This is a genomic window from Kocuria sp. CPCC 205260 (assembly GCF_040981045.1).
Lineage (GTDB): Bacteria > Actinomycetota > Actinomycetes > Actinomycetales > Micrococcaceae > Kocuria > Kocuria palustris.
Genome location: NZ_JAVKPT010000001.1, coordinates 915280 through 972950, shown reverse-complemented (window position 1 = coordinate 972950; position 57671 = coordinate 915280). Strand labels below are relative to the sequence as shown.

48 protein-coding genes (2 of these 48 only partly in view) are annotated in these 57671 nt (G+C 71.2%); 36 read left to right on the top strand and 12 right to left on the bottom strand.

Annotated features, from left to right (window positions below; translation table 11 throughout):
- Positions 1-803 carry the 3' end of a DNA helicase PcrA gene (gene pcrA, locus RF645_RS04400; RefSeq protein WP_368818677.1) on the top strand. 1570 nt of this gene lie to the left of the window's left edge, so 803 of the gene's 2373 nt are visible here — the last part of the coding sequence; its start codon lies off the left edge, out of view; its stop codon occupies positions 801-803.
- Between the two features lie 42 nt (positions 804-845).
- On the opposite strand, the gene RF645_RS04395 is transcribed toward pcrA, so the two are convergent.
- Positions 846-1613, bottom strand: coding sequence for a hypothetical protein (locus RF645_RS04395; protein WP_058871434.1), 768 nt, complete (start codon positions 1611-1613; stop codon positions 846-848).
- 208 nt (positions 1614-1821) lie between these two features.
- On the opposite strand from RF645_RS04395, the gene sucC reads away from it, so the two are divergent.
- The 7 genes from sucC (at position 1822) to RF645_RS04360 (ending at position 7355) form a co-directional block, all read left to right on the top strand.
- The gene (gene sucC, locus RF645_RS04390) at positions 1822-2991 is read left to right on the top strand and encodes an ADP-forming succinate--CoA ligase subunit beta (protein WP_058871433.1); all 1170 of its coding nucleotides are present in this window, start codon (positions 1822-1824) and stop codon (positions 2989-2991) included.
- A gap of 32 nt (positions 2992-3023) precedes the next feature.
- Complete coding sequence (gene sucD / locus RF645_RS04385; protein WP_368818653.1) at positions 3024-3941, top strand: succinate--CoA ligase subunit alpha; 918 nt, start codon at positions 3024-3026, stop codon at positions 3939-3941.
- A gap of 213 nt (positions 3942-4154) precedes the next feature.
- Positions 4155-4889, top strand: a complete 735-nt coding sequence (locus RF645_RS04380; RefSeq protein WP_058871432.1) for a hypothetical protein — start codon at positions 4155-4157, stop codon at positions 4887-4889.
- Positions 4890-4959: 70 nt separating this feature from the next.
- A complete protein-coding gene (locus tag RF645_RS04375) occupies positions 4960-5115 on the top strand; it encodes a hypothetical protein (RefSeq protein WP_235586761.1) in 156 nt (51 codons plus the stop codon).
- A gap of 61 nt (positions 5116-5176) precedes the next feature.
- Positions 5177-5464 (top strand): hypothetical protein, encoded by a 288-nt coding sequence (locus RF645_RS04370; RefSeq protein ID WP_058871431.1) that lies wholly within the window; start codon positions 5177-5179, stop codon positions 5462-5464.
- Positions 5464-5601, top strand: coding sequence for a hypothetical protein (locus tag RF645_RS04365; protein ID WP_161937527.1), 138 nt, complete (start codon positions 5464-5466; stop codon positions 5599-5601). Before RF645_RS04370 ends, RF645_RS04365 begins: the two co-directional genes overlap by 1 nt.
- 113 nt (positions 5602-5714) lie before the next feature.
- Positions 5715-7355 carry an alkaline phosphatase gene (locus RF645_RS04360; protein ID WP_058871430.1) on the top strand — a complete coding sequence of 547 codons (1641 nt, stop codon included), beginning with the start codon at positions 5715-5717 and terminating at the stop codon, positions 7353-7355.
- Between the two features lie 407 nt (positions 7356-7762).
- On the opposite strand, the gene RF645_RS04355 is transcribed toward RF645_RS04360, so the two are convergent.
- The 3 genes from RF645_RS04355 to RF645_RS04345 all read right to left on the bottom strand — a co-directional run bounded on the left by RF645_RS04355 (position 7763) and on the right by RF645_RS04345 (position 13665).
- Positions 7763-8911 (bottom strand): VIT1/CCC1 transporter family protein, encoded by a 1149-nt coding sequence (locus RF645_RS04355; RefSeq protein ID WP_058871429.1) that lies wholly within the window; start codon positions 8909-8911, stop codon positions 7763-7765.
- 249 nt (positions 8912-9160) lie between these two features.
- Positions 9161-10309 (bottom strand): hypothetical protein, encoded by a 1149-nt coding sequence (locus tag RF645_RS04350; protein ID WP_368818652.1) that lies wholly within the window; start codon positions 10307-10309, stop codon positions 9161-9163.
- A 299-nt stretch (positions 10310-10608) separates the two neighbouring features.
- Entirely contained in the window at positions 10609-13665 is a 3057-nt protein-coding gene (locus tag RF645_RS04345) for a DEAD/DEAH box helicase (RefSeq protein WP_006215530.1), read from the bottom strand.
- 161 nt (positions 13666-13826) lie between these two features.
- On the opposite strand from RF645_RS04345, the gene RF645_RS04340 reads away from it, so the two are divergent.
- Entirely contained in the window at positions 13827-16952 is a 3126-nt protein-coding gene (locus RF645_RS04340) for a hypothetical protein (RefSeq protein WP_006215529.1), read from the top strand.
- A gap of 73 nt (positions 16953-17025) precedes the next feature.
- Here RF645_RS04340 and RF645_RS04335 read toward each other — a convergent pair whose 3' ends face one another.
- A complete protein-coding gene (locus tag RF645_RS04335) occupies positions 17026-18216 on the bottom strand; it encodes a glycosyltransferase family 1 protein (RefSeq protein WP_006215528.1) in 1191 nt (396 codons plus the stop codon).
- Between the two features lie 141 nt (positions 18217-18357).
- On the opposite strand from RF645_RS04335, the gene RF645_RS04330 reads away from it, so the two are divergent.
- Positions 18358-19953, top strand: a complete 1596-nt coding sequence (locus RF645_RS04330) for a DUF6350 family protein (protein WP_006215527.1) — start codon at positions 18358-18360, stop codon at positions 19951-19953.
- 13 nt (positions 19954-19966) lie between these two features.
- Here RF645_RS04330 and RF645_RS04325 read toward each other — a convergent pair whose 3' ends face one another.
- Positions 19967-20464, bottom strand: coding sequence for a hypothetical protein (locus RF645_RS04325; protein WP_157796667.1), 498 nt, complete (start codon positions 20462-20464; stop codon positions 19967-19969).
- A gap of 118 nt (positions 20465-20582) precedes the next feature.
- On the opposite strand from RF645_RS04325, the gene purN reads away from it, so the two are divergent.
- Positions 20583-21143 (top strand): phosphoribosylglycinamide formyltransferase, encoded by a 561-nt coding sequence (gene purN / locus RF645_RS04320; RefSeq protein ID WP_006215525.1) that lies wholly within the window; start codon positions 20583-20585, stop codon positions 21141-21143.
- A 95-nt stretch (positions 21144-21238) separates the two neighbouring features.
- Positions 21239-22855, top strand: a complete 1617-nt coding sequence (purH, locus tag RF645_RS04315) for a bifunctional phosphoribosylaminoimidazolecarboxamide formyltransferase/IMP cyclohydrolase (RefSeq protein WP_368818651.1) — start codon at positions 21239-21241, stop codon at positions 22853-22855.
- 71 nt (positions 22856-22926) lie between these two features.
- Here the strand turns inward: purH and RF645_RS04310 are convergent, their stop codons facing one another.
- Positions 22927-24573, bottom strand: coding sequence for a substrate-binding domain-containing protein (locus tag RF645_RS04310; protein ID WP_006215523.1), 1647 nt, complete (start codon positions 24571-24573; stop codon positions 22927-22929).
- Between the two features lie 348 nt (positions 24574-24921).
- On the opposite strand from RF645_RS04310, the gene RF645_RS04305 reads away from it, so the two are divergent.
- From RF645_RS04305 to RF645_RS04295, 3 genes are read left to right on the top strand one after another with little or no spacing between them, the layout of a single operon-like run.
- Positions 24922-26007 carry a LacI family DNA-binding transcriptional regulator gene (locus RF645_RS04305; protein WP_006215522.1) on the top strand — a complete coding sequence of 362 codons (1086 nt, stop codon included), beginning with the start codon at positions 24922-24924 and terminating at the stop codon, positions 26005-26007.
- 41 nt (positions 26008-26048) lie between these two features.
- A complete protein-coding gene (locus tag RF645_RS04300) occupies positions 26049-26666 on the top strand; it encodes a TetR/AcrR family transcriptional regulator (RefSeq protein ID WP_006215521.1) in 618 nt (205 codons plus the stop codon).
- 44 nt (positions 26667-26710) lie between these two features.
- Positions 26711-27262, top strand: a complete 552-nt coding sequence (locus RF645_RS04295; protein WP_006215520.1) for a gamma carbonic anhydrase family protein — start codon at positions 26711-26713, stop codon at positions 27260-27262.
- A 109-nt stretch (positions 27263-27371) separates the two neighbouring features.
- Here RF645_RS04295 and RF645_RS04290 read toward each other — a convergent pair whose 3' ends face one another.
- A complete protein-coding gene (locus RF645_RS04290) occupies positions 27372-30671 on the bottom strand; it encodes a beta-phosphoglucomutase family hydrolase (RefSeq protein WP_006215519.1) in 3300 nt (1099 codons plus the stop codon).
- A 328-nt stretch (positions 30672-30999) separates the two neighbouring features.
- On the opposite strand from RF645_RS04290, the gene glyA reads away from it, so the two are divergent.
- The 6 genes from glyA to RF645_RS04260 all read left to right on the top strand — a co-directional run bounded on the left by glyA (position 31000) and on the right by RF645_RS04260 (position 37256).
- Entirely contained in the window at positions 31000-32283 is a 1284-nt protein-coding gene (gene glyA, locus RF645_RS04285) for a serine hydroxymethyltransferase (protein WP_006215518.1), read from the top strand.
- Positions 32280-33167 (top strand): bifunctional methylenetetrahydrofolate dehydrogenase/methenyltetrahydrofolate cyclohydrolase, encoded by an 888-nt coding sequence (locus RF645_RS04280; protein ID WP_006215517.1) that lies wholly within the window; start codon positions 32280-32282, stop codon positions 33165-33167. Before glyA ends, RF645_RS04280 begins: the two co-directional genes overlap by 4 nt.
- 180 nt (positions 33168-33347) lie before the next feature.
- A complete protein-coding gene (locus RF645_RS04275; protein WP_006215516.1) occupies positions 33348-33890 on the top strand; it encodes a hypothetical protein in 543 nt (180 codons plus the stop codon).
- Positions 33891-34098: 208 nt separating this feature from the next.
- Positions 34099-34929 carry an exodeoxyribonuclease III gene (locus tag RF645_RS04270; protein WP_040561409.1) on the top strand — a complete coding sequence of 277 codons (831 nt, stop codon included), beginning with the start codon at positions 34099-34101 and terminating at the stop codon, positions 34927-34929.
- Between the two features lie 92 nt (positions 34930-35021).
- A complete protein-coding gene (gene trpS / locus RF645_RS04265) occupies positions 35022-36056 on the top strand; it encodes a tryptophan--tRNA ligase (protein WP_006215514.1) in 1035 nt (344 codons plus the stop codon).
- A gap of 6 nt (positions 36057-36062) precedes the next feature.
- Entirely contained in the window at positions 36063-37256 is a 1194-nt protein-coding gene (locus RF645_RS04260; protein ID WP_006215513.1) for a YhjD/YihY/BrkB family envelope integrity protein, read from the top strand.
- Positions 37257-37615: 359 nt separating this feature from the next.
- Here RF645_RS04260 and RF645_RS04255 read toward each other — a convergent pair whose 3' ends face one another.
- The 4 genes from RF645_RS04255 to sdhC form a co-directional block, all read right to left on the bottom strand.
- A complete protein-coding gene (locus tag RF645_RS04255) occupies positions 37616-38380 on the bottom strand; it encodes a succinate dehydrogenase iron-sulfur subunit (RefSeq protein ID WP_006215512.1) in 765 nt (254 codons plus the stop codon).
- Positions 38380-40131: a succinate dehydrogenase flavoprotein subunit gene (gene sdhA / locus RF645_RS04250; RefSeq protein WP_006215511.1), complete on the bottom strand. Its 1752-nt coding sequence runs from the start codon at positions 40129-40131 to the stop codon at positions 38380-38382. The genes RF645_RS04255 and sdhA overlap by 1 nt, the downstream gene beginning before the upstream one ends.
- Positions 40132-40234: 103 nt before the next feature.
- Positions 40235-40723: a succinate dehydrogenase hydrophobic membrane anchor subunit gene (locus RF645_RS04245; RefSeq protein ID WP_006215510.1), complete on the bottom strand. Its 489-nt coding sequence runs from the start codon at positions 40721-40723 to the stop codon at positions 40235-40237.
- 20 nt (positions 40724-40743) lie between these two features.
- Entirely contained in the window at positions 40744-41112 is a 369-nt protein-coding gene (gene sdhC / locus RF645_RS04240; RefSeq protein WP_259903483.1) for a succinate dehydrogenase, cytochrome b556 subunit, read from the bottom strand.
- A gap of 367 nt (positions 41113-41479) precedes the next feature.
- On the opposite strand from sdhC, the gene RF645_RS04235 reads away from it, so the two are divergent.
- The 15 genes from RF645_RS04235 to RF645_RS04165 all read left to right on the top strand — a co-directional run.
- Positions 41480-42598, top strand: coding sequence for a mannose-1-phosphate guanylyltransferase (locus RF645_RS04235; protein WP_029643361.1), 1119 nt, complete (start codon positions 41480-41482; stop codon positions 42596-42598).
- Positions 42599-42685: 87 nt separating this feature from the next.
- Positions 42686-43948 carry an amidohydrolase gene (locus tag RF645_RS04230; RefSeq protein ID WP_368818650.1) on the top strand — a complete coding sequence of 421 codons (1263 nt, stop codon included), beginning with the start codon at positions 42686-42688 and terminating at the stop codon, positions 43946-43948.
- A gap of 175 nt (positions 43949-44123) precedes the next feature.
- Positions 44124-44891: a BMP family ABC transporter substrate-binding protein gene (locus tag RF645_RS04225; RefSeq protein ID WP_285729032.1), complete on the top strand. Its 768-nt coding sequence runs from the start codon at positions 44124-44126 to the stop codon at positions 44889-44891.
- Positions 44892-44932: 41 nt separating this feature from the next.
- Positions 44933-46015: a BMP family ABC transporter substrate-binding protein gene (locus RF645_RS04220; RefSeq protein ID WP_285729034.1), complete on the top strand. Its 1083-nt coding sequence runs from the start codon at positions 44933-44935 to the stop codon at positions 46013-46015.
- Between the two features lie 61 nt (positions 46016-46076).
- Entirely contained in the window at positions 46077-46493 is a 417-nt protein-coding gene (locus RF645_RS04215; protein ID WP_024289054.1) for a cytidine deaminase, read from the top strand.
- The gene (locus RF645_RS04210) at positions 46490-47830 is read left to right on the top strand and encodes a thymidine phosphorylase (protein ID WP_285729036.1); all 1341 of its coding nucleotides are present in this window, start codon (positions 46490-46492) and stop codon (positions 47828-47830) included. Before RF645_RS04215 ends, RF645_RS04210 begins: the two co-directional genes overlap by 4 nt.
- Positions 47831-47908: 78 nt before the next feature.
- The gene (locus RF645_RS04205) at positions 47909-49717 is read left to right on the top strand and encodes a hypothetical protein (RefSeq protein ID WP_285729038.1); all 1809 of its coding nucleotides are present in this window, start codon (positions 47909-47911) and stop codon (positions 49715-49717) included.
- A 4-nt stretch (positions 49718-49721) separates the two neighbouring features.
- A complete protein-coding gene (locus RF645_RS04200; RefSeq protein WP_285729041.1) occupies positions 49722-50987 on the top strand; it encodes an adenosine deaminase in 1266 nt (421 codons plus the stop codon).
- Positions 50984-51682, top strand: coding sequence for a MazG family protein (locus tag RF645_RS04195; RefSeq protein ID WP_006215500.1), 699 nt, complete (start codon positions 50984-50986; stop codon positions 51680-51682). Before RF645_RS04200 ends, RF645_RS04195 begins: the two co-directional genes overlap by 4 nt.
- A gap of 124 nt (positions 51683-51806) precedes the next feature.
- Entirely contained in the window at positions 51807-53087 is a 1281-nt protein-coding gene (gene eno / locus RF645_RS04190; protein ID WP_006215499.1) for a phosphopyruvate hydratase, read from the top strand.
- A gap of 239 nt (positions 53088-53326) precedes the next feature.
- Positions 53327-53908, top strand: coding sequence for a septum formation initiator family protein (locus RF645_RS04185; RefSeq protein ID WP_006215498.1), 582 nt, complete (start codon positions 53327-53329; stop codon positions 53906-53908).
- Positions 53909-54018: 110 nt separating this feature from the next.
- Positions 54019-54564: a DUF501 domain-containing protein gene (locus RF645_RS04180; RefSeq protein ID WP_040561397.1), complete on the top strand. Its 546-nt coding sequence runs from the start codon at positions 54019-54021 to the stop codon at positions 54562-54564.
- Between the two features lie 46 nt (positions 54565-54610).
- Positions 54611-55603 (top strand): Ppx/GppA phosphatase family protein, encoded by a 993-nt coding sequence (locus RF645_RS04175; RefSeq protein WP_006215496.1) that lies wholly within the window; start codon positions 54611-54613, stop codon positions 55601-55603.
- A gap of 59 nt (positions 55604-55662) precedes the next feature.
- On the top strand, positions 55663-57072 hold the full coding sequence (locus tag RF645_RS04170) for a S8 family serine peptidase (protein WP_006215495.1): 1410 nt from the start codon (positions 55663-55665) through the stop codon (positions 57070-57072).
- Positions 57073-57203: 131 nt separating this feature from the next.
- Positions 57204-57671, top strand: partial view of an NAD(P)/FAD-dependent oxidoreductase gene (locus tag RF645_RS04165; protein WP_040561362.1) — the start only. 921 nt of this gene lie beyond the right edge of the window; only the first 468 of its 1389 coding nucleotides appear in the window; the start codon lies at positions 57204-57206; the stop codon falls past the right edge of the window.

Genomic DNA, 57671 nt, shown 5'->3' with positions numbered 1-57671 from the left:
TGCTGGAGCAGACCGGCTACCTGGAGGCCCTGCGCACCTCGGAGGACCCCCAGGACGAGACCCGCGTGGAGAACCTGGCCGAGCTCGTGGCGGTGGTCCGCGAGCACGAGCGCGAGCATCCGGAGCACGGGCTGGCGGAGTTCCTGGAGCACGTGGCCCTGGTCGCCGACGCCGATCAGATCCCCGATCCCGACGAGCAGTCGCAGGGCGTGGTGACCCTGATGACCCTGCACACGGCCAAGGGCCTCGAGTTCCCGGTGGTGTTCCTCACCGGCATGGAGCACGGGATCTTCCCGCATCAGCGCTCCATGACTGACGAGAAGGAGATGCAGGAGGAGCGGCGCCTGGCCTACGTGGGGATCACCCGCGCCCGCCGCCGCCTCTACCTGACGCGCGCGGAGAACCGTTCGCAGTGGGGGCAGACCCAGTACAACCCGCCGAGCCCCTTCCTGGAGGAGATCCCGTCCGAGCTGATCAGCTGGGAGCGCGAGGGCTCCGGCGCGCGGCCGGGCTGGGGCGGGGCCGCCTACGGCTCCGGGCTCATGGGCTCCGGCGGCTCGCAGGGCGGGGCGGCGGCCACGTTCCGGCGCGGTGCCCGCACACCGGCAGCGGGGCGCGTGGATCCGCAGCGGGAGGTCCTGGCGCTGAGCATCGGCGAGCAGGTCGACCACAAGAGCTTCGGGCGCGGCACCGTGGTGCAGCTGGAGGGCCGCGGGGACCGGGTGATCGCCAAGGTCAGGTTCGGCTCGGAAGAGAAGCGGCTGCTCGTGCGCTCGGCCCCGCTGAGCAGGGTCTCCGAGTGAGCATGACCTTCGAGTGAGCCGCTGAGCGGCTGGCGGTCGTCTTCAGAGGAACATCATCAGGAACCACGACGCCGCCGCGCTCCAGCGCAGGCGCCCACCCACCAGCAGGTGCACGACTCCCAGCAGGGTGCAGCTGACCAGTGTCGTGAGCAGGTCGGCCCACCCGCCGACGAACAGGTCCGGAATGCCCAGCAGCAGGCCCAGCGCGATCCCGCCCAGAGGGACGCGTCGGGTCCAGGCGCGGCGGATCAGCGATTCGCCCATCGACTGGACCAGCGCCAGGATCAGCGCGAAGAGGACCGCGTAGCCCGTATGGAAGATCACCCAGGCCGCCGTCGCGAACGCCACGGAGGTCCCGTAGGTGCCGTAGAGGCCCAGCCACAGCTCGACCGGCTGCATGGTCCAGCCGCCCACGAGCAGCGGCGGGAGGATCACGGCGGACAGCAGCGCGACCACGAACAGGACCAGCGCCAGGGTGGGGGAGCGGGGGTCCGCCTCGACGTCCGCCTGGCGTCGTCCGGCCGTGAAGACCCGGCGAGCCCCGGAGGCCCGCTGCAGGCTCAGATATCCGCGTCGGGCGCCGAGCAGGGCGATCAGGCCCATGCCGAGCCACAGCAGCGACTGGGGCCACAGCGGAAGCAGCCTGCCGGGCGGGTCGAGCAGATCGGGGACCTCGGCCAGGGGGATGCGCAGCGCGCACAGCGCAAGGCTGATCAGCAGGACCCATGTCGAGGCTCGGAGCATGGCCGCCCGGGCGGGCGGCATGGAGCGGGGCCGCTGCCTCTCGCCGCGCCGTCGGGTTGCCTGCATGCGGGACAGTCAATCAACTCGGAGGCCCCGATGGGCGCAGGGCGGGGCCGAGGGCGAGTCCGCTAAGGTGGGTTCAGGAGAGGCACGTCGCTGTGCCCTGCGCCGGAGATGCACCCGGCGGAGCAGGGCCCGCGCGCCTCGACGGCAACGATCGGGCGCGCATCCGCGCGGCCGGACCAAGAACTTCGACGAAGAAGGGCTCTCAACCGTGGACCTGTTCGAATACCAGGCACGCGACATCTTCGAGAAGCACGGCGTACCCGTGCTCCAGGGCATCGTCGCGACCACTCCGGAAGAAGCAAAGGCAGCTGCTGAGAAGATCGGCGGCGTGACCGTCGTCAAGGCGCAGGTCAAGGTCGGCGGCCGCGGCAAGGCCGGCGGCGTCAAGGTGGCCAAGACCGCCGATGAGGCCTACGAGTACGCGCAGCAGATCCTGGGCATGGACATCAAGGGCCACACCGTCCACCGCGTGATGATCGCCCAGGGCGCAGACATCGCCGAGGAGTACTACTTCTCGGTGCTGCTGGACCGCGCCAACCGCTCCTACCTGGCCATGTGCTCCGTCGAGGGCGGCATGGAGATCGAGCAGCTGGCGGTCGAGCGCCCCGAGGCCCTGGCCCGCGTGGAGGTCGACCCCGCAGCCGGGTTGACCGAGGAGAAGGCCCGCGAGATCGTCGCCCAGGCCAAGTTCGACGAGGAGACCGGCGCCAAGATCGTGCCCGTGCTCGTGAAGCTCGGCGAGGTCTACAAGAACGAGGATGCGACGCTGGTCGAGGTCAACCCGCTGGTCAAGACCGGCGAGGGCGACATCGTGGCCCTGGACGGCAAGGTCTCGCTCGACGACAACGCCGACTTCCGCCACGAGGACCACGCCTCCCTGGTCGACAAGAACACCGAGGACCCGCTCGAGGCCAAGGCCAAGGAGAAGGGCCTCAACTACGTCAAGCTCGATGGCGAGATCGGCATCATCGGCAACGGCGCCGGGCTGGTCATGTCCACGCTCGACGTCGTGGCCTACGCCGGCGAGAAGCACGGCGACGTCAAGCCCGCGAACTTCCTGGACATCGGCGGCGGCGCCTCGGCCGAGGTCATGGCCAACGGCCTGGACGTCATCCTGAACGACCCGCAGGTCAAGTCCGTGTTCGTCAACGTCTTCGGCGGCATCACCGCATGCGACGCCGTGGCCAACGGCATCGTGAAGGCCCTGGAGATCCTGGGCGACACCGCGACCAAGCCGCTGGTCGTCCGCCTCGACGGCAACAACGTCGAGGAGGGCCGCCGCATCCTGGAGGAGGCGAACCACCCGCTGGTCACCTCCGTGGACACCATGGACGGCGGCGCCGACAAGGCCGCAGAGCTCGCCGCAGCCGCCAACTGAAACCGCCGGAAACCGAAAGCAGAGGAATCAGAATGTCCATCTTTCTGAACAAGGACTCGAAGGTCATCGTTCAGGGCATCACCGGCGGCGAGGGATCCAAGCACACCGCCCGGATGCTCGCAGCAGGCACCCAGGTCCTGGGCGGCGTGAACGCCCGCAAGGCCGGCACGACCGTCTCGCACAAGGACGCTCAGGGCGCCGACGTCGAGCTGCCCGTCTTCGGCGGCGTGGCCGAGGCCATGAAGGAGACCGGCGCGAACGCGTCGATCGTCTTCGTGCCCCCGAAGTTCTGCAAGGACGCCGTGATCGAGGCCATCGACGCCGAGATCCCGCTGGTCGTCGTGATCACCGAGGGCATCCCCGTGCAGGACGCGGCGGAGTTCTGGGCCCACGCCAAGGCGAACGCGGGTGAGGACGGCCGTCCCAAGACCCGCATCATCGGCCCGAACTGCCCCGGCATCATCTCCCCGGAGGAGTCGCTGCTGGGCATCACCCCGGCGAACATCACCGGCAAGGGCAAGCTGGGCCTGGTCTCAAAGTCCGGAACCCTGACCTACCAGATGATGTTCGAGCTGCGCGATCTCGGCTTCACCACCGCGATCGGCATCGGCGGCGACCCCGTCATCGGCACCACCCACATCGACGCTCTGGAGGCCTTCGAGGCCGATCCGGAGACCGAGGGCATCGTGATGATCGGTGAGATCGGCGGCGACGCCGAAGAGCGCGCGGCCGAGTACATCAAGGCCAACGTGACCAAGCCGGTCGTCGGCTACGTCGCGGGCTTCACCGCCCCGGAGGGCAATACCATGGGCCACGCCGGCGCCATCGTTTCCGGCTCCTCCGGAACGGCCCAGGCTAAGAAGGAGGCCCTCGAGGCCGCCGGTGTGAAGGTCGGCAAGACCCCCACCGAGACCGCCGACCTGATGCGCGAGCTCATGGCCGGCAAGTGATCGATCCGCGCTGAGAGCGCCTGCCCTCAGCGGAATCATCGAGCACCGGGGCCCCCTCCTTCAGGAGGGGCCCCGGTGCTCTCGCGCATCCGGGGCATCCCCCGGCAACAAGGCACGGGGTGGTGCGCGTCACGGCCTAGGTTGGGGCACCTCTCCGTCCGCCTGCAGGGACCCGCATGCCCGTGCCGCCCTGCCCTATCGAGAGGCACCCAGATGCCCCACGCCGACACCCTCCCGGCCACAGCCACGATCGACGCCGACAAGGTCGATCCGTACCTGGTGACCGGCCGCGAGACCGCGGAGCCCCCGGAGCGCATGGGCGGGCGCTTCCGCTTCCTGGGCCCCGGCATGATCACCTCCGCGGCCGTCGTGGGCTCGGGCGAGCTGCTCACGGCCACGACCCTGGACGCGCAGGTCGGCTTCATGCTGCTGTGGCTCGTGCTGATCTCGACCTTCCTCAAGGTGTGGGTGCAGATCGAGCAGGGCCGCTGGTCGATCTCCACGGGCCGGGTGGCCGTCTCGGGCTACGACGACGTCCCTCCCCGGCTCGGTCGGCGCGGCTGGATGTCGTGGCTGGTCCTGCTGGTCACCGCCTTCGCCGTGGTGATCGTGTTCCTGCTGCAGGGCACGCAGTTCTCCTGGAGCCTGGGCGACCTCGGCGACGGCATGCGCTTCCAGATCGCCCTGGGGGCCATGGGTACGGCCGTGCTGCACCCGCAGGGCATCGTCCCCAAGGGGCAGGAGGTCATGACCACGATCTCGTCCATCTTCGGCTCGGCGATCGGCACGTGGGGCGCGGTGGTCTTCCTGGCCGGGGCCGGTGTTGCCTGTTCAAGACGATCATCGCCAACGTCCCCAGCCTGGGCCGTCAGGTCGGCAGCACGCTGGCCGTCTTCGGCGCCTTCGACTGGCATGACCAGCACCAGCGCGAGCGCTGGATGCGGGTGATCATGGTGGTCCTGCCGATCGTGTGAGGCCTGCTGGGCACCCTGGTGTCCTCGCCGGCATCCTCAACGCCGTGTTCCTCATGGGCGTGGCCGTGGCGACCGTCTACCTGTCCCGGACGCAGACGGATCCGGCGGTGCGCGACGGCGCCGCCTTCAAGGTCATGCTGATCATCTCCGCCGCGGCGATCTTCCTGGTGGGCGTGATCGGCCTGATCAACCTGTTCTGAAGCCCGCTGAAGCTGTTCCCGAAGTTCCACGACGACGCACACGGAGTGCCAGCGCCATGCAGTGGGGTGGCATCTGCAGATCGGCGAGAAAGCGCAGCAGGCCATGGACGAGCTCGGGCTGCGGGTGGGCGATCCGGTGACCGTGCATCCGGCCACCCTGGTGGGGGACCACGACGTCCCCGCCGAGCTGTCCGAGCCGTTCGGTGTGGCGCTGCACGCGATGTCCCAGGCCGAGGACATCAACGGGCGCAGCGTGCTCGTCAATGGGTGCGGGCCGATCGGCGCGTTCGCGGTGGCCGCAGCTCTGCGGGCGGGGCCGCGGCCGCCCTGGCCGATGCGCTGCGGCTGATGGCCGAGGGCGTGGACGTCTCCCCGCTGATGACGCACGAGGTGATGCTCGCCGATGCCCTGCACGGCTTCGAGCTGGCCGCGGACCGGAGCGCCGGGTCCTCGAAGGTCATGATCGATCTGCGTGAGACGGCCTGAGCACAGGTCCCGGCATGGGCTCGTGACCTGCGGCATCGCGTCTTCACCTGCGTGACGACGCGGTGTCACCTCGGCGTGGGCGCGCAGACGGGCGGGGTTCGGATGATGGGGCCATGACTTCCATCTCCCGCCGCGGTCTGCTCACCGCCACTGCCGGCATCTCCGTCCTCGCCGCCCCCGCCACGGCCTCTCCGGCGGTCGCCGCGCCCAGCCAGCGCCCCTCGGCTACGGGTATCGTCCGCCGCCGCCTCCACCTGCCCTCGGGCATCATGACAGGGGAGGCCTCGAAGGACTCCGTCGTCGTGTGGTCGCGCTCCTCCGGCGACGGCCGCATGATCGTCAAGGTCACCGCGGTGGACGATGCCTTCAACCCGGCCCGCGGGCGCGGGCGCTTCGAGAAGACCGTCGAGTCCGGATGGGTCACCGCCGAGACCGACCACACCGCCAAGATCGGCGTGACCGGGCTGCCCTCCGGCTCGCAGTTCCTCTACGCCGTGCAGTTCGAGGATGAGTCCGGTGTCCGCTCGCCCGCGGAGTTCGGGACCTTCCGCACCGCTCCCGAGGGGCTGCGCCCGGGCCGCGGCCAGCGCGTCCGCCGGCCCTCGGGCACCCGTCAGTCCTTCGTGTGGACCGCCGACACCGCGGGGCAGGGCTTCGGCATCAACCCGGATCTGGGCGGCATGCGCACCTACCGGGCCATGGCGGCCACGAACCCGGACTTCTTCATCCACGCCGGCGACACGATCTACGCGGACGGCCCCATCGCGGCCGAGCACCAGGAGACCGACGGCCAGGTCTGGCGCAACGTGGTGACCGAGGGCGTGGCGAAGGTGGCCGAGACCCAGGAGGAGTTCCGGGCCCGCCATCGCTACAACATGATGGATCACAACATCCGGGACTTCTACGCGCACACCGCCCTGCTCTCGCAGTGGGACGACCACGAGACCACCAACAACTGGTACCCCGGCGAGACCCTGGAGGACGAGCGCTACACGGTCCTCGATGTCGACACCCTGGCCCAGCGGGGCCGTCGCGCGTGGCAGGAGTACCAGCCCATCGGCGACGCCCGCGCGCTCAAGCCCGGGACATCCGGCTTCGAGGATGCGCGGATCTACCGCAAGATCGAGCGCGGCTCCCAGCTGGACGTCTTCTGCCTGGACATGCGCACGTTCAAGGGCGAGAACACCGCCGGCAAGGAGGCTCACGAGACGGACATCCTGGGCGAGGAGCAGACCCAGTGGCTGATCGACGGCCTGCGGGACTCCACTGCCACCTGGAAGTGCCTCTCGGCCGATCTCCCGCTGGGGCTGGTGGTCCCGGATGGCAAGGCCCAGGAGTCGATCTCCAACACCGATCCGGGCAAGCCGCTGGGACGTGAGCTGCAGCTGGCCCGGGTGCTGAAGTCGGTCAAGGACAACGGCGTGAAGAACGTCTTCGTCATCACCGGCGACGTCCACTACTGCGCCGCGCACCACTACACGCCGGAGAACGCGGCCTTCCAGGACTTCCACGAGTTCTGGGAGTTCGTGGCCGGCCCCATCAACGCGGGCTCCTTCGGGCCGAACAAGCTGGACCGGACCTTCGGCCCGCAGGAGGTCTTCTCCAAGGCAGGCCCGGCCATGGGCTCGCCCCGGGACGCGGCGTTCCAGTTCTTCGGCCACGTGGACCTGGACGAGCAGGACCTCATGACGGTCTCGCTGCGCGACGGCAACGGGGAGATCGTGTGGGAGAAGCAGTTCGAGCCGCAGTCCTGAGCCGACCCGGATGAGCGCCCGGACCCTTCAGGGTCCGGGCGCAGTGCGTGGCATGACAGGCCGATGGCCGTGAGGTGACGGATGCAAGGCACCCGGCGCGGGAGAGATGCGCCTCCAGAAGGAGAATGCTCGCGGCCATCGGCAGACAGTCATGTCTCAATGAAGGGAGTCGTGGGCTGAGCGACTGCTGCCACTGCTGCTGCCGGCGACGAAGCACCCCCCAGTGCGGCCGTGCCGACGTCTGCGACAGTGGTCCTTCATTGCTGTGTGGCGCAAAGGCCACGAGCCGGATCATATCCCAGCCTTGGGGACTGCGGTGCGTCCCTGCGGGAAATACGTGCCTTGAGTGATGCAGTTCACAGCGTCGGAACAGGCTCCGGACATGGGCGGACGTGCACCCGGGCCGCTCAGCCGACCGTCGTGTTGAACAGCAGGCCCAGCAGGTAGGTCGCGATCGCCGCTCCGTAGCCGATCGAGAGCTGGCGCAGGCCCCTCTTCAGCGGGGACGCCCCGGACAGCAGGCCCACGGCGCCGCCGGTGACCAGCAGGGCGATGCCCACCAGGACCATGGCCAGCACCAGTGCGGGCATGCCGGCCATCCCCAGGATGAACGGGATGATCGGGATGATCGCCCCGGAGGCGAAGAAGCAGAAGCTCGAGGCGGAGGCGCCCAGATCGGTCCCCAGGGCCACGTTGTCCTCGCCGCTGTCCGCCTGGTCGTCCTCGTCCTGGTAGGACAGCGACGGGTCGCAGTCGCAGTCGAGATAGCCCAGGCGCTCGGCCGCGCGATGGGCGGCGGCCTCGGCCGACATCCCGCGGGCTCGGTAGACCAGCTCGAGCTCATTGGCCTGCAGATCGAGCTGGGGCGCCACGTCGAGGGTGACCTGGGTGGGCAGCGAGGCATCGAGCATCTCGCGCTGCGAGCGCACGGAGACGAATTCGCCTGCGCCCATGGACAGGGCACCGGCCAGCAGGCCCGCGATGCCCGTGAAGAGCACCTGGGATCCCGCCATGCCCGTGGCGCCGACGCCCATCACGAGCGCCAGGTTGGACACGAGGCCGTCGTTGGCGCCGAAGACCGCGGCGCGGAAGTTGCCGGACAGCCGCTGACGGCCGTCGTTGGCCAGGGCACGCACGATCTCCTCGTGCAGGGCCTCGTCGGCGGCCATGGAGGCGGGGACATCGACATCGTCGGCGTACGGCGAGCGCGACTCGGCGCGCTGCAGCAGCGCGAGCACGAAAACGGTGCCGAAGTGCTCGGCCAGCAGCATCAGGGTGCGGGAGCCGAGCGACGGGCGCGTGGGGCCCAGCCCGTACGGGGCGAGCTGGCTCTGCCAGTGCCGGCTGTGCCTGCCCTCGGCCTCGGCCACCTCGAGCAGGATCCGGCGGTGGCGTCCCTCGGAACGCTCGCCCAGCCTGCGGTAGATCTCCGCCTCGGCCTGCTCCTCGGCCAGGTAGCGCCGCCAGCGGCGGACCTGGGAGCGGGTGGCTGCCCCGGGATCGCCCGGGTTCAGCGAGGCGGGGGAGTCGGAAGAGGGCGCGTGTGAGCCGTTCATGGAGGAGTCCTGTCCTGTCGAGGCTCGGGCGGTCTGGGACCAGCCTGGCCGATGGGCTGAAGGTCTCGCTCATCCGCATGCGGACGGCTCGCCGGGACTCCTCCGTGAATCCGGTATGTCGACGAGCCTCCGGGGGCCGAGGCCGCCCTGGAACTACTCCCCTTCGATCGAGCCAGTCTACCTGCCCCGCGGATCGCCGGTCCGCCTCAGGGTGTGGAATCGCTCACGGCGCGACGGCCTGGGAGGACTTCAGGATGTGGGGCGATGGAACGAGACCACCGGGGCCACTGGACCCGAGGCCTGGGGGTCCTCCTCCGCTGAGCCGGTCTGCGCATCTCCCACGCCCCAGCAGAAGCGGTAGGGATTGCCGCACAGCCGCCCGATGCGCATGCCCTCGACCATCAGCTCGGCGGCCTCCTCAGCCGGCATGGGGCCGCAGCTCCAGGCGACCCCGCCATGGGCGGGCTGGCGCCAGCGGGGCTCGACGAAGTAGTCCTCGGCCCTCGGCCACAGGGCGCTCGGGCTGTTGACCCCGGAGAGACTGACGACGGTCCCGTCGGGCCCGGTGCGGGCCCAGGCAGACGGGGACGGGGGAGCGTCCTCCTCCGGAGGCTCGGAGTAGCGCAGGACCAGGATGTCCTTCCAGGCGAGCTCCTCGAGCTCGTCCAGCAGGCGGTCCCGCAGCTCGTCCCAGACCTCATGGGGCCACTCGCCCGTGGATGCCGGCGCTGCGATCAGTCCGATCCCGGGGTCGCCGAGCTCCAGGATCTCCCGGGCCACCGGCATGTCCCTCTGCCTCGGCTCGCCGGGCTGGCCTCCGTCCAGGCCCATCCCGTCCAGCGCGCGCGCCCAGTCGCCGCCGCCCAGACGGCGGGCGACGACCGAGGCGGCCGGCGGCCAGCGCAGCTGATGGGACTGCGGGACATCGGCGACGAGCCGGGTCTCCATGAGCAGCTCCTGGTACCGCGACTGGCGCAGGACCGGGCGCTGGCCCGAGTGCACCTGCTGGCGCAGCGCGCCGACCAGCATGAGGCTGTTGGCCAGGATGGCCCCGGAGGGGTCGTACCCGCCGGTCAGGTCCTCGAGGATGTCGACGTCCTCGGGGCTCAGCAGGGCCGTCGCCTGGGGATCGGGCTCCAGGCCCTCGGCCACGGCGGCCACGACCTCGACGCCCAGGCGCAGCTGGCGGTCGTCGTAGTGGGCCCGGTCGCGGGCGACCGGCTCGCCGAGCACATCCCGGCGCAGCCACGCGGCCCAGGAGCTCGGTGCCCTGTCCGGGAACAGGGTGTGCAGACGGCGGCGGATGTCGGCGGGTGCGAGCCCGGAGGCGACGAGCGAGTCGGCGACCAGGGCCGGGACGCCCTCGGACTCGGGCCGCTCCGCTGAGATGTGGGACACGGCGATCACTTCCTCGGCAGGCAGAAGGCGGTTGCGCGGCGGTGCGCGGGTGGTGTCGGCAGCTGAGCGCGCGTTCCACGGGGCGGCGGATTGCTCCGAGCGCGACCGACGAGCGGCTCATGGGCGGGCGGAGAGGCCTGTCCGGACGCTTGTCGCATCCGGTCGGCCCGCGGGCGCCCTGACGATCTCGCGCGGCCTCCACGCTAGACGAATCCGGGCGCAGTCTCACGGGACCACAGGCCCCGGACGGCATTATGACGCCGCGGGCGCGGGCGCGGGGCCGGTGGGTGGGAACGGCCTCAGTCCCGCAGCAGCTCGAGGACGTCGTCGGCGCTGAGCTGGGAGGCGAAAGTCCCGTCGTCGTCCATCACGGAGTCGAACAGCGCGGCCTTGCGGCTCTTGAGCTCCATGACCTTCTGCTCGATCGTGCCCTGGGCGATCAGTCGGTAGACGAGCACCTTCCGGGTCTGCCCGATCCTGTGGGCTCGGTCGATCGCCTGGTTCTCCGCCATGGGGTTCCACCAGGGGTCCAGCAGGAAGCAGTAGTCGGCCTCGACCAGATTCAGGCCCGTGCCTCCGGCCTTGAGGGAGACCAGGAACACGCGGGTGCGTCCCGAGCGGAAGTCCTCGATCGCCGTGGCGCGGTCGCGGGTCGAGCCGTCCAGGTAGGAATAGGGGATGCCGAGCCGGTCCAGGCGCGCGGCAGCGAGCTTGAGGAATCCGGTGAACTGCGAGAACACGAGCGGACGGTGCCCCTCTGCGACGATCTCCGGCAGGTGATCGAAGAGCACCTCGAGCTTGGAGGAGGGGACCTCCATCTCGGGATCCACCAGCGACGGGTCCAGGGCCATGAGGCGCAGCTTGGTCAGCGACTGGAAGATCGTGAACCGGTTGCCGTTGAGATCCTGCAGCAGCCCCAGGACCTTGGATCGCTCGCGCTGCAGGTGCAGGTCGTAGAGCCGGCGGTGCTCCTCGGACAGCTCGATCTCGAGGGTCTGCTCGATCTTGGGCGGCAGCTGAAGATCCACGGACTCCTTGGTGCGGCGCAGCATGAACGGGGCCAGGCGCCGGCGCATCCGCGACAGCGCGGTGCGATCGCCCGAGGTCTCGATCGGGCGCTGATAGGCCTCCGCGAAGCGCCGTCGGGACGGGAACAGCCCCGGGGCGGTCAGTGCGAGCAGCGCCCACAGGTCGGTCAGCCCGTTCTCCAGCGGGGTGCCGGTCACGGCGATCGTCGTGTCGGTGCGCAGGGCCCGCGCGGCGCGGTGGGCGCGGGTGCGCGGATTCTTCACGAACTGGGCCTCATCCAGCACCACGGCAGAGAAGTCGATCGCGCTCCACAGCTGCTCGTCCAGGCGCAGCAGCGCGTAGGAGATCACCACGACGTCGTGCGCGCCGGCCAGCTGCTGCGGCTCCTCGCCGGTGGCCGCGGCCGTCCCGGGCATGGAGCGCACGGACAGCTCCGGGGCGAAGCGGCGGATCTCCGAGACCCAGTTCGGCGCCACGGAGGTGGGGGCGACCACCAGGAAGGGCCCGCCTGCGGGGGCCTCGGCGAGGCCTTCGGCAGCGCGGTCGTGGGCGCGCTGGAACATGGCGATGGTCTGCACCGTCTTTCCCAGGCCCATGTCATCGGCGAGCACGCCGCCCAGGCCGAGATCGTGCAGCGCTGCCAGCCAGCGGAAGCCGTCGACCTGATACGGGCGCAGCTGCGCGTGCAGAGCCTGCGGCACCTCCGGCGGATCCTCCTCCTCGAGCCCCGCGCTCAGGCGGGTCACGGCCTCGCGCCACCGGCTGACCGGCTCGGAGCGATCGGCCAGCTCCTCGAACTCCTCCCACAGCCCCAGCTGATGCCGCGAGATCATGGGAGCGTCCGAGGGCGTGTCCTGCAGCGAGCGGGCCTCCTTGAGCAGCTCCCTCAGCTTCTCGAAGCGCGGGGCGTCGAGGCCGAACCAGGTGCCGTCGGGAAGCATCATCACGTCCTGGCCCTGGGCCAGGGCCTTGAAGATGTCGGCGAAGGCCACGTGGAAGTCGCCCACGCGGATCGACACGCCCAGATCGAACCAGTCGCGGCGCTGGCTCGAGGCAGTGCTCACCGTGATCTCCGGCGGATCCTGCGACGGGCGGTAGGCCGGCTCCGTGCCGCGGGTCTCGATGCGCAGGTCATGGATACGCTCGAGCTCGGGCAGCCAGTCGCGCAGCAGCACCACGGCGTCGTAGCCCACGTAGGCGCTGCGGCGGAACTCGAGGTCGGGGATGCGCCGGTGGACGGCGGTGGTCATGGACGACTCCCAGGTGGAGTCGCGGCGCACCGGCTCGGTGCCCAGGGGATCCGCGGGGCGGAAGGGCAGCCGCAGGCGCTCAGCTCCCAGCTGGTACTCCCACTCCCACTCCAGGCGCACCGTGAGGTCGTCGTGGGTCACCGTGAGGACCATCTCCGGGGCGGCGACATCCGGCAGCTCGATGGAGCCGTCGTCGCTGGTCATGGCGATGCGCTGCTGCAGGCGGGGGAACCACCGCTCGACGAACTCCTGGACCTCGTCGTCCGGGACCGTCATCTCCTGCGCGGTCTCCAGGAAGCGGCGCTGATCCCGGGTCAGGCGCGTGCTCAGGGGCACCAGGCGCAGCGACATGGCGTTGAGATCGGACTCCGGGTCCAGGTGCTCCGGCGCGGAGCCGGAGAAGGCCGGAGGGGCGTCGTCCTCGGCCACGGGGAAGAACAGGCCGTGCCCCGGATCGCCCACGACCCCGGCCGAGGTCAGCGGGATCACCCGGCGCAGGCCCTCCTCTTCGACCACGACCTCCGGGTGCAGGACCAGGCCGTGGTCCTCGTCGCGGCTCAGATCGACCTGGAAGCGCCCGGCCGGATCCAGCACGACGGGCCGGCCTCCGCCCGCGCTGACCAGGGAGACGTCCAGCTGCTCGGCGCGCTCGAGCAGCGACCACAGCATGGGCGACTCGTAGTGCTCCACCCTGATCCAGTGCCGGTCATGGGCGACCTGGCGCGATCGCACGTTCGCGAGGACGCGCAGCTCGTCGAACCAGTCCGCCTGCTCGGGGCTGACGACCCCCGTGCGACCGGCGTCCACCACGCGCTCCCAGTCCAGCCCGCCGCGGATCCAGGTCCCGCGCGCCCCGCGTCGAACCGGGCGCATTCCCAGGGTGTAGGGAGCCCCGGCGGCGGGCGCCGCCTGACGGACCCTGCGCAGCAGCGGCAGCTGCAGGTCGAACTCCAGTCCGACCTGGGCCGATGGGCCGTCGTCGAAGGAGGCCTCGAGCGCGCCGTCCTCCTCGTCGTCGAGCATCCGCTCGAGCGCGCGCTTCCATCCAGAGGCTCCGGAATCGGGTGAGGCGGTCATCCGACCGATTCTACGCGGCGCCCGGCACCTACAATGGGAGGTGCTGTCCGAACGCACCCGTTCGGGCACAGGACATGACACCAGAGGGGCGGCTGCGGATCGCGGCCGACCGGAATCCGGCATCAGGACGGCGGCTCGGGGAGCCGCGGACGGAGGAGAAGTTGGCTCATACGCGAGGACTCAGCCTCGGAGACCATCGGATCGCCCGCAGCGCCGCAGAGATCGAGTACCTGCGCTGGAACGACGCCGTGTGCGCGGCGCTGTTCGGAACCGACAAGGCGGGCGAGCTGGTCCCGCTGGATCTCGACGACGCCGTGCTCGCCAGGATCGGCGCCGAGCACGAGATGGACGGGCCCTCGGTCCTGCGCGCGATCGCCGACTCGGTGACGCCGCTGCTGGTCCTCGACGGATCGCGCACCCCGGTCCTCGAGGCGTTCACGCGGATGAACACGCTGTGGTACCGCGACTCGCGCCGCGCCCTGGACTCCCTGGAGGAGCTGGCCCCGCCGCCCGTCGTCGCGCTGCTGTGCCTTTTCGCCGTGGCCGGGCGCCACACCTCCCGTCTCGCCTCGCGCACCGGCGCCAAGGCGGCCACGGCCTTCTACCTGCCCCTGTCGATCCTGCTCGGAGCCGGCCAGGACAACGCCAAGGCCCTGGAGGCCTCGTTCAAGAAGGACGCCGAGGGCTACTGGGACGCCGTGCGCTACTGGCTCGAGCTGCGCGACGGCGAGGTCGGGCTGCCCGTGGGCGATGCTCTGAACCAGCGGCCCGTGGGCCTGGCGCTGTCCCAGTCGCTGCTCGGGGAGTCCGAGCGGCGCCAGCTGCACCAGATGTTCGAGGACATGGGGCTGACCATGGCCCAGGGGCTCTCGGCGGGGGAGCTCGGCATCTACCTGGACTTCTGGCTCGACGTGGCCGACACCGAGGTCTCGCCGGAGATGAAGAAGCTGTGGTCCACCTCCTCCACCCGCGACCCGGGTCTGGAGATCGCCCGCTCCGAGCTCATCCGCTGGGAGCGCTCGCGCGAGTCCGCCGGAGGCCCGGTGCCGGTGCGCCGCTCGGCGACCTCCCGGCCCGGTGAGCATTCGGCATCGCTGACCCTGGTCGACTCGGTCGACTACGTCGGCAATCCGCAGTTCGAGTTCGGCTTCGTGGTGCCCAAGCGCTACATGGCCGATCGCGATGTCGAGCTGGAGACCACCGCAGGGCCGCGCTCCGTCTTCCTGTCCTACATCGGCGATGCCTACCTGGGGATCTCCGCATACTCCGCGCGCATCGACCCGCAGTCGCTGCTGCTCGGCGAGCTGCGCCTGTCCGCCGGCGCCCACAGCTTCCGGCGCTCGCCGCGCCCGGTCGTCGTGTTCGCCAAGGACGGCTTCTCGGACACCTACATCTCCGTGGACCACATCCCGGCCGCCTGGCCGTGCCGCGTCCTGGTCCGCGACGACGAGGACCTGATCGCCGGCATGCGCGCGATCCTCGAGGACTCCGCCTCCCCGGACTTCACCTTCCGTCCCGCGGGCACCGCTGGCCTGCCGGAGGGCTGGGCCCTGTTCGACGGCGTCCAGGTCCTGCGCGCCGGCAACCCCGAGCTGACCGCCGATGACAACTTCTCCGGGATGGTGCCGCGGCTGGTCCCGTCGATCCGTCTCTCCGGCGGGCTGCGCATCCCCGGCGACGTCATCCGCTGGTCCACGCAGCGCCCGCCGCAGATCACGGTGGTCTCCGACTCGGATGATCCCCTGACCCTGGAGGTGGAGTGGCGCCACGCGGAGACCTTCCGCCTGGAGCGGCACAAGCTGGCCGAGAACCGCACCCCTCCGTTCCAGATCTCCGTGGAGTCCACTCCCATGGTCGGCCCGGATGGCCGGCTGCGGCCCAACGACTACATCCTGGTCCTCAAGGCCGGACGCACCGTGAAGCAGCGGATCGCCTACCAGGTCCGCGACACCAGCTTCTACATCACGCAGCGCTCGCTGGGATATGAGGGCGAGATGCTCCACGAGCCCACGGATGCGCTGTGGCCCGTCACGGCGGCGACCGCCGAGGAGCTGCCGGAGGAGTACGTCCAGGGCGCCTTCGACAACCTGGAGGCCCATCCGGTCGAGACCGATCTCGAACTGCCGCTCGTGCCGGGCTGGCACTCCGAGGAGGGCCAGCTGCTGGTGCCCCGGGAGAACGTGCTGCCGGAGCACGACGGCCCCTCCTGCCTGCGGACGGGGCGGCACCGCATCGTGATCCCGCCCATGGACCCCAAGTCCAAGGCGACCTGGATCTTCGGGCGCTGCCGCGACTGCGGCATGGAGAAGCGCTACCCGGGACGGCTGACCAAGGCCTCGGCGGTCTCGGAGGTCGGCTCGGCGGACGCCCTGCAGTTCATCGGCCCGGAGGTCGGGGAGCACCCGTCGTCGTGGGGCCCCTTCCGGGACGCGCTCACGTTCCTGGGCGGCGGCAAGCGCTCGTCGCTGTCCATCGTGGCCCGACAGCTCGAGGACACCGAGCGCTTCGAGGAGTGGTTCGTGGGCAACCTCCACGCGCTCGGCTTCCTGGAGACGATCCGCGACGCCAACTGGACGGTGCGCCGCTGGCAGGTCTGCTCGCCGGCGCTGGCCCAGCTCGTGGACGGCTCGGTGCTTCTCACGGGCGGGTGGACGCCGCAGAAGGAGGCCCAGGTCGTGGCCGCGGCCGAGAAGGCGGGCGGCTCGGTGGTGACGCTGTCGCCCGAGGACCACTCCATGTCGCTGATCATGGATGCCGAGCTCGAATCGGTGGCGGAGCATCTGCCCGAGGGCCTGTGCGACGTCGTCTACGAGGCCGGTCCGGTCATGCTCGACACCCTCCCTCCGCTGTCGGAGGTCGAGCAGGGACTGCCGCGCGCGGAGATGCAGTACAACGGCGTGGCCGAGCGCTTCGACCCGGCCGATGCCACCTGGCACGCCACGACCGACCGCGAGCAGGTCGGGCTCTTCCGCATCAACCACCACCACCGCACGCGCTACCGGTTCCGCACCGAGGCAGACGTCGAGTCGGGCCACAGCCGACTCGTGAACTCCGGGCTGGGCAAGCATCTGGCCGCTCGCCAGGCCGGAGCCCCGCTGGCGGCGTGGGACGAGTCCCTGCAGCTGCTGTCGGTGCCGATCGGCGCGGAGCTGCCCGGGCTCTACGCCCGTGCCGCCGTGCTGTGCTCGGGGCTGATCCCCACCCGCGTGGACGACGACTTCTCGCTGAACTACGGCGACATCACCCGCGAGTTCGCCGAGGTGCTGGTCGCCAAGCTGATGGGCTGAAGAACCAGATCCGCCACGACGGCGGGGCCGGTGCGCGTGCAGCGCACCGGCCCCGCCATCGTCGGTCCCCTGATCAGCCGGCGCGCACGATCCGGCGCACCGAGCGGTGGCGCTGGGAGGTGATGCGGGCGCGCTCGTAGTGGGCGAGCAGCTGGTCTCCGATGGCCGCCCAGGTGCGGGACTCGACGGTCGCACGTGCGGCGCGGGCGAAGGCCGCCCGCTTGGCGTCATCGCCCACGAGGTCGCGGACGTGGTGCTCCAGCTGGCCCAGGTCGCCCGGGCGGTACAGCCAGCCGTTGCGGGACTGATCCACCAGGTCCAGGGGGCCGCCGCGGCCCGTGGCCACCACCGGGACGCCCGAGGCCATGGCCTCCTGGATCGTCTGGCAGAAGGTCTCGAACTCTCCGGGGTGCACGAAGACGTCGAACGAGGCCATGGTCCGGGCCAGGTCCTCGCCGCCCTGGAAGCCGGCGAAGTGCGCGTTCGGCAGCCTCCGGCGCAGAGCCTCCTTCTCCGGGCCCGAGCCGACGATCACCAGCCGGGAGTCCGGCAGGGCGTCCAGGCGGGCCAGGTCCTCGACCTGCTTCTCCGCTGCGAGCCGGCCGACGTAGCCGATCAGCTTCCGGCCGCCGCCGATCTCCTGGCGCCAGGCCTCGTCTCGCTTGGCGGGATCGAAGCGCACGGCGTCCACGCCCCTGCGCCACATGTGCACGCGCTGCACCCCGTGCTCGTGCAGCTGGCGGATCGCGAACGTCGACGGCGCGAGCGTCACGGTCGCGAGGTTGTGCAGCGTCTGCACGTGGCCCCACAGCACGTCCTCGAGCAACGGGGCGCCGTAGCGGGCGGCATAGCCGGGGATCTCGGTCTGGTAGACGGCCGCGCAGGGCACGCCGAGCTGGTGGGCGGCCTGGACGCCGCGCCAGCCGAGCACGAACGGGGAGGCCAGGTGGACCACGTCCGGGGCGAAGCGCTTGAGGATCCGGCGCACGGTCGCGGTCGGCCCCGCGGCCAGGCGGACATCGGGGTAGCCGGTCAGCGGCACGGCCGGCAGGCGGTGGACGACGAGCCCGTCCAGGGACGGATGTCCGGCGGCGTCGCCGTCGAGAGCCTCGACCGTGTGCGTCATCTGCAGCGGATCGGCGGCGGGGCAGATGACCATCGCATGATGGCCCTGGGACCGAAGATGCTCGATCACGCGGATGACGGAGTGGGTGACTCCGTTCATATGGGGCAGGAACTGTTCGGCGATGACAGCGATTCTCACGCTGTCCAGTGTGGCGCTGCACGGGGCACGCAGCGTCGCCGAGCAGTGGCCTGGCGGTGAAGCCGATGTGAACTCATGCCCGCCGTCTGTGCGGTCCGTCTCCCCGGGGACTGGCAGGCGAGCGTGAGACCATGTGCGGCGATGACCGATCGACCTGCTTCCCCGGCTTCCCCATCCGCTCCGGAGTCCTCCGTCGCCCCTGGCGGGGCCCCGGAGGAGATCCTGGCCGTCTCGGTGCCCTGGCACCGCGGCGTGCTGCCCGGGCTGGGCATCGCTGTGCCCGTGCTCGCGCTCACCATGATCGCACTCGTGCTCTCGACCGTTCTGGGCAGCTTCGAGCATCTGCCCGCCGCGGTCGCGGGCGGGCTCGGTGCGCAGCTGTGGCTGCTTTCCCTCGGGGTTCCTGTCGACGTCCTGATCGCCCCGGCGGAGGGGCTGGGGGCCGAGGGAGGCGTGGTGAGCCTGGTGCCCCTGGGCCTCAGCGGGCTCACCGCCTGGCTGTCCTTCGCGGTCGGCGTGCGCATGGCACGGGGTGCGCCCTCGGGGGCCCGGCTCGGGGCCGCGGTGCTCACCGCGGGGCTCACCCACGCCGTGCTGGCCGCCGCGGTCGCGGTCGTGGGGCGCACCCCGGCCTCGGCCGCCTCCCCGCTGTGGGCCCTGCTGATCGGCGGCTGGCTCGTCTGCCTCTTCATCGCGATCGGAGCCATGGTCGAGGAGGGCTCTGCGGCCGCCCTGGTGGGGCAGCGCACGGTCGCGCGAGCACAGCGGATGCGCCAGGACTACCGGTGGGCCGGATCCTATCTCTGGGCGCTGCTGCGCGCCGGAGGCATCGGCGCCCTGTGCGCCGTGCTGGCCGGTGCGGTGTGCATGCTGCTGGCCCTGACCACCGGGGCCGAGTCCATGCTCGAGGCCCACCGCGCGCTCGGCACGGACATCCCCGGCGACATCGCCGTGGCGGTGCTGCACTTCGCCCTGCTGCCCAACCTCGTGCTGTGGGCCTCCGCCTGGGCCTCGGGCGCCGGCTTCGCGATCGGCGACGGCACCGCGATCACGCCGGCTGGAACCCAGGCCGAGGCACTGCCCATGCTGCCGGTGCTGGCGATCCTGCCCGGTCACGATCCGGCGCCGGCGCTGCTGGCCGCCCCTGTGCTGCTCGTGCTCGGCGGGTTCGCCGCCGGTCACTGGTTCGCCCGCGAGGGCGAGGACCACCTGGGCGAGTGGATCGCGGTGCGCCTGCCGAGCCGGTGGCTGTCCGCGCCCCTGGTCATCGTGCTGAGCTCGGTGCTGATCGGGGCGGTCGCGGGTGCGCTGATGCTGCTGCTGGGGGCGGTCTCCTCCGGATCCCTGGGACTGGGCGCCCTCACGGAGGTGGGTCCCGATCCTGCGCGCCTGGCGCTGGCCGTCGGGCTCGAGGTGGCGCTCGGGGCCCTGATCGCCCTGATCCTCAGCCCCTGGACGGACCATCGCCGTGCGGTGCGCACGGGCGCGGCAGCCGCCGAGCCGGAGGCGGGTGCTTCCGAGGACGACGAGCTGTGGAGCGTCCAGGACGAGGACGAGCGGGCTCGGCAGGAGGCGGCCTCGCGCGCCGAGGCGGACCGCCAGCGGGAGGCGCGCCGACGCGCGGAGATCAAGCAGGGTCGCCGCCAGCGCGCGGAGGCCGTGCAGGCCAAGAGGCAGCGCAAGGAGTCCGCGGACGAGCGCCGTCGGCGCAGGCGCAAGGCCGTCCGCGACCGCTGAGCCCCGGCCCTCTTCAGGAGGTCGGCCCGTCCGCCGGAGCATCCTGGGCGGAGCCCGGCAGGATCGCTTCGCGCAGCCCGTCCTCGAGCTCCTGCTGGCAGGACGACGTCCCGGCGATCGTCACCGAGCTCGACATGCAGGTGTCGTAGGCGGAGACCTGGTCCCAGAACAGCAGCCGCGCGCCGCCGCCGATCAGGCTCCACAGCCCGATGACCAGCGCGATGACCGAGGTCATGATGATGGTGGCCTTGCGCGGTGCGCGACGGATCCGCGCCAGCGCCACGACGGCCAGGATCATCCCGGCCACGGCGGCCACGAGTCCGGCCAGCGTCATCCACAGCGGCCCGGAGCTCAGCAGCATGGCCGCGCCCACCGCCAGCAGCGCGATCAGCGCGGTGCCCGCGGGCCCGCTGAGCACGCGCGGCTCCTGCTCCTCGCTGCCTGGCCCGCCGTCGCCGCCCGGTCCCGGTCGCGGGGTCGTGGGGCTCGGAGGGGGAGGTGCGGAGCTCATGGCCACGAGTCTACGGGCCGGGCCTGCGCCGATCGCACCGGTGGCCCGCAGGGCCGGGCACGGGCAGACACCCGACGGCTGACGCGGCGGCTGCTCGGGCGCCGATAGGATTCCAGACATGCGCCTCGTCATCCTCCTCTCCGGCTCCGGGACCACCGCACAGGCTCTGCTCGATGCCGTCGCCGACGGCCGGATCCCTGCCGAGATCGTCGCTGTGGGAGCCGACAAGGACTGCGCCGGGCTCGAGCGCGCCCGTGCCGCAGGCGTCGAGGACTTCCTCGTGGCGCCGTCGTCGTACTCCGACCGCCCCAGCTGGAACCGCGCGCTCCAGTCCGCGGTGGCCGAGCGCGAGCCCGACCTGGTGATCCTGGCCGGGTTCATGCGGATCCTCGACGCGCAGTTCGTGGCAGCGTTCGCCGATCGCCTGATCAACACCCACCCGGCCCTGCTGCCGTCCTTCCCCGGCGCCCACGGCGTGCGCGACGCCCTCGCCCACGGGGTGAAGATCACCGGCGCCACGGTCCACCGCGTGGTCCCGGAGGTCGATGCGGGGCAGATCCTGGCCCAGACCGCCGTCGCCGTGGCCCCGGAGGACGACGAGGACTCGCTGCACGAGCGGATCAAGGCCGCCGAGCGGGAGCTGCTCGTGGACACGGTCGCCCAGCTCTCCCGCGGCTGAGCAGGGCACAGGCGCCTTCCCTCCACGGGTCCTAGACTGGTGCGCGCGCCGGAAGCGGCGCCGAGCCCCGATCCACCATCAGGAAGTGACCGTCTGTGAGCCAGAACCAGCTGGACCGCCTGCCCCTGAAGCGCGCGCTGATCTCCGTCTACGACAAGACCGGTCTGGAGGAGCTCGCCCAGGGCCTGCACTCCGCCGGAGTCTCCCTCGTCTCGACCGGCTCCACGGCCAAGCGCATCGCCGAGGCTGGCGTTCCCGTGACCGAGGTCGCCGACCTGACCGGGTTCCCCGAGTGCCTCGAGGGCCGGGTGAAGACCCTGCACCCGCGCGTGCACGCCGGCATCCTGGCCGATCGCCGCAAGGACGACCACGTCCGGCAGCTGCAGCAGCTCGAGATCGAGTCCTTCGACCTGGTGGTCGTGAACCTGTACCCGTTCGCCGAGACCGTGCGCTCCGGCGCCGGGCGAGACGAGGTCGTCGAGCAGATCGACATCGGCGGGCCGTCCATGGTCCGCGCGGCAGCCAAGAACCACCCGTCCGTGGCCGTGGTCGTGGACCCGGCCCGCTACGACGACGTCGTGGCGGCCGCCTCGGACGGCGGGTTCGACCTGGCCGCGCGCCGCCGCCTGGCCGCCGCCGCCTTCTCGCACACGGCCGCCTACGACACCGCCGTGGCCGAGTGGACCCAGAAGACGCTGCTTGCGGACGACCCGCAGGCGGACCTGGTCATGCCGCCGTACGCCGGTCTGGGCTTCGAGCGCGCCGAGACCCTGCGCTACGGCGAGAACCCCCACCAGGCCGCGGCCCTCTACCTGGATCAGGCGGCGTCTGCGGGCATCGCCCAGGCCGAGCAGCTGCACGGCAAGGCCATGTCCTACAACAACTACGTCGACGCCGACGCCGCTCTGCGCACCGTGGGCGACTTCGACGAGCCCGCCGTGGCGGTCGTCAAGCACAACAATCCGTGCGGTCTGGCCGTGGCCACACCGGGCGCCGAGGACCCGGTGGCTGACGCCCACCGCAAGGCCCACGCCTGCGATCCGCTCTCGGCCTACGGCGGAGTGATCGCTGTGAACCGGCCGGTGAGCGAGGCCATGGCCCGCGCCGTCAAGGACATCTTCACCGAGGTCGTGGTGGCTCCGGACTTCGAGCCGGCCGCCCTGGAGATCCTCACGCAGAAGAAGAACATCCGCCTGCTGCGCCTGCCGGAGGGCTTCGGCCGCAATCCGCTCGAGTTCCGTCAGATCTCCGGCGGCGCGCTGATGCAGGTGGCCGATCGCAGCCAGGCCGAGGGCGACGATCCCGCGAACTGGACGCTCGTGGCCGGTCAGGCCGCCGATGAGCAGACCATGGCCGATCTGGCCTTCGCCTGGAAGGCGCTGCGCCCGGTGAAGTCGAACGCGATCCTGCTCGCCGATGACGGCGCCACGGTCGGCATCGGCATGGGCCAGGTCAACCGCGTGGACTCGTGCCGCCTGGCGGTCGAGCGGGCGAACACCCTGGACTCGGACGGCAAGCGCCGCGCCGAGGGCTCCGTCGCCGCCTCGGACGCGTTCTTCCCGTTCGCCGACGGCCTGGAGGTGCTGCTGCAGGCCGGTGTGCGGGCCGTGGTCCAGCCCGGCGGGTCGATCCGCGACGAGGAGGTCATCGCGGCCGCGGAGGCCGCCGGAGTGACCATGTACACGACCGGGGCGCGCCACTTCTTCCACTGAGGCTCCCCGCCGCCATGAGCTGAGGCCCCCGCACCGATGGTGCGGGGGCCTCAGCTCATGGGCGCTGCGGATCAGCGATCGACCGTGGAGAGCCCCTCCAGGAACGCCTGCTGCAGCTGCTGCTCATCCGTGGCCTGGTGGTAGGTGCCGCCGGTGACGCCCGCGATCGCGCCCAGGGCGACCTGATCGGCGTCATCGGAGATGCCCAGAGTCACGATGCGCACGGGCTTGGCCGGGTCCTGCTCCCGCTCGAGCGTGCTGATGAGCTCCTCCGTGCGCATGGGGTCGTCTTGGCCGTAGACCTGCTGGCCGCCGTCGGAGACCAGGATCACCGCGTTGAGCTGACCGGGCTGCCAGTTGCGCTGCTGCTCACGGAAGGCCGCGAGCGTGGTCTCGTAGAGCTCGGTCTCGCCGCCCTCCTTGTACTCGGCCTGGGCCATCTCCGCCTGGAGGGCCTCGCGCTGGGTGAGCCCGTCCTCGTCGGGGACCTCCTCCTCGATGCCGCGCACCGGCTGCAGCTCGATGTAGGGCTCTCCTTCAGGGCCCATGTCTCTGGAGAACAGCCACAGTCCCAGGCTGTCGCGGGCCGGGAACAGCTGTGCGCCCATGGACAGGGTGCCCATGGTGGAGTCCCAGCGGGTCTGGCCGCTGTCCTCCTCCTCGCCCATGGAGCCGGAGGCATCCACGACCACCAGCGCATTGAGGGGGGCCGACTGACGGTCGTAGGTCTCGGCCACCTGGTCGTAGGCGGCGCGATCCTCGATCTCCAGCCGTTCGGGGATCTCGATCGAGTGGTCGTCCTCGAGCGGTGCACCGTCGGCGGGGCGCAGGCCGGCATCGGCCAGGGCCTCGCGGCCCTCGTCGGTCTCGAACCAGGCGGCGATCTCGTCGGCGGCGGTCTGCACGGAGTTCGAGCTCGACAGCGAGCCGCTGGTGACCATCAGAGGGTAGTCCAGGAAGGCCGTGCCGCTGTCCGGCACGCCGGCGCGCAGATCGGAGGCGGCGTCGTCATCGAGCAGGTCGTGCTCGGCCACGATCGACTGGCCGCCGTCCTGCTCGACGGCTTCGAGCAGCCCGGTCGCGTCCAGCAGCGGGGAGGAGACGTCCTGGGTCTGGGCGCGCAGCGTCAGCGCTTCCTGGGCCGCCGCGGGGTCGACCTTCTCGCTCTGCGCCTCGGCGGTCACCGCCTGCATGGCCGCCTGGGCGCCGCCGTCGTCGAGGGGATCGCCCATGCGGGCGCCGTTCTCCTCGAGCAGCTCGGTCCAGGTGCCGGGCAGGTCCTCGGAGCCGTCTGCGGAGGCCACGACGACGGGGGAGGAGGCCAGGGACGGGGTGTGCCTCTGCACCGCGTCGTCGAAGCCCGACTCATCGACGCGCCCGGAGGAGTCCGGGATCCAGAGGGGCTCGGAGAGCTGGCCGCTGCTCGCGCGCTCGGCAGTCTGCGCGCTGGACTGCTCCACGACGTCCAGGCGGACGCAGGAGTCGGCTTCGATCGGCTTGTGCTCGAGCGCCCGGGCCATCTCGGGCGTGGCCGCCACGGCGATGCGCACGGTGGATTCGCAGGAGGAGGGGGTTCCGCCGGTCCCGCCGGCGGTCACGGCCCACAGCCCTGCACCGCCGACCACGAGAAGTCCGGCGGCGCCGACGATCGCCCAGCGGCCGCCGGACTTCGTCTTCTCCGCTTCGCGCGCGGCGCGGCGTGCATCGCCGTTGGTCATGGGTCTCTCCTCCCGGGGGCGCCGCTCTCACTGCCACATGAGAGGGGCGGGCACGCTGGCGAAGGGGGCCCGGGACAGCCGGGGTCGCAGCGCAGGCTGTTGCAGTCTGGCACGGGCCGGAGCAGAGGAGCAGGCTGTGGCCGTCCCCACTCCGGGGGAGCTCTGTCCCGAAAAGGGTCCTGCTCGGCGGTCAATGAATAATGTCCTATACGATGCGCTGCCTCCGACTCCTCGTCGAGCGAATGTGACGGAGCAGGCGAGGCAGGGCGGCCCAGCAGCGAGGCTGAGCGCCCGGTCGCATCGGGCGTGCTTTGTGATGCGCTCCGGGTGAGCCAGACTGAGGGGGTGATGGAAGAGCAGAGCAGCGCCCCAGCAGACGATCCTGTGCCGTCGGAGGCCGCTCAGGGGCCGTCCGCGTCCAAGGGCCGGGCGCCCACCATCTACGACGTCGCGCGGAGGGCGGGGGTCGCTCCCTCGACCGTCTCCCGCGCGTTCGCCCGCCCGGGACGCGTGTCCTTCGAGACCGCCGAGCGCATCCGCGCCGCGGCCGACGAGCTCGGCTACCGCGCCCGCACGATCACTCGGCGCACCGATGCCCGCGAGGGCACCCGCATGATCGCCCTCGTGCTCAGCGACATCTCCAACCCCGTGTACTTCGATCTGCTGCGGGGGGCCGAGGAGGCCGCCGCCGACGCCGACTACACGATCGTGCTGGCCAACTCGCAGGAGACCGTCAAGAAGGAGCAGGAGGCGCTGGGGCGGGTCCTGCCGCTCGTGGACGGCGTTCTGATGGTCTCGTCCCGCATGTCGGACTCCGCCGTGCGGATGACGGCCAAGCAGAAGCCCACGATCATGCTCAACCGGGCCGTCTCCGGGGTGGTCTCCGTGGTCACGGACAACGCCATGGGCACCCGTCGGGCCGTCGAGCACCTGGTCTCGCAGAACATCCGGGACATCTCCTACGTCGCCGGGCCGGAGGCCTCCTGGACCGACGGCATGCGATGGCGGGCCGTGCGGGAGACCGGAGCGGCGCTGCACGCGCGCATCCACCGGCTGGGGCCGGTCGCTCCCACGATCGCGGGCGGCCGGGCCGCAGCGCTGAGCTGGATGGAGCACCGCACCTCGGGAGTGATCTGCTACAACGACCTCATGGCGGTGGGGTTCGTGCGCACCCTGCAGGAGCACGGGCTCTCGGTCCCGCGCGACGCCGCGGTGATCGGATACGACAACATCATGCTGCTGCCGTACGTCTCCCCGAGCATGTCCACGATCGCCGCCCCCGTGCACGCGATCGGCGCCACGGCCACGAAGAACCTCGTGGCCATGATCCGCGGAGCCCAGCCGACCTCCAGCCGGCCCCTGGTCCTGCCGAGCAAGCTCGTGGTGCGCCAGTCGAGCCGGGTCCTGGAGACGCCCACGCTCAGACGGCGCTGAGACCGCCCGCCCCGAACGCCCGTTCCGGATAGGATCGGGACATGCCCAGGGTCAGCGATCAGTTCCGCGCCGCACGGCGTCAGGCCGTCCTGGACGCCGCCTCCGAGTGCTTCCTGGCCCACGGCTACCGCGGCGCCTCGATGCATCAGATCATCGCGGCCACCGGGCTCTCCGCCGGTGCGCTCTACCACCACTTCCCCGGAGGCAAGGCCGAGCTGGTCTCCGAGTGCGTGCGCACGGGCCTGGACGGCGTCCTGGAGGCCATCTCCCCGGCGGATCCGCGCACCGAGCAGCCGCAGGAGGGCTTCCAGCCCGATGCCTGGCTCGTGGGCGCGCTCGAGCAGCTGGCTGCCTCGCCGCGGCTGGCCCGGCTGCTGCTGATCACCTGGGCCGAAGCGGCCGTGGATCCCGCGGTCGCCGAGCTGATGGGCACCCACCAGGAGACGCTGCGCTCGGCGATCGACCGCGTCTTCGCCGACTGGGCCGTCGCCGAGCTGGGGCTGGCGGAGGCCAGCGCCCGACAGTGGGTCGAGATGTTCTCCCAGGCGGTGCTCTCCGTGCTGCAGGGCTGGGTCGTGCAGTCGGCGCTGCTGCCGGGCTTCGACCACGAGGCCTACCTGGACTACGCCCGCACCCTCGTGGCCTCCGACGAGGGCTGAGCAGACCCGGCCCCGCAGCGCCGTCCTGCGCGTACTGTGAGGCCATGGATCCTCAGCAGCAGCCCCTGCCCGTGCCCACCCTGCTTCCGTGGAAGGGCCGTCTCCCCGACGTCGCCGACGACGCCTTCATCGCCCCCACCGCCGTCCTGATCGGCGACGTGGCGGTCGGGCCCGGCAGCGGGGTCTTCTACGGCACGGTCGTGCGCGGGGACCGCTCCGCCCTGTGTCTGGGGGAGGGGTCGAACCTGCAGGACAACTGCACCGTGCACTCCGATCCGGAGCACCCCTGCACCATCGGGGACCGGGTCTCGGTGGGCCACGCGGCGGTGCTGCACGGCTGCACCGTGGAGGACGACGTCCTGATCGGCATGAGCGCCACCGTGCTCAACGGGGCGGTGATCGGCACGGGATCGCTGGTGGCCGCCGGCGCCGTCGTGCTCGAGGGCACCGTGGTCCCGCCCGGCAGCCTGGTGGCCGGCGTGCCTGCCAAGGTGCGTCGCGAGCTCACGGACGAGGAGCGCCAGGCGGTGCGGAGCAACGCCGCCGAGTACCTCGAGCTCTCGCGGCGCCACCGCAGCCTCCAGCACGAGGCCTGAGCCGACCGGCTGGACGACGAGAGGGTGCCGACGCTCCTGGAGCGTCGGCACCCTCTCGTCGCAGTGCTCGCCGTGCGCCCGTCGCGAAGGGACGGACGCACGGTGCGGCTCAGGCGCTGCCGGTGCGCTGTCCGATCGCCACGGAGATCCTCTGGCCCGCCTGGAGCGTGTACTCGGAGCCGTCGACGTGGATGGTCACCGGATCGGCGCCCTTGGAGGAGCCCTCCACCTCCAGGACCTCGTGGTCGATCCTGACGCTGAGGACCTGCCCGCGGTACAGGACCCTGAAGCTGACGTCGTGCAGCTGCGGCGGCAGGTGCGGGCTGAACTCGATCCAGTCGCCGCGCACGCGCAGGCCGGCGTAGGCCCGGGTCACGACCTCGACCGAGCCCGCCATGGCACCCAGGTGGATGCCCTCGCCGGTCGTCCCGCCCTGGGTGTCGTCCAGATCGATGACCAGCGCGTCCTGGAAGGAGGCCCAGGAGCGGTCCGGATTGACCCAGGCCTGCACGGAGGCGTTGACCACCTTGGACAGAGACGACCCGTTCGACGAGCGCTGGATGTAGTAGTCCACGGTGCGCTGGATGACGTCGTTGTCGACCTCGTAGCCCATGCGCCCGAGCTCCTCGATCACGCCCTCCGGGCCCAGCAGGTAGACCAGCATGATGGTGTCGGCCTGCTTGGAGAGCTTGTAGTTGTTCGTCATGTCGCCCTCGTTCTCCAGCAGGAGGTCCAGGCGGCCGATGTTGCGGTACTTGCCGCGGTAGAAGTCCCAGTCCAGCTCATCGAGGGAGTCGTAGCCGTCGTACTGGGAGATCGTGCCGTCGGAGTTGAACGGCACCGCGAGCTTCTGCGAGACCTCGTGCCAGTGCTCGGCCTCCTCCGCGGTCACGCCGAAGCGCGCCGAGAGCTCCTCGCGCTGGTGCTCGACCATGTCCTGGAAGATGTGCGCCGAGTGGCGGAACAGCCACGCGGCCAGGACGTTCGTGTACGCGTTGTCCTTGAGACCGCCCCCGTGCTGGCCGCGGGGGCCGTCGTGGTACTCGTCGGGGCCCATGACGCCGCTGATGTGGTAGCGGCCGTCGGCCTCGTCGTACTCGGCCAGGGAGTCGAACAGGCGCGTGATGCCGATGATCAGGTCCGAGCCGTGGCCCGAGAGCCAGTCCAGGTCACCGGTGGCCTCGTAGTACAGCCACGCGTTGTAGGCGATGGCCAGGCCCACGTGGAACTGCCGCCACGAGTTGTCCGGCAGCCAGCGCTGCGAGTGGTGGTTGAACAGCTCGGGCGGGGTCTCCTCGCGGCCGTCCGAGCCTGACTGCCACGGGAAGGCCGCTCCGCGCAGGCCGAACTGGGTCGCGCGGTGCTGCGCCTCCGCCAGACGGCGCCAGCGGTAGGACAGCAGCGAGCGGGTCACGTGCGGCTGGTGCAGCGAGATCACCGGCAGGATGTAGAGCTCGTCCCAGAAGATGTGGCCGCGGTAGCCCTCGCCGTGCAGTCCGCGGGCCGGGACGCCGGCATCGCGCAGGGACATGTGCGGGGCCAGCGTCTGCGCCGTGTGGAACGTGTGCGTGCGCAGGGCCAGCTGGGTCAGCAGGTCCTCAGGGCGCTTGTCGATCTCCTCGTCCAGGGCGACGTCGTAGCGGCGCCACAGCTGCTCCCACTCGACCACATGGGCCTCGAGCAGCTGGCCGAAGTCCTGCGGGTTGCGGTTCAGCTGGGACAGGGCGCCCTCGCTCGGGGAGCCGATCGCGGCGTCGCGGCTGGTGACCACCGCGGTGGTCTGGGCCACGGTGACCGGCTCGCCCTTGCGCAGCGCGATCTGGAGGCGGCGGAACTCCGTGCCGCCGGGGCGGATCTCGCGGCGGGCGCGCACGGAGGCGGCCCCGTCCACGTGGGTGCGCTGGGCCGTGGCGATCTGGATCTGCGACTGGTTGGTGCGCACGAGCGACAGCAGCGTCTCCTGCTCGTCCGCCAGCGTGGTGGACTCCTCGAGCACCAGGTGGTGCGAGTTCAGCTCGCGGTACTCCTTGACGCCGTCGTTGACGACGCTGGGGTCGATGCCCGTGCGCACGTGGATGCGCCCGGTGAAGTTCTGCGACTCGAAGACGGTCTCCTGCGCGCCGATGTGGCGGTGGCGCAGGGAGACCAGGCGACGCTGGATGACCTTCAGCACGGCGCGCTCACCGGACTCGGCCGGGTCGCCCTCGCGATCCGTCAGCGTCATGGTGCGGGTCAGCAGGCCGCGGCGCAGGTCTAGCTCGGTGCGCTCGTCGGAGTAGTCCAGCCCGCCCTCGGACAGCCACGTGCCGCCGGCGATGCGCACGTCCATGGTGGTCCAGTTGGGGACGTTGACCATGGACTCGTGCTCGACGTCCCGGCCGTTGATGTGGCTGACCACGCGGTTGAACACGCCGGCCAGGTAGTTGCCCGGGCTGTGCACGCCGTCCTGGGAGCGCTCGCTGTGGGAGCCGCGCACGCCCATGTAGCCGTTGGACAGCGTCATCAGGGTCTCGCGGCGGGCCTGCACGGCCGGGTCGAAGCCCTCGAAGACGAGCTTCCACGGGTCGTCGCGGCGCGCGCCGAGGTCCAGCTCGCCGACGTCGTTCAGCACGACGTCCGCGCCGCCGCGGTAGAGCGCCTGGCGGTCGCCGTGGCGGGCGATGCCCACCACCAGTCCGAAGCCGCCTGCCGCGCCCGCCTGCACGCCGGCCACGGCGTCCTCGACGACGACCGCATCGGCCGGGTCGACGCCGAGCTCCTGGGCGCAGCGCAGGAAGGTGTCCGGGGAGGGCTTGCCGGGCAGGCCCTCGGCCTGGGCCATGGCGCCGTCGACGATGAAGTCGAAGAGATCGGCGACCTCGGCGCGCTCGAGCACCGTGGTCGAGTTGCGGGAGGCGGTCACCAGGCCCACGGGGACCTCGCCCTCGCGAAGGCGGCGGATCAGCTCGATCGTGGCGTCGAAGACGCGGACGCCCTTCTGCTCGAGCGCGGCGTTGAAGTAGTCGTTCTTCAGCGCGGCCTGGCCCTGGACGGTCCACGTGCCGGGGGCCTCGTCGTCCGAGCCCTCGGGCAGGAAGGCCCCGCGGGAGGCCAGCAGCGTGCGGATGCCATCTTCGCGGCGGCGGCCGTCGACGAAGTCGCGGTAGTCCCGGGAGATGTCGAACTCCCGGCGATCGATGGTGCCGTCGGACTTCAGGGCCTGGAGGCGCTCATCCGCCAGGAGGGCGTCGAACAGCGACTTCCAGGCGCTGGCGTGGACGGCCGCCGTATCCGTCACCACGCCGTCCATGTCGAAGATCACAGCGGCAAAGGTGGTCCGCAGGTGGTCCGCGGAGCTCTCGGCGGCGGGGCCGCCGGGATGGATCTGCTCGAGCGATGCGGTGAAGGGCGATTGCGGAAGGGCGTTCACGGGCACTCCTGAGGGTCCTGCGCTGGGCCCGAGTCGACCGGCAGACAGGCCGGCGATGCTCAGGATCAGGGCGCGGCGGTGCGTCTGGCTGGAGGACTTCCTGCCGGTCGTCGGCGAGCAGCGCTGTGCGCATTCGCTTGCCGACGGAAGCAGGTCCGGGGCAACCCTACCGGCGAGAGGGCCTCGGCGCAGTCCCTGCGGAGGTGTCGGGATGTGCGCACTTCGGGTGCCTCGAGCAGGTCGTGCCGCCGGGCTCGGAACACGATGAGCCGGAGCACTAGAGTGGATGAGAACGTTCAGGACCGTCCGTGCCAGATGAGGAGCCACGATGAGCCCCAGTCGTCCCAGCATCACCGATGCGCCGCTGTCCGAGGTGGACCCGGAGGTCGCCGCTGCGATCACCGCCGAGGTCGGTCGTCAGCGCGACACCCTCGAGATGATCGCCTCCGAGAACTTCGCCCCCCGCGCGGTCCTCGAGGCCCAGGGCTCGGTGCTGACCAACAAGTACGCCGAGGGCTACCCCGGACGCCGCTACTACGGCGGCTGCGAGCATGTCGACGTGGTGGAGAACCTCGCCCGCGACCGCGCCACGCAGCTGTTCGGGGCCTTCCACGCCAACGTGCAGCCGCACTCGGGCGCCCAGGCCAACGCGGCGGTCATGGCGGCCATGATGCAGCCCGGCGACACCCTCATGGGCCTCTCGCTGGCCCACGGCGGGCACCTGACCCACGGCATGAAGCTCAACGTGTCGGGCAAGCTCTACGACATCGCCCCCTACGAGGTGGACCCCGAGACCCTGGTCCTGGACATGGACAAGGTCCGCGAGCAGGCCGTCGCCGCCCAGCCCAAGGTGATCGTGGCCGGCTGGTCCGCCTACCCCCGCCAGCTCGACTTCGAGGCCTTCCGCTCGATCGCCGATGAGGTCGGGGCCACCCTGTGGGTCGACATGGCCCACTTCGCCGGTCTGGTCGCCGCGGGTCTGCACCCGAACCCCGTGCCCCACGCGGACATCACCACCTCCACGGTCCACAAGACCCTGGCCGGACCCCGCTCGGGCGTCATCCTGACCACGGAGGAGTGGAAGAAGAAGGTCGACTCCAATGTGTTCCCGGGCCAGCAGGGCGGACCGCTCATGCACGCGATCGCGGCCAAGGCCGTGGCCTTCAAGATCGCAGCCTCCCAGGAGTTCCGCGAGCGGCAGGAGCGCACCCTCGAGGGCGCGCGGATCCTGGCCGAGCGCCTGACCGCCTCCGATGTCACCGAGGCAGGCGTCTCCGTGCTCACCGGCGGCACCGACGTCCACCTGGTGCTCGTGGATCTGCGCGAGTCCGAGCTGGACGGCAAGCAGGCGGAGGATCTGCTGCACGAGGTCGGCATCACGGTCAACCGCAATGCGGTGCCGTTCGACCCCCGCCCGCCCATGGTCACCTCCGGCCTGCGCATCGGCACCCCGGCGCTGGCCACGCGCGGCTTCGGCGCGGCCGAGTTCGAGGAGGTCGCCGACATCATCGCGACCGCCCTGAAGCCCGGTCCCGACGTCGCCGCCCTGCGCGCCCGCGTCGACAAGCTGGCCGCCGACTTCCCGCTGTACGAAGGGCTCGAGAACTGGTGAGCGCACAGATCCTGGACGGCCGCGAGACCGCACGGCAGATCAAGAACGAGCTCGCCGAGCGCGTCGCCGCGCTCGGCGAGCGGGGCGTGGTCCCCGGGCTCGGCACGGTCCTGGTCGGCGACGACCCCGCCTCGCACTCCTATGTGGCGGGCAAGCACCGCGACTGCGCTGAGGTCGGCATCACCTCGATCCGCCGCGACCTGCCGGAGGACATCTCCCAGGAGGATCTCGAGGCCGAGATCAGGGCGCTGAACGAGGACCCGGCCTGCACGGGCTACATCGTGCAGCTGCCGCTGCCGAAGCATCTGGACACGAACCGGATCCTCGAGCTCGTGGATCCGGACAAGGACGCCGACGGCCTCCACCCCACGAACCTGGGGCGCCTGGTGCTCAACGTGTCGGATCCCATGGACTCGCCGCTGCCCTGCACCCCGGCCGGGATCGTGGAGCTGCTGCAGCGTCACGGCGTCGAGCTGCGCGGCAAGGAGGTCCTGGTGGTGGGCCGCGGCGTGACGGTCGGACGGCCGATCGGGCTGCTGCTGACGCGCCGGGAGATCAACGCCACCGTCACGCTGGCCCACACGGGCACGCAGGACCTGGACTCGCTGCTGGCCCGCGCGGACGTCATCGTGGCAGCCGCTGGTCAGCCGCACATGATCGGCGCCGAGCAGATCAAGGAGGGCGCGGTCCTGCTCGACGTCGGAGTCTCCCGAGTGGAGGACCCGCAGAAGGGCAAGAAGGTCCTCACCGGAGACATCGATCCGGCCGCAGCCGAGCGGGCCTCCTGGATGTCGCCCAACCCCGGCGGCGTCGGGCCCATGACCCGAGCCATGCTGCTCGTCAACGTGGTCACGGCCGCCGAGCGGCTGGCGCAGCAGGGCTGATCGTCGGCGGGGCGCGGCCGTGCTCGTCCCGCGAGCCCTCACGAGACAGGCCCCTCGGTGCGCTCGGCGCACCGAGGGGCCTGTCCGACTGCCGAGGGACCGCGGGACGAGGATCCGCCGGGGGCGAGAGCCGGGCGCGCTGATTCGCGGGTCCCGTGCCGATGCGGAACAATGTGGGGCATGCAGCAGATCGGCACCGAGAACCCGTCCCGTCAGAGCACTCCCGCAGCCTCTGGGCGCACGGGGCTGTGGATCTCGCTGATCGGGATCGCGGCGCTCGTCGTGATCTTCGTGGTGGCCCTTCTGCAGGCGGCCAACGAGAGCTCGCTGCTCGGCTGGATCCTGGCCGGCATCGCCGCCGGCTGGCTGCTGATCGCCGCGTTCGTGCTGTGGTCGGTGCGCAAGGCGGCCCGCTTCGGCGCCCGGCAGATGGAGGAGGCCCAGCGCACCGCGCAGCGAGCCTTCGGACGGGCCCCGGCCGCTACGCAGAGCGCGCCGGCTCCGAGCCGCTCGATCACCGACCAGAAGATCGAGCACTCGTTCCAGATCATCATGGTCCAGACGCGCGTGATCTCCGCGAATCTGCCCGCTGCAGACGGCTCGAACCCGGGAGATCGCGCCCAGGTCGACCGCGCTCTGGATACGATCGCGGTGACCGCCTCGAACGGCATGGGCATGGTGCAGGACTCCGCCGCTCCGGTGGACGGCGACATCGTCGACTGAGCGGTGCGGCGTAGCTCGGAGGCAGCAGGACCCTCCAGGCCGCAGAGCCGACAGGCCCCGGCCGGGACCGAGGACTCGGAGGACGCCGCCGGGCGCCGACCAGTGCGCCGGACGCTCGAGCAGACCCCATGAACGGACGCAGACCACGAGAGGAGCGCCGGTGAGCGCAGAGACCACCGCACAGCCCGCAGAGCAGGAGGGCGCCTCCGTGCCCCGCGAGCAGCTGCTGCGCATCGCCAGCATGAACGTGAACGGCATCCGGGCCGCGTACAAGCGGGGGATGGCCGAGTGGCTGGCCCCGCGCGACGTCGACGTCCTGTGCCTGCAGGAGGTCCGCGCCCCCGACGCGATCGCCCGCGACCTGCTCGGCGAGCAGGAGTGGGAGATCCACCACCAGGAGGCCGAGGCCAAGGGCCGCGCCGGAGTGCTGACCGCGGTGCGCCGCGGCGCCCATGGCGGGACCCTGAGCCCGGAGGCGCGCCGCGAGGGCCTGGGCGACGGCCTGAACGACTCCGGGCGCTGGGTCGAGGACGACCTGCGGCTGCCGGACGGCTCGCTGCTCACCCTGGTCTCCGCCTACGTCCATTCGGGCGAGGTCGAGACTCCCAAGCAGGTCGACAAGTACGCCTTCTTGGAGGCCATGCTCACCCGCCTGCCGGAGCTGGCCCAGAAAGCGGACCACGTGCTGGTCGTGGGCGATCTGAACGTGGGCCACACCGAGCTGGACATCAAGAACTGGAAGGGCAACGTCAAGAACTCGGGCTTCCTGCCGGAGGAGCGAGCCTACTTCGACCGGTTCTTCGGCGACCTCGGCTACGTCGACGTCGCCCGCCGCCTGGCCGGCGAGGTCCCGGGCCCCTACACATGGTGGTCCTACCGCGGCAAGGCCTTCGACACCGATGCCGGCTGGCGCATCGACTACCACATGGCCACCCCGGCACTCGCAGAGCGTGCCGTGCGGGCCGTCGTGGACCGCGCCGAGAGCTACGACACCCGGGTCTCGGACCATGCCGCGCTCGTGGTCGACTACCGGCTCTGACCGCGCGGGTCCGGAGCAGACCCGCGCCCCCAGCACCGAATCATCCGCGACGACGGGCCCCGTCGTCCTCGCAGCAGAGAGAAGCACCGCTCGTGACCACCGCAGACACCCCGACCGCCAGCACCAGGCCCCGCGTCCTGTCGGGGGTGCAGCCCTCGGCCGATTCGCTGCACCTGGGCAACTACGTGGGCGCCATCCGCAACTGGGTGTCCATGCAGGACGGCAGCGACTGCGTGTTCTTCGTGGCGGATCTGCACTCGATCACCGTGCCGCAGGATCCGGCGGAGCTGGCCCAGCGCACCCGCGTGACGGCCGCGCAGTACATCGCAGCGGGCATCGACCCGGAGCGCTCCACGCTGCTGGTGCAGTCGCACATGCCGGAGCACAGCCAGCTCGCCTGGGTGCTCAACTGCATCACGGGTTACGGCGAGGCTGCGCGCATGACGCAGTTCAAGGACAAGTCCGCTAAGCAGGGCGCGGACTCCACGAGCGTGGGTCTGTTCACCTACCCGGTGCTGATGGCCGCCGACATCCTGATCTACCAGGCCGATCAGGTCCCCGTGGGAGAGGACCAGCGCCAGCACCTCGAGCTGACCCGCAACCTGGCCCAGCGCTTCAACCAGCGCTTCGGCGAGACCCTGCGCGTTCCGGAGCCGCGGATCATGACGGAGACCGCCAAGATCTACGACCTCCAGAACCCCACGGCCAAGATGTCCAAGTCGGCCGAGTCGGAGAACGGCCTGATCCGCCTGCTGGACCCGGCCAAGAAGAACGCCAAGAAGATCAAGTCGGCCGTGACCGACGACGGCGCCGAGATCCGCTTCAACCGCACCGCCAAGCCGGGGGTGTCCAACTTGCTGACCATCTACTCGTCCCTGACGGACCGCCCGATCGACGACATCGTGGCCGACTACGAGGGCAAGATGTACGGCCACCTCAAGGTGGACCTGGCCGAGGTCGTGGCCGAGACCCTGGATCCCATCCAGTCCCGCGCCCAGGAGCTGCTCGACGATCCCGCCGAGCTCGATCGCATCCTGGCCCGAGGGGCGCAGAAGGGACACGAGATCACCTCGCGGACGCTGTCCGAGGTGATGGACGCCGTCGGCTTCCTGCCGCCGGCGCGCTGAGGGCCCTTGCCCAGCTCGGCTCGCGGCCAGGGGCCGCCGATCGACCCGGAGGAGGAGGGGGCGCGCCGCCCTCAGGCAGGCGCGCAGTCCTACGTCCTGGAGCCGCCGGCCGTCCCTCCGGCGGCAGTGGACCGCGATGGGCTGCGCCGTGAGGCCAAGAGGCAGCTGTCGATCCTGCGCCTGAAGCGCCGGCAGGGGGCCGGTCTGCTCTCTCAGCTCGGCAGCGTCTTCGGCTGGGCTCTGGCCTCGGTGTGGACCCTGCTGCCCGGTCGGCTCGTGATGCACTACCTCTTCCACGGCGGGCCCCTGATGGCCGCGGGGCTGTCCTACAACATGCTCTTCGCCTCCGTGGCCGTGCTCGTGATCGGCTTCGCGATCATGGGTCGCTGGCTCGGCTCGGACTCCGAGTTCCGGGACCTGGCGATCGACGCGGTGGAGCAGTCGGTGCCGGGGCTGCTGAACTCCGGGCACGGGGGCCTGATCCCGGTGTCCATGCTGGAGACCACTCAGCAGTTCACCGTCACCTGGATCGTGGGCGCCGCCATCCTGGGCTTCACCGCCTGGCGATGGGCTGCGGGGATCCGGCTGTCGACCAGGCGGATGTTCGAGGTCCCTCCTTCGCGAGGAGCTCCGGCCGCGGCGGTGCCGCGGGACATCGTGGGGCTGCTCGTGCTGGTGATGGTGCTGTCCGTCTCGCTGGTGCTCAACGCCGAAGCGGCCGGCGCCCTGCGCCTGCTCGAGGACCAGGTGGGGCAGGTGCCGGTGCTCAGCCCCCTGGTCCGCTTCATGGACGGCGAGGTCGCCTACGGGGCAGCCACCGCGGTCGGGGTCGGAGCCGATGCGCTCACGCTGTTCCTGATGTACCGAGTGGTCGCCCAGCTCAAGCCGTCGTGGTGGGTGATGACCTGCATGCTGATCCTCGGCGCCGGCGGGAACTACGTGCTGCGCGAGGTCGGCGGGCTGGTCATCCAGGCCATGACCTCGAGCCCGTACCTGCTCTCGATCGCCATCACCGTGGGCGTGCTGCTGTGGTTCTACTTCTTCAGCCAGATCATCCTGGTCTCGGCGGCCTTCGGCGCCCTGGTCCAGGCCGACACCCATGGCGGGCATCCGCAGCCGGTGGGGGAGACCCGGGCCGTGGCCGCGGTCGCGGTGGCCACCCTCGACGACGTCCGCGCTCACGAGCGCGGCCTGCTCTGACGCACTGCTGCCCGCCGCAGCTCCTGCGGGGAGCCTCCTCGCGCTCGGTGCGGCCTCTGTGCCCCCATCGCTGCCCCGCTGCTGCGCGCCCCGTCGATGGGGCCGTCGCCGATGCCGCGCCTGCGCAGCCCCTCAGCGCTGACGGGCTGCCGTCCTGCGGCCTCATCCGGTCGGACCCGCAGAGGCCGCAGAAGCGCCGTCGATCACCGCTGAGGGGCTGCGGTGGTGCGGCGTCAGCTCGCCGGGCCGGCTGACGGCGGCACCGAGATCGCCGGGGAAGCGACGAGCCCCGTCGGTCCGTGGACCGACGGGGCTCGTCGTGCGTCTGAGCGGCCGCTGGGGCGCTGCTCAGGGGGAGATCACATGGAGGTGGCCAGCGCGGCCTGCTTCACCTCGGCGATGGCCTTCGTGATCTGGATGCCGCGGGGGCACGCCTCGGTGCAGTTGAAGGTCGTGCGGCAGCGCCACACGCCCTCCTTGTCGTTGAGGATCTCCAGACGCATGTCTCCGGCCTGATCGCGCGAGTCGAAGATGAAGCGGTGCGCGTTCACGATCGCCGCGGGGCCGAAGTACTGGCCGTCGGTCCAGAACACCGGGCAGGACGACGTGCACGCGGCGCACAGGATGCACTTGGTGGTGTCGTCGAAGCGGGCCCGGTCCTCGGGGGACTGGTAGCGCTCGTACTCGGGCTCGTTGTCCTCGTTGATGAGGAACGGCATGACCTCGCGGTACGACTGGAAGAACGGCTCCATGTCGACGATCAGGTCCTTCTCGCAGGGCAGGCCCTTGATCGGCTCGATAGTCAGCGGCTTGGACAGGTCCAGGTCCTTGAGCAGCACCTTGCAGGCCAGGCGGTTGCGGCCGTTGATGCGCATGGCATCCGAGCCGCACACGCCGTGCGCGCAGGAGCGGCGGAAGGACAGCGAGCCGTCGATCTCCCACTTGATCTTGTGGAGGCAGTCCAGCACGCGGTCGGTGCCGTACATGGTGACGTTGAACTCTTCCCAGGTGACCTCGGAGGAGAACTCGGGGTTGTAGCGACGGATGCGCACCGTGACGTCGAAGGACGGAATCGACTCCGACTGGGTGCTCTCGTCGGTCTTCTCAGCAGCGGCAGTGGACATCAGTACTTGCGCTCCATCGGCTCGTAACGGGTGAAGATGACGGGCTTGGTCTCCTGGCGGATGCCAGCGGTCTCCGAGGACGGGTCGTCGTAGACCATCGAGTGGACCATGAAGTTCTCGTCATCACGATCGGGGAAGTCCTCGCGGGCGTGACCGCCGCGGGACTCCTTGCGGTGCAGAGCGGCCACGGACATGACCTTGGCGAGCTCGAGCAGGAAGCCCAGCTCCACGGCCTCGAGCAGATCCAGGTTGTAGCGCTTGCCGCGGTCCTGGATCGAGATGCGGGAGTAGCGCTCCTGCAGCTTCTCGATGTCCTGCAGGGCCTGCCAGATGGAGTCATGGGTGCGGAACACCTGCATGTTCATGTCCATGGTGTCCTGCAGGTCCTTGCGGATGGCGCCGACCTTCTCCTCGCCGTGATCCGAGCGGGCGTTGTCCAGCAGCGCCTCGGTGCGCGCCGTGGCGTCGTCGGGGATCGGCAGGAACTCGGCGCGCTCGGCGTACTGGGCGGCGAAGACGCCGGCGCGCTTGCCGAACACATTGATGTCGAGCAGCGAGTTGGTCCCCAGGCGGTTGGAGCCGTGCACGGACACGCAGGCGACCTCGCCGGCGGCGTACAGGCCGGGGACGGTCTTCTCGGAGTTCTCGAAGACCTCGCCCTTGATGTCCGTGGGGATCCCGCCCATGCAGTAGTGGGCGGTGGGGAACACCGGGATGGGCTCGTAGTACGGCTCCACGCCCAGGTAGGTGCGTGCGAACTCGGTGATGTCCGGCAGCTTCTCGTCGATGTGCGAGGGCTCCAGGTGCGTCAGGTCGAGCAGCACGTAGTCCTTGTTCGGGCCGCAGCCGCGGCCCTCGCGGACCTCGTTGGCCATCGAGCGGGCCACGATGTCGCGGGGCGCGAGGTCCTTGATGGTAGGGGCGTAGCGCTCCATGAAGCGCTCGCCGTCCGAGTTGCGCAGGATGCCGCCCTCGCCGCGGGCGGCCTCGGAGACGAGGATGCCCAGGCCGGCCAGGCCCGTGGGGTGGAACTGCACGAACTCCATGTCCTCCAGCGGCAGGCCGCTGCGGAAGGCGATGGCCATGCCGTCGCCGGTCAGGGTGTGCGCGTTGGAGGTGGTCTTGAAGACCTTGCCGGCGCCGCCGGAGGCGAACACGACCGACTTGGACTGGAAGACGTGCAGCTCGCCGGTGGCCAGCTCGTAGGCCACCACGCCCGAAGGACGGCGCCCCTCGGGGGTGTCCACCATGATCAGGTCGAGCACGTAGAACTCGTTGTAGAACTCGATGTTGTGCTTGATGCAGGCCTGGTAGAGGGTCTGCAGGATCATGTGACCGGTGCGGTCAGCGGCGTAGCAGGCGCGGCGCACGGGGTTCTTGCCGTGGTCGCGGGTGTGCCCGCCGAAGCGGCGCTGATCGATCTTGCCCTCGGGCGTGCGGTTGAACGGCAGACCCATCTTCTCGAGGTCCAGGACGGCCTCGATGGCCTCCTTGGCCATCACCTCAGCGGCATCCTGGTCCACCAGGTAGTCGCCGCCCTTGACGGTGTCGAAGGTGTGCCACTCCCAGTTGTCCTCCTCGACGTTGGCCAGGGCGGCGCACATGCCGCCCTGCGCCGCGCCAGTGTGGGAGCGGGTGGGGTAGAGCTTGGTGAGAACCGCGGTGCGGGCGCGCTGGCCGGACTCGAGGGCCGCGCGCATTCCAGCGCCGCCGGCGCCGACGATCACGACGTCGTACTTGTGAACCTGCATTCCAGTGTTCTTTCTGTTGGGAGTTCGTGGGAGGTGCTGGGCGGCGCCGCCGCAGTGCGCGGGCCCGGCGTCATCGGCGGGCGGGAGCTGCGGCGGCGGACGGTCAGCTCGCGGTGCAGAAGCTGGCCAGCAGCTCGGGATCCGCGCCGGCGGGGCAGGGCTCGAAGGTGAAGATCACCATGGTGCCGAGCAGGATCGTGAAGGCGACGGCGACGAAGAGCGCGATCTTGAGCCAGAAGCGGACGCCGGTGCGCTCGGCGTAGTCGTCGATGATCGTGCGCATGCCGTTGCCGCCGTGCAGCAGGGCGAGCCACAGCAGCAGCAGGTCCCAGACCTGCCAGAACGGGTTGGCCCACTTGCCGCCGACGAATCCGAAGTCGATGGCGTGGACGCCGCCCTCGGGGGCGATCAGGTTGACGAAGAGGTGGCCGAACACCAGGACCAGCAGCACGACGCCCGAGATGCGCATGTAGAGCCATGCCAGCATCTCGAACTTGCTGCGCCCGGAGGTGGACCGGTTGTACTTGACGCCGGCGACCTCGCGGTCGTTGCTGCGAGGGACGGCGATCTTGGACTTCAGCGGAGTGCTCATGTGTGTGGATCCCCTCGCGATCAGTGGATGAACATGTGGTACACGTGGACGATGGCGAACGGCACCATCACGACCAGCCAGGCGATGGCCACCGCCCAGAAGAGCTTCTTCTGGTGGTTGGCGCCGTTCGACCAGAAGTCGACCAGGATGATGCGCACGCCGTTGAAGGCGTGGTAGACGATGCCCGCCACCAGGCCCATCTCGCCGATGCCCATGATCGGGTTCTTGTAGGTCGCCATCACGGCGTTGTAGGCCTCGGGATCCACGCGGACCATGGCGGTGTCGAGGACGTGGACCAGGAGGAAGAAGAAGATGCCCACGCCGCTGATCCGGTGGGCCACCCACGACCACATTCCGAATCCTCCGCGATAGAGGGTGCCCGATCCGATCTTCCCGGCGGATTCCGGCCGGGTCCGGACCGCGGGTGCTGTGGTCGCCACGATGTGATACCTCCCTGTATCTCCTCAGGCCGATTGCCCGTTCGGGGATCTCGGCGGGCGCGCGTGCGCGCCGACGGCCGAGCGCCTGAGGCGTGTTGCATGGAATTGTCAGCGGATTCACGGGCCACACTACCAGTCGGATGTCTGGGAAGCGGCCACTTGGCGACGAGGTGTCAGCGTCCTCACGCGGCGGTTTCGCGCGGTTCTCACAGCTGCTGAGGGCTCCTGCAGGGCCCGGCCGGACCCGGAGCCTCGCCGAACGGTGGACGGCCCGGCAGGGCGGCGCTGGGCCGGGCGGCGCGCCCCGGGCGATATCATGCGATCCGTGACGGAACCTCTTGAGCATTTCCATCCCTTCATCCCCGCCGGCGGCGTGGGGTCCCGGCTGTGGCCCCTCTCGAGGGCGGACGCGCCCAAGTTCCTGCTGGATCTCACCGGCTCGGGCTCGTCCCTGCTGCGCGCCACCTACGAGCGCCTGGCGCCCTTGAGCCGCGGCTCCATCATGGTCGTGACCGGACGCAGCCACGCCGGGGCCGTGAGCCAGCAGCTGCCGGAGCTGTCGGCCGAGGACCTGGTCCTGGAGCCGTCGCCGCGCGATTCCGGGGCTGCGATCGGGCTGGCCAGCATCCTGCTGGAGCGCCGCGATCCGGGAGCCGTGATCGGCTCGTTCGCCGCAGATCACGTGATCGAGCCCGCGGATGTCTTCCAGGAGGCCGTGCGCGAGGCCGTGCTGACCGCCCGCACCGGCAAGGTCGTGACCATCGGCATCCGCCCGACCGCTCCGTCGACCGGCTTCGGCTACATCAAGGCCGGGAAGCCCCTGGACGTCGACGGCGCGCCGTCGGCCCGCGACGTCGAGCAGTTCGTGGAGAAGCCGGATGAGGACACCGCCCGCTCCTACGTGGCCAGCGGCGACTACCTCTGGAACGCCGGCATGTTCGTGGCCCCGGCGGCCCTGATGATGCAGCACCTGCAGACCAACGAGCCGGAGCTCTTCGCCGGGCTGTCCGAGATCGCCGATGCCTGGGGCACCGAGGATCAGGACGAGGTGATGGCCCGGGTCTGGGAGCAGCTGCCCAAGATCGCGATCGACTACGCCGTGGCCGAGCCGGCGGCGGCGGTCGGGGATGTCGCCGTGGTTCCGGGCTCCTTCTCCTGGGACGACGTCGGGGACTTCGCGGCCATGTCCCGGCTGAACCACCCGCGGGAATCGGACGACGTGGCGGTGCTGGGCGAGAACCCGCGCGTGCTCGTGGACAGCTCCTCCGGGATCGTCGTCTCGGACACCGGCCGGGTCGTCGCGCTGATCGGCGTCGAGGACATCGTCGTGGTGGACACGCCCGACGCCCTGCTGGTCACCACGCGCGAGCACGCCCAGCGCGTCAAGGAGACCGTCAACTCCCTGAAGGCCGCCGGCGACACCGACGTCCTCTGACCAGGACCCCTTCTCCGGCGCGCGGCCTCCTCCGGGAGGCCGCGCGCCGTGGTCCGTCGGCTCGCGGCTGCGCCGTATCCTGAGGCAATGTCCGATTCCCCCGCCGCGAGCACGTCCAGCAGCGAAGCCCCCCGGCACCGGTTCGACGACGGCGGCCAGGCCCTGTCGATCGCGCCGCTCGTCCGCCGCTTCCTGCCGCACCTGATCGAGTTCCGCCGCGACCTGCACTCGCACCCGGAGCTGTCCTACCGGGAGCACCGCACGACCGACCGGCTGATGACCGAGCTCGAGGCCGTCGGCCTGGAGCCGGTGCGGCTGCGCAGCACGGGCTGCTACGTGGACATCGGGACCGGCGAGCTGTCGGTCGCGCTGCGAGCGGATATCGACGCCCTCCCGATCCAGGAGGCCACGGGTCTCGAGTTCTCCTCGCAGAACCCCGGGGTCGCGCACATGTGCGGTCACGACATCCACGCCACCGTGATGCTCGGCGTGGCCACCGTGCTGGCCGATCTGAACCGCACCTCGCCGCTGTCCGGGCGGGTCCGCGTCGTGTTCCAGCCGGCCGAGGAGCAGCTGCCCGGCGGCGCCCTGACCGTGATCGAGCAGGACGTCCTGGAGGGGGTCCCGCGGATCTTCGCGCTGCACTGCGAGCCCAAGGTCGACGTCGGCCAGGTCGGCACCCGCATCGGGGCGATCACCTCGGCCTCGGACACGGTGCGGCTGCGGCTGTCCGGAGCGGGCGGTCACACCTCGCGCCCGCACCTGACGCAGGACCTGGTCTTCGCCATGGCCCAGATCGCGATCAACGTCCCGGCGATCCTCTCGCGCCGCATCGACGTCCGCTCGGGCGTGCAGGTGGTCTGGGGCGAGATCGGAGCGGGCGTGGCCCCCAACGCCATCCCCTCGGAGGGCACCCTGGCGGGGACCATGCGCTGCCTCGACGCCGAAGCCTGGCACCAGGCCGGAGAGCTGCTCGACCAGGTCGTCGGGGACGTCGCCGCGCCGTACGGCGTGGAGGTGGACCTGGAGCACGTGCGGGGCGTCCCGCCGGTGGTCAACGGCGAGCTGGAGACCACCATGATCGAGAACGCCGCCCGAGCGGAGCTCGGCGAGGACGCCGTGGTGCTCGTGGAGCAGTCCATGGGCGGCGAGGACTTCGCCTGGTACCTCCAGGAGGTCCCCGGCGCCATGATGCGCCTGGGCACCCGCACCCGAGGGGGCCAGACCCACGATCTGCACCAGGCCGACTACATCGCCGACGAGGACGCCATCGCCTGCGGCGTCCAGGTCATGGCCAGCACGGCCCTGCGCGCCGTGGCGCACCACGTGAGAGAATCCGCCCTCCGCTGATCGCTCGTCCCCTCAGCACCGGAAGAACCCGGCCGCTGCCGATGAGATGTCCCCCTGAAGGTCTCGTCGCACAGCATCGCAGGAGCCCCCCACACAGCTATGACTTCCCCCCCTCCGTTCGCACAGTGCCCGTGCGGCGGGATCCGGAGAGGACGCAGTCGATTTCACCGGATGCGTGCTCGGCTCCAGCGGCGGCTTCCGCGACCGCAGCTTCATTCAGGACATCCACGACTCCAGCCGGATGCTCGAAGACTCCCTGGGCATCGAGGTGCGCACCGAGGAGTCGGGCTCGCCCCGGGAGTCCGAGCAGCTGCTGAAGGAGATGGCCGATCCGGCCGGCGGCTGCGACCTGGTGGTCGCCATGGGCTCCACGCTCGTGGAGCAGGTCGAGGCGGCCGCCGAGCGCCATCCCGATCAGGACTTCGCGATCATCGACGACGACTCGATCCATCTGCCCAATGTCCGCACGCTGGTCTTCGACGCCTCGCAGCCCGGGTTCCTCGCCGGATACGCTGCCGCCTCGGCCACCGAGACCGGGCGCGTGGGCGCCTTCGGAGGGGAGGACATCCCGGAGGTCCACGACTTCCTCGACGGCTACGCGGCCGGGATCGAGCACTGGAACGAGGTCCACGACAACGACGCGCTGTTCGTGTGGGTCGACGTGGACGGCTGGGAGGTGCTGCCCGATGAGCAGCGCACTCGGCAGCTGACCTCGGTGCGCAAGGAGGTGGGCTCCGCCGTCGCCGATGTGATGACCCAGTACGCGACTCCCGGGGCTGAGGCCGACGACTACACGGGGACCCTGGCCAACCGGGGCGTCGCTCTGGGGGACTTCCATGATCAGGCGCAGCGCGTGGACGAGCAGACCGCCCAGGAGCTGAGGCAGCTGCGCCAGCAGATCATCGAGGGTCGGCAGCCGACCCGACCCGGCGCGGGAACGTAGACTGCAGGCGATCGCCCTCCCCACAGCACCCGGAAGCAGCCATGTCCCTCCGCCGTCCCGTGCCAGCCGCCTGCGCGGTCGGTCTGAGCGCGCTCGCGCTCAGCGCCTGCGGCGAGCTGTCGGAGGACTCCGGGCTCGGCGCGGCGGAGGAGGCCACCGTCTGCATGGTGGCCGATGGAGAGGGCTTCGAGGACCTCAGCTTCCATCAGAGCGCGCACCAGGGGCTCGAGCATGCGGCCCGTGACACGGGGGTCTCGACCCGTGAGTCCGTGGTGGGCTCGGATGCCGAGTCCGACCCTGCGCTGCGCTCCATGGTCCAGAGCGGCTGCGACCTCACGATCGCCAACGGGCAGCCGCTGTCGCAGGTCGCCCTGGAGGTCGCCGCCGAGAACCCGCAGGCCGCCTTCGCGACCGTGGACGACTCCGCAGGCGAGGGCCTCGGCAATGTCAAGCCGCTGAGCTTCGACTCCGGCACCGCCGCGTTCCTGGCCGGCTACCTGGCCGCAGGCACCACCGAGACCGGCACGGTCGCAGCCTTCGGGGGCGAGGACACCCCCCGGGTGAGGCTCGTGCTCGACGGCTTCGCCGAGGGCGTCGAGCACTGGAATGAGCAGAAGGACGACGACGTCGAGCTGCTCGGCTGGGACCGGCAGGAGCAGGAGGGCACCATGCTCGGCTCGTTCAAGGACGTCGAGGGCGCCCGGGAGGTCACCGAGGGCTTCCTGGACAACGGCGCGGACATCGTCCTGCCGGCCGCCGGAGGCGCCTCCGAGGGCACCGCGCAGGCCGTGGCCGCCACGGGTGAGGGCACGGACCAGGCGCTGTTCATCTGGATCGACACCGACGGCTACGACGTCCTGCCGGAGGCCCAGCGATCGCACCAGCTGACCTCGGTGCTCAAGGACCTCACAGGGCCCGTGGAGTCGCTGGTGCGCGACCTGGAAGACGGTGAACTCGATCTGGACCCCTACGTGGGGACCCTCGAGAACGGGGGAGTGGGCATCGCCGATCACCACGACCAGCAGGAGCGCGTGGGCCCGGAGCTGGCCGCCGAGGTCGCCGGGCTGCGCCAGCAGATCATCGACGGCGAGCTGGAGATCGAATCCCAGGAGGACGCCGGCTGAGGCGTCACGGCCGGGCCCGCACAGCACGGGGCGCGGCCGTCGAGACGAGGAGGAGCAGGAGATGACCGAGAGCATCGAAGGCGCACGGCTGGAGGAGCTGATCGCCGAGCAGCCCTGGGCGGGGCTGATCGAGGAGGCCCGCCGGGCCATGCAGCACGCCTACGTCCCGTACTCCCGCTTCAAGGTGGGGGCGGCCGCGCTCGTGGACGACGGACGCGTGGTCTCCGGGTGCAATGTCGAGAACGGCAGCTACGGGCTCACGCTGTGCGCCGAATGCGGCCTGGTCAGCGCCCTGCACGCCAGCGGCGGCGGACGGCTGACGCACTTCGTGTGCGTCGACGGCCAGGGCTCGGTGCTCATGCCGTGCGGCCGCTGCCGCCAGCTGCTGCACGAGCACGGCGGGGATCAGCTGCAGCTGCTCACCGTGAGCGGGCTGCGCACCATGGACCAGGTCCTCCCGGACGCCTTCGTCCTGTGAGCGCGCAGCAGCAGTCCCCGGTCCGCGAGCCTTTCGCTGCCGTGGACGTCATCCGGGCCAAGCGGGACGGGGGTCGGCTGGATGAGCCGCGGATCCGCTGGGCCGTGGACGCCTACGTCCGCGGGGTGCTGAGCGAGGAGCAGATGGCCGCCCTGGCCATGGCGATCTGGTTCCGGGGCATGGATCGGGAGGAGACCTCGGCCTGGACCGAGGCCATGATCGACTCCGGCACCCGCCTGGACTTCACCGGGCTGCGCCGCGGCGGGCGAACGCTGCCGACCGTCGACAAGCACTCGACCGGCGGCGTGGGGGACAAGACCACCCTGCCGCTGGCTCCGCTCGTGGCCGCCCACGGGGTCGCCGTCCCGCAGCTGTCGGGCCGCGGCCTGGGGCACACCGGCGGCACCCTGGACAAGCTCGAGGCCATCCCCGGGTGGACGGCAGAGCTCACCTACGACCAGCTGCTGGCGCAGCTGCAGGACGTGGGCGCGGTGGTGTGCGCGGCCGGCGGGGATCTCGCTCCGGCCGATCGCCGTCTCTACGCGCTGCGCGACGTCACCGCCACGGTCGACTCCATCCCTCTGATCGCCTCGTCGATCATGTCCAAGAAGATCGCCGAGGGCGCCGGCGGCCTCGTGCTGGACGTGAAGGTCGGCTCCGGCGCGTTCATGAAGGACCGCGGATCCGCGGAGCAGCTGGCCCGGACCATGGTCGGTCTCGGCCACGACGCCGGACTGCCGACCTCCGCGGTGCTCACCGACATGTCCGCCCCTCTGGGCCGAGCCGTGGGCAACGCCTGCGAGGTGCAGGAGTCCCTCGAGGTCCTGGCCGGCGGCGGTCCGGCCGACCTGGTCGAGCTCGTGCTCGAGCTGGCCCGCCGGATGCTCGCCCTGGCCGGAGTGGACGACGATCCCGCCGACGCGCTCGCTGACGGCCGCGCCATGGACTCCTGGCGCCGCATGATCGCAGCGCAGGGCGGCGACCCCGATGCCGAGCTGCCGCGGGCGCGGCACGAGCAGGAGGTCGTCGCGGCAGAAGGCGGAACGGTGCAGGGCATCGAGGCCCTCGGCATCGGCACGGCCAGCTGGAGCCTGGGCGCCGGGCGCGAGCGCAGCCAGGACCCGGTCCAGGCCGGAGCCGGAGTGCTCCTGCACGTGGAGCGAGGCCAGCAGGTCCGGGCGGGGCAGCGCCTGGCCACGCTCATGACGGACACCCCGGAGGCCTTCGAGCGCGCCGAGCAGCTCGTGCTCGGTGCGATCTCGGTGGGCCCCGACCGGCCGCAGGCCTCGAGTCGGGCCGATGTGGTCCTCGGAGTCGTGGAATTCGAGGACTTGTGAGAGGCGACTTGTAGTCTGGTGGCAGACAGTGCCGGCGGTGCGCCGATCCGGCGGAACGAGACTGACGACCTGGAGGACATGATGGGACTTTTCAGCAGGAAGCAGACCCCCGAGAGCGAGCCGCGCACAGCGGACGCGGATGTCCAGCAGACGCAGCCTCGCGGCGCTGAGACCGCTGCCGCGGGCCAGCAGCTGCCGGAGTCCGGCCCGCTGCGCAGCCTGGTCGACGGCCTGCTCGTCGACGGCGCCGAGCGCGCCAAGCTGACCCTGGTCCAGCGCGGCTCGACCATGAGCTACCAGTCCGAGCGCGCCGCGGCCGATGGCTCCCCGGAGACCGATTCCGGCGTGGTCGACCAGGCCTCGCCCCTGTTCGACGACGTCGCCGCCCTCTACACCGAGTCCATGAACTCGTCCACGGGCGCCTGGCAGACCGTCGTCATCACGGCGGCCGCACCGGAGGCCGATGGCCGCTCCGTCACCGTGGACTACGACTTCCCGGCCGCCGAGCACCGCACGGAGCAGTACCGGGTCGCCAGCGGCTCCGCGCAGGCCGATCCCGCCGCGCAGGGCCCGCTGGGCGATTCCTCGCAGGGCGGCGCCCGCACGGGGGCCACCGCAGCGGGTGTCGGCGCGGGGGCCGGCGCCGGTGCCGGAGCTGCTGCGGCCGCCGGCGGCCGCGACCAGTCGGCTCCGCTCGGGCAGGATCAGGCCGGCACGGCCGAGCCCGCCGCTGAGCAGCGCGACCTGGGCGCCGAGTCCCGCGAGGACGGTCACCGCGACTCCGAGGCCCTGAGCCGCGAGCCGCAGGCCGTCCAGGACACCGAGGCCCGCACCCCCGAGGCACAGACCCAGGAGGCTCGTCCTGCTGAGGCACGGACCGCTGATGCTCGGGGCACCGAGGCGGCAGCATCCGCGACCTCGGGCCCCGAGGCGCGCCCGGTCGAGGCCGAGCAGCGCTCCGCGGGTGCCGGCGCCGCGGCCGGTGCCGGCGCGGCAGGCGTCGTCGCCGGCTCGGAGCAGCGGCGCGTGCCCGAGGGCCAGCTGACCGACAACGGCACGGTCGACAACCTCGCGCCCCGCCAGCAGGGCCAGGAGCCGATCGAGGTGGACCACGAGGTCCAGGAGTCGGTCGCGCGCACGGCGGGCCACCAGTCCGCCGCGGGCTCCGGCACGGGCGAGCAGCACGCGGGCACCTCCGCAGCCTCGCAGGCCCAGGGCGAGCAGATCCCGGCGCACGTCGATCACGACGAGTGGCGCGATGACAGCGGCGCCCGGCGCTCCCCGGCAGCTGCGCCCACGGGTGCGGCAGCCGCGCACTCGGTGTCCAGCCGGGACGGCTCCGGCGCCCCCACGGTCGCCAGCGGCGCCGATGTGGCCCCGTCGTACCGCGCCGCGGAGCAGGCAGCGGGCGGCGAGGACCTGGCTCAGGGCAACAAGGTCCTGTCGCAGAAGGACATCGCCCGCCGCGTGGCCGGCGCGCAGAAGCGTCTCTTCGGTGCCGACGGCTCCGCCCGCGACGTCTCGACCGTGCTGATCCGCGTGCGCACGCTGGGCACCTACTACGACGCCCTGACCCACGTGCGCCAGGGCGGCTTCTGGGACCAGCGCTCGACCTTCGACCTGATCCCCGAGGAGGACCTGCAGGTCCAGGCCCTCAAGCAGGACTCGTACGTCGAGGGCGAGGGCGCCCCGCTGGCGATCATGTTCCGCTTCCGTCCGGGCATCCCCCCGGAGGTCTCCTTCGACTACGACGACGAGGAGGCGTTCGTGCGCTACGAGAACCGCCTGCCCTCGCAGAACTACGTCGAGGAGCTGCGCATGTACCCGCGCACCGGGGCGAACATCCCGCAGCACGTCAACGACGCCCTCCAGGATTGGAACTACTGATCCCATGACCCAGATCCCGAGCACCGGCCCCGCCGGTCAGCCCGGGAGCCAGGACCCCGTCGGCTCGGCCGGCGGGGTCCTGCGCTCCCTTCCCAAGATCAGCCTCCACGATCATCTCGACGGCGGCCTGCGCCCGCAGACCCTGCTCGAGCTCGCCGAGGCCGCGGGCACCGAGCCGCCCGCTGACTCGGCCGCCGAGCTCGAGCAGTGGATGCGCGAGTCCGCGGACTCGGGCTCGCTCGAGCGCTACCTGCAGACCTTCTCGGTGATCCTCGAGGCCCTGCAGAGCGCCGAGGCCCTGCGGCGGGCGGCTCGCGAGGCCGTCGAGGACCTCGCCGCCGACGGCGTGATCCACGCCGAGCTGCGTTGGGCCCCCGAGCAGCACGTGGCCGGCGGTCTGAGCCTCGGCCAGGCCGTCGACGCCGTCAGCGAGGGCCTGCAGGAGGGCGTGGTCGCGGCCGCCCAGCAGGGCCTGGAGATCTCCGCCGGGCAGCTGCTGTGCGCCATGCGCCAGGCCGACCGCAGCCTCGAGATCGCGCAGCTGACCATCGAGCGCTTCTCCCCGGACGAGCCCGGCGGCGTGCTGGGCTTCGACCTGGCCGGACCGGAGGAGGGCTTCGCGCCCAGCCGGCACCAGGAGGCCCTGGACCTGCTGGCGCGCAGCCTGGTGCCCGTCACCCTGCACGCGGGCGAGGGCGCCGGCCTGGACTCCCTTCGCTCGGCGGTGGTCGACGGCCGCGCGCTGCGCCTGGGCCACGGCGTGCGCCTGGTCGAGGACGTGGCGCTGTCGGACGCCCCGGACGACGACGTCTCGATCGAGCTCGGCGAGCTGGCCCGGTGGGTGCGCGACCGCGGCATCGCCCTGGAGGTCTGCCCGCGCTCGAACAGCCAGACCGGTGCGGTCGCAGGCTGGAACCCTCCGCACAACCTCGTGCGCGTCCTGGGCCCCGGCACGCAGCGCCATCCGATCGGCTTCCTGCACCGTGCGGGCTTCCGCGTGGTGGTCGGGGCGGACAACCGGCTGGTCTCGGGCACGGATCTCACGACCGAGCTCGGCGAGCTCGTGGCCCTGCACGGGTTCTCGCTGGATGACCTCGAGACCCTGCAGCGCAGCGCGGCCCAGTCGGCCTTCCTGCCGCTGGATCAGCGCGTGGCCCTCGAGGCGCGGATCGGAGCGGAGTTCGACGCCGTGCGCGGATCGGGCATCCCGCTGGGCCTGGGGGACATGATGGCCGCTCACGAGGCCGAGGCCTCCGAGGGCACCTGGTGAGCCAGGACGGATCGGGGGCGGCCTTCGAGCGGCTGCTGGCGATCATGGACCGTCTGCGCTCGCCCGGCGGCTGCGCGTGGGACGGGCGCCAGAGCCACTCCTCGCTCGTGAAGCACCTGATCGAGGAGTCCTACGAGGTCGTCGAGGCCGTCGAAGCCCCCGGCGGGCCGGAGGCCCACCGCGACGAGCTCGTGGAGGAGCTCGGCGACGTCCTGCTCCAGGTGGTCTTCCACGCGAGGATCGCCCAGGAGCGCAGCGCGCAGCAGGGCGGGTTCGACATCGACGATGTCGTGGCGGGGATCAGCGAAAAGCTCGTGCGCCGTCACCCCGAGGTCTTCGCCGACGCCCAGAGGGCCGAGGCCTCGGACGATGCCGCCCTGCACGCCCGGTGGGAGGAGCTCAAGCGGGCCGAGAAGCCCCAGCGCACCGGCCCGTTCGACGGCGTGCCGCCGGGGCTTCCCGCCCTGCAGCGCACCGAGAAGATCCTCTCGAAGGCCAGGCGCCACGGACTGGAGCCGCAGAGCCCCTCGGAGCCGGACGAGGACCGCCCGCGCACTCAGGAGCAGCTGGGGCAGGCCCTGTTCGAACTGGTGCGCCAGGCCTCGTCGGACGGACTGGATGCCGAGCGCGCCCTGCGCGAGCACAGCGCCCGGTGGGTCCGTCAGCGCGATCCGGCACGGCTCCCGCAGGACTGAGCGGAAGCACAGGCAATAATGATGTTCGTGACAGGGCCTTCTCGATAGGCTCGTCAGCAGAAGCACCGGGTCCTGGCGGGACGCCTCGGCCCGTTTCCGCAGCACCGATCGAAGGAGACCTTCCATGGCCATGATCATCGACGTCCACGCACGTCAGATCCTCGATTCCCGCGGCAACCCCACGGTCGAGGTCGAGGTCCGCCTCGAGGACGGCAGCTTCGGTCGCGCGGCGGTGCCCTCGGGCGCCTCCACCGGTGAGCACGAGGCCGTCGAGCGCCGCGACGGCGACAAGAACGTCTACCTGGGCAAGGGCGTCCTGGGTGCGGTCGAGGCCGTGAACGAGGAGATCGCCGAGGCCGTCATCGGCATGGAGTCCACCGACCAGCGCCTGGTCGACCAGGCCATGCTCGAGCTCGACGGCACCCCGACCAAGTCCAAGCTCGGCGCCAACGCCATCCTGGGCGTCTCGCTGGCCGTGGCCCGCGCCTCGGCGGAGGAGGCCGACCTCCCGCTGTACAAGTACCTGGGTGGCCCCAACGCGCACGTGCTGCCGGTGCCCATGATGAACATCCTCAACGGCGGCTCCCACGCGGACTCCAACGTGGACATCCAGGAGTTCATGATCGCCCCGATCGGCTTCGCCACCTTCTCGGAGGCCCTGCGCGCCGGCACCGAGGTCTACCACGCGCTGAAGTCTGTGCTGAAGGACCGCGGCCTGTCCACCGGCCTGGGCGACGAGGGTGGCTTCGCGCCCGACCTCGAGTCCAACCGCGCTGCCCTGGACCTGATCCTGGACGCCATCGAGAAGGCCGGCTACAAGCCGGGCGAGCAGATCGCGCTGGCGCTGGATGTCGCCTCCTCCGAGTTCTTCGACAAGGGCTCCTACACCTTCGAGGGCGGCAAGAAGTCGGCCGATGAGATGGCGGCCTACTACGAGCAGCTCGTGGCCGACTACCCGCTGGTCTCGATCGAGGACCCGCTGGACGAGAACGACTGGGACGGCTGGGCCAAGCTCACCGCCTCGGTCGGGCAGAAGGTCCAGCTCGTGGGCGATGACCTCTTCGTCACCAACCCCGAGTTCCTGGCCCGCGGCATCCGCGAGGGCGTCGGCAACGCCCTGCTGGTCAAGGTCAACCAGATCGGCTCCCTCACGGAGACCCTGGAGGCCATCACCCTGGCGCAGACCAACATGTTCCGGTGCATGGTCTCCCACCGCTCGGGCGAGACCGAGGACACCACGATCTCGGACATCGCCGTGGCCACCAACGCCGGACAGATCAAGACCGGCGCCCCGGCGCGCTCGGAGCGCGTGGCCAAGTACAACCAGCTGCTGCGCATCGAGGAGGCCCTGGGAGACGCCGCCTCCTACGCCGGCGTCTCGGCCTTCCCGCGCTTCTCGGCCTGAGAGCGCGGCTGAACGGCTGAACGCAGCCGTCCGCACGCGGACCGCCGTCGTCCTCCTGACTCGGGAGGGTGGCGGCGGTCCGTCGTCGCGGGGCAGGCGCTGCCTCGTCGGTGCCGAGCGGGGTCCGAGCGTGCCACTAGACTGGGCCCGCTCGCTCGTCGAACGCGCGTCCCGCAGCCCTCGCACAGTGAGGGGACGCCCCGAGCACGCAGACCGTCGCAGAGCCAGGAGCAGCATCCGTGTCCGATCACCGCACCGAGGACCGCGCGCCGCGGTCCGAGCGCGGCTCCGAGCCGGATCCGGCCGAGCGCGACGAGGCCCCCGCGCGCAGCCTGCGACGCTTCACGACCTCGTCGGGCAGCCGTCGCCTGCTGTGGGTCGTGGCGATCGTGCTGTTCATCGTCTTCCTGGCAGCCCCCACGACCAAGATCTACCTGGACCAGCAGGCGGAGATCGCCGAGCTGGAGGCCAGCATCGAGGAGAAGTCCGCCGACCGGGATGCCCTGCAGGACGAGCTCGAGCTGTGGGAGAACCCGGACTACGTCGAGCAGCAGGCAGGGGAGCGGCTGATGATGGTCGAGCCCGGACAGCGCTCCTACCTGGTGGTCGGCGCCGACGAGGTCGGCACCGGGGCCGCGGACACCTCTGCCGTCGAGGAGTCCGCAGGCAGGCCGGCCTGGGCCGACGCCCTGTGGGGCTCGCTCAAGGACTCCGCCTGGCCGCAGCGCGCCGAGGACTCCGCCGACAGCTTCCCCGAGCTCGACGAGGCACAGGAGGACCCGTCCGCCTCGTCGTCGCCCACCGCCGAGACCACCGAGTGAGGACCCCCGTGAGCGAGCAGAGCACCAGCAGCGATCAGCCGCGCCCGGATCTGGAGCAGACCGTCTCCGGGATCGCCCCGGCCGGGGTGGACGTGGCCGAGCCCCGCGGCCTGAACTCCACGGCCGCCAACCGCCGCCCGCAGGAGCTGGACCTGCAGGTGCTGGCCCGCCAGCTGGGCCGGCCCGTGCGCGATGTGGTGGAGATCCCGGCCCGGTGCGCCTGCGGCAACCCGCTCGTGGCGGCCACCGCTCCGAGGCTGTCCGGCGGCACGCCGTTCCCCACGGTCTACTACCTGGCCCACCCCGTGATCACGGCAGCCGTCTCGCGGCTGGAGGCGGAGGGAGCCATGTACGGGATGACCGACCGCCTGGGCGAGGACGAGCAGCTGGCGGCGTCCTACCAGCGCTCGCACGAGGACTACCTGGCCCGGCGCGAGCGCATCGGCGCCATCGCCGGCTCCGGGGAGGTCCCGGAGATCGACGGCATCTCCGCAGGCGGCATGCCCACCCGCGTGAAGTGCCTGCACGTGCTGGTCGGACACTCGCTGTCCGCGGGACCCGGCGTGAACCTGCTCGGCGACGAGACGCTCGAGCTGATCGCCGACACCTGGTCCCCGCAGATCTGCCGATGCGATCCCGCCTGGCGCGAGTCCTGAGCACCGCCCCACCCCCTGAAGAGCCCGAGTACACCGAGGAGCCCCCATGCGCGTCGGAGCCATCGACTGCGGCACCAACTCGATCCGCCTGCTGATCACCGAGGCGGCTGACGACGCCGTGGGCGCCTCCCCGGCCGAGATCGAGCTGAACGAGCTCGTGCGCACCAAGGAGATGGTCCGCCTGGGCCAGGGCGTGGATGCGACAGGCTGGCTGGCCCAGGAGGCGCTGGAGCGCACGTTCGCGGCCGTCGACGGCTTCGCCCGCCTGCTCGATGAGCACGCCGTGGACTCGGTGCGCTTCGTGGCCACCTCGGCCACGCGCGACGCCGGCAACCGGCACGTCTTCGTGGACGGCATCCGCTCGCGCCTGGGCGTGGCCCCCGAGGTGATCTCGGGCGAGGAGGAGGCGGCCCTGTCCTTCGCGGGGGCCACCATGGTGGCCGCTCCGGAGTCCGAGGACGATCGCACGTTGGTCGTGGACCTGGGCGGCGGCTCGACCGAGCTCGTGCTCGGCAGCTCGGCGGGGATCCTGGCCTCGCGCTCGCTGAACATCGGATGCGTGCGCATGACCGAGCGCCACCTGGGCTCCAACCCGCCCACCGAGGCGCAGCAGCGCGCGGTGCTGGCGGATGTGGACCGCGCCCTGGACTCCGCGGCGCTGACCGTCCCGCTGGGCCAGACCCGGAAGATCGTGGGCGTGGCCGGGACCGTCACCACCATCACCGCACTGGCCCTGGGCCTGGAGGACTACGACGAGCAGCGGATCAACGGCGCCGAGCTGCCGATCTCCGATCTGGAGCGCACCTGCCGCGAGCTCACCGCCATGACCCGGGAGCAGCGCGACGCCCTGGGCGTCATGCACCCCGGGCGCGGCGACGTGATCGGCGGCGGCGCCCTGGTGTGGCGGCGCGTGCTGCAGCGGATCGCCGAGGCCACCGACGGGCGTGTGAGCACCGCCACCACGAGCGAGCACGATATTTTGGACGGCATCGCACTGTCCCGCCTGTCCACCATCCCCCAGAAGGCTCCGCTGGCCTGACGTCCCCGGGGCGCCTGCCGACCCGGATCCGCTTCGCGGAGTCCACGAAGGACCTGACCATGAGCCCCACAGCCTCCGAGCGCACCTCCGGCAATGGAGGGCGGGGCCCGGTCCGCACCGCCGTGGCGCTGAGCGCCTCCGTCGTGCTGAGCGGGATGCTGACCAGCGCGGTCATCGCCGGCCCCGTCCAGGCCACCGAGGAGACCCCGGTGCCGGATGGCCCCGCGCCGTCGGTGCCGGTCACGGACCCGTCGGACGTGCCCGTGCCGGAGCCCTCGCAGCCGGCCGAGTCCACCGAGATCTCCGAGTCGCAGGCCCGCGCGGACGAGTACTGGCTCGATGAGTACGGCGTCCGCGACGCCTGGAAGGCTTCGCGCGGGGAGGGCGCCACGATCGCGATCATCGACACCGGCGTGGACGGCTCGCACCCGGACCTCGAGGGGGCCGTCTCGGGGGGAACGGACGTCTCCGGCATCGGGGCCGCGAACGGCCAGGAGCCGCTGGGGGCGGATCCCGATCACGGGACCATGGTCGCCTCCGTCGCGGCCGGGCGCGGCCACGGCGCCGATCACGCCGAGGGCATCATCGGCGTGGCCCCCGAGGCGGAGATCCTGGCCGTGTCGACCGCGCTGGGAACCGATGAGGCCGGCGTGCGCTCGACCGACGAGCAGATCCCCGACGCCGTGCGCTGGGCCGTCGACAACGGCGCCGACGTGATCAACATGTCCGTGGGCTCCCCGCAGCAGTCCTGGCCCGAGTCCTGGGACTCGGCGTTCGCCTACGCGGAGGAGAAGGACGTCCTGATCGTGGCGGCGGCAGGCAACCGCGGAAACGGCCTGGTGCAGGTGGGCGCTCCGGCGACCATCCCCAGCGTGCTGACCGTGGGCGGGGTGGATCAGGACGGGCAGGCCGGCTGGGAGTCGTCGTCGCAGGGGATCTCGATCTCGGTGGCGGGTCCGGCGGAGGAGCTCGTGGGAGCCACTCCGGGAGGCGGCTATGCCAGCTGGACGGGCACCTCCGCCTCCGCCCCCATCGTGGCGGGCACGGCAGCCCTGATCCGCTCAGAGCATCCAGAGCTCAGCGCCGACGAGGTGGCTCACCGGATCACGGCCTCGGCCGAGGACGCGGGCGAGCCCGGCAAGGACCCGCTCTACGGCTACGGGATCCTGGACGTGAACCGGGCGGTGACCGCGGACCTGCCGGAGATGGAGGACTCTCCGCTGGGTTCCATGGAGCAGTGGATCGAGGTGCATCGCCGTCACGACAGCGAGACGAGCGCCTCGGCAGCGACCTCCGGGCCGCCGCTGACGGAGGATGTGACGGTCGAGGCGGAGGCTCCGGAGCCCGTCGAGCCGCTGAACTCGACCGGGAGGCTGCCGATCTTCGTGCTGGCCGGATTCGGGCTGCTGGTCGCCGCGATCACGATCGGGGCGGTCCGGCACATCCGCTGGCTGCTGCGCCGCGGCTGAGGCCCCGCACCTCTCGGCGAGCCCCTCGTGAGGGCTCCCGACCGGGCGACGGATGAGATGTGCGTGAACTCTCGAGACGCACGGGGGAGCGGGGGCGAGGACGGCCTCGTCCTATGACTAGACTCGAAACCATGTCTAGCTCTTTCCTGGCAAAGGACCGTAATCGCATCCTCATCGTGGGCGGCGGGTACCTGGGCTACCACGTGGCTCAGGGGCTCCAGAAGCGGATCAAGGAGTCCGGCGGCATCGTCACGATCGTCGATCCGAACCCCTACATGATGTATCTGCCCTTCCTCCCGGAGGTCGCTGCCGGCAGCCTCGAGGCGCGCTCCGCCGTGGCTCCCTTCCAGCAGTTCCTCAAGGACACCGAGTCGCTGTCGGGCCGTGTCATCGGCATCGACCACGACAAGCGCGTGGCCACTGTGGCCTCCATCAACGACGGCCCCGTCTTCGAGGTCCCCTACGACGAGATCGTGCTCGCCGCGGGCTCCGTGACCCGCGCCTTCCCCATCCCGGGGCTGGGCGAGTCCGCGATCGGCATGAAGTCCATCGAGGAAGCCGTGGCGGTGCGCAACTGGGTCTTCGAGCGCATCAGCGCC

What these genes read in the sequence shown, in the direction of transcription:
- RF645_RS04395 (WP_058871434.1), bottom strand. Translation starts at nt 1,613, where the DNA reads ATGCAGGCAACCCGACGGCGCGGCGAGAGGCAGCGGCCCCGCTCCATG.
- sucD (WP_368818653.1), top strand. Translation starts at nt 3,024, where the DNA reads ATGTCCATCTTTCTGAACAAGGACTCGAAGGTCATCGTTCAGGGCATC.
- RF645_RS04380 (WP_058871432.1), top strand. Translation starts at nt 4,155, where the DNA reads ATGCCCCACGCCGACACCCTCCCGGCCACAGCCACGATCGACGCCGAC.
- RF645_RS04365 (WP_161937527.1), top strand. Translation starts at nt 5,464, where the DNA reads ATGGCCGAGGGCGTGGACGTCTCCCCGCTGATGACGCACGAGGTGATG.
- RF645_RS04360 (WP_058871430.1), top strand. Translation starts at nt 5,715, where the DNA reads ATGACTTCCATCTCCCGCCGCGGTCTGCTCACCGCCACTGCCGGCATC.
- RF645_RS04355 (WP_058871429.1), bottom strand. Translation starts at nt 8,911, where the DNA reads ATGAACGGCTCACACGCGCCCTCTTCCGACTCCCCCGCCTCGCTGAAC.
- RF645_RS04345 (WP_006215530.1), bottom strand. Translation starts at nt 13,665, where the DNA reads ATGACCGCCTCACCCGATTCCGGAGCCTCTGGATGGAAGCGCGCGCTC.
- RF645_RS04330 (WP_006215527.1), top strand. Translation starts at nt 18,358, where the DNA reads ATGACCGATCGACCTGCTTCCCCGGCTTCCCCATCCGCTCCGGAGTCC.
- RF645_RS04325 (WP_157796667.1), bottom strand. Translation starts at nt 20,464, where the DNA reads ATGAGCTCCGCACCTCCCCCTCCGAGCCCCACGACCCCGCGACCGGGA.
- purN (WP_006215525.1), top strand. Translation starts at nt 20,583, where the DNA reads ATGCGCCTCGTCATCCTCCTCTCCGGCTCCGGGACCACCGCACAGGCT.
- RF645_RS04310 (WP_006215523.1), bottom strand. Translation starts at nt 24,573, where the DNA reads ATGACCAACGGCGATGCACGCCGCGCCGCGCGCGAAGCGGAGAAGACG.
- RF645_RS04305 (WP_006215522.1), top strand. Translation starts at nt 24,922, where the DNA reads ATGGAAGAGCAGAGCAGCGCCCCAGCAGACGATCCTGTGCCGTCGGAG.
- RF645_RS04300 (WP_006215521.1), top strand. Translation starts at nt 26,049, where the DNA reads ATGCCCAGGGTCAGCGATCAGTTCCGCGCCGCACGGCGTCAGGCCGTC.
- RF645_RS04295 (WP_006215520.1), top strand. Translation starts at nt 26,711, where the DNA reads ATGGATCCTCAGCAGCAGCCCCTGCCCGTGCCCACCCTGCTTCCGTGG.
- glyA (WP_006215518.1), top strand. Translation starts at nt 31,000, where the DNA reads ATGAGCCCCAGTCGTCCCAGCATCACCGATGCGCCGCTGTCCGAGGTG.
- RF645_RS04275 (WP_006215516.1), top strand. Translation starts at nt 33,348, where the DNA reads ATGCAGCAGATCGGCACCGAGAACCCGTCCCGTCAGAGCACTCCCGCA.
- RF645_RS04255 (WP_006215512.1), bottom strand. Translation starts at nt 38,380, where the DNA reads ATGTCCACTGCCGCTGCTGAGAAGACCGACGAGAGCACCCAGTCGGAG.
- sdhA (WP_006215511.1), bottom strand. Translation starts at nt 40,131, where the DNA reads ATGCAGGTTCACAAGTACGACGTCGTGATCGTCGGCGCCGGCGGCGCT.
- RF645_RS04245 (WP_006215510.1), bottom strand. Translation starts at nt 40,723, where the DNA reads ATGAGCACTCCGCTGAAGTCCAAGATCGCCGTCCCTCGCAGCAACGAC.
- RF645_RS04235 (WP_029643361.1), top strand. Translation starts at nt 41,480, where the DNA reads ATGCGATCCGTGACGGAACCTCTTGAGCATTTCCATCCCTTCATCCCC.
- RF645_RS04230 (WP_368818650.1), top strand. Translation starts at nt 42,686, where the DNA reads ATGTCCGATTCCCCCGCCGCGAGCACGTCCAGCAGCGAAGCCCCCCGG.
- RF645_RS04220 (WP_285729034.1), top strand. Translation starts at nt 44,933, where the DNA reads ATGTCCCTCCGCCGTCCCGTGCCAGCCGCCTGCGCGGTCGGTCTGAGC.
- RF645_RS04215 (WP_024289054.1), top strand. Translation starts at nt 46,077, where the DNA reads ATGACCGAGAGCATCGAAGGCGCACGGCTGGAGGAGCTGATCGCCGAG.
- RF645_RS04205 (WP_285729038.1), top strand. Translation starts at nt 47,909, where the DNA reads ATGATGGGACTTTTCAGCAGGAAGCAGACCCCCGAGAGCGAGCCGCGC.
- RF645_RS04200 (WP_285729041.1), top strand. Translation starts at nt 49,722, where the DNA reads ATGACCCAGATCCCGAGCACCGGCCCCGCCGGTCAGCCCGGGAGCCAG.
- eno (WP_006215499.1), top strand. Translation starts at nt 51,807, where the DNA reads ATGGCCATGATCATCGACGTCCACGCACGTCAGATCCTCGATTCCCGC.
- RF645_RS04175 (WP_006215496.1), top strand. Translation starts at nt 54,611, where the DNA reads ATGCGCGTCGGAGCCATCGACTGCGGCACCAACTCGATCCGCCTGCTG.
- RF645_RS04170 (WP_006215495.1), top strand. Translation starts at nt 55,663, where the DNA reads ATGAGCCCCACAGCCTCCGAGCGCACCTCCGGCAATGGAGGGCGGGGC.